The sequence below is a fragment of the Trichocoleus sp. FACHB-591 genome (assembly GCF_014695845.1).
Lineage (GTDB): Bacteria > Cyanobacteriota > Cyanobacteriia > FACHB-46 > FACHB-46 > Trichocoleus.
Map to the genome: position 1 here is coordinate 1 of NZ_JACJPA010000072.1, position 57,671 is coordinate 57,671.

Sequence of the window (57,671 nt, forward strand, 5' to 3'; positions counted from 1 at the left end):
GAGGCGAAGGAGTTGAGCTGGTCCACCATCGTGTTGACGGTGTTCTTCAGCTCCAGAATTTCGCCTTTAACGTCTACCGTAATCTTCTTCGAGAGGTCGCCGTTTGCTACCGCCGTCGTCACAGCCGCAATGTTCCGCACCTGGGCTGTCAACGAACCCGCCATGAAGTTTACCGAGTCGGTAAGGTCTTTCCAGGTGCCTGCTACACCCCGGACATCGGCTTGCACACCGAGTTTCCCTTCCGAGCCTACTTCCCGCGCGACTCTAGTTACCTCAGAGGCAAAGGAGCTGAGCTGGTCCACCATGATGTTGATGGTATTTTTTAGCTCTAAGATTTCACCCTTCACCTGCACCGTGATTTTCTTGGAGAGGTCGCCATTCGCGATCGCCGTTGCCACCTCCGCAATGTTCCGTACCTGTGCTGTCAGGTTACCTGCCATCGAGTTCACGTTGTCGGTCAGGTCTTTCCAAACTCCCGCCACACCTCGGACTTCTGCTTGCACACCCAGTTTTCCTTCGGTACCTACTTCGCGAGCCACGCGAGTTACCTCAGAAGCAAAGGAGCTGAGCTGGTCCACCATCGTATTGATCGTGTTCTTCAGCTCCAGAATCTCGCCTTTGACATCTACGGTAATTTTCTTGGACAAGTCGCCGTTCGCTACCGCCGTCGTCACTTCCGCAATGTTCCGCACTTGGGCGGTCAGGTTACCTGCCATCGAGTTCACCGAGTCGGTGAGGTCTTTCCAGGTACCTGCTACGCCTCGAACTTCGGCTTGCACGCCGAGCTTACCCTCGGTACCCACCTCACGGGCAACTCTGGTTACTTCAGAGGCGAAGGAGTTGAGCTGATCCACCATGATGTTGATGGTGTTTTTCAGCTCCAGAATCTCGCCTTTCACATCCACCGTAATCTTCTTGGAGAGGTCGCCGTTGGCCACCGCTGTCGTCACTTCGGCAATGTTCCTTACCTGCGCGGTCAACGAACCCGCCATGAAGTTTACGGAGTCGGTGAGGTCTTTCCAGGTGCCTGCCACCCCTCGGACGTCGGCTTGTCCACCGAGCTTTCCTTCCGAGCCTACTTCCCGCGCCACCCGCGTTACCTCAGAGGCGAAGGAGTTGAGCTGGTCCACCATCGTGTTGATCGTGTTCTTCAGGTCCAGAATCTCGCCCTTCACATCCACGGTAATCTTCTTGGACAAGTCGCCATTCGCCACCGCTGTCGTCACTTCCGCAATGTTCCGCACCTGGGCTGTCAGGTTGCCTGCCATTGAGTTCACGGAGTCGGTGAGGTCTTTCCAGGTGCCCGCCACCCCGCGCACTTCCGCTTGCACACCGAGTTTCCCTTCGGTACCTACCTCACGCGCAACTCTGGTTACCTCAGAGGCGAAGGAGTTGAGCTGGTCCACCATCGTGTTGATCGTGTTCTTCAGCTCTAAAATCTCGCCTTTAACATCTACCGTAATCTTCTTGGACAAGTCGCCATTCGCTACTGCGGTCGTCACTTCCGCGATGTTCCGCACTTGGGCTGTTAGAGAGCCTGCCATGAAGTTTACCGAGTCGGTCAGGTCTTTCCAGGTGCCCGCTACCCCTCGCACCTCGGCTTGACCACCTAGTTTTCCTTCCGCACCTACCTCACGCGCCACCCGCGTCACCTCAGAGGCAAAGGAGTTGAGCTGGTCTACCATGATGTTAACGGTGTTCTTCAGCTCTAGAATCTCGCCTTTAACGTCTACCGTGATTTTCTTGGAAAGGTCACCATTCGCTACTGCGGTCGTCACTTCGGCAATGTTCCGCACTTGGGCGGTCAGGTTGCCTGCCATCAAGTTCACGGAGTCGGTGAGGTCTTTCCAGGTACCCGCCACGCCTTTCACTTCGGCTTGTACACCCAGTTTCCCTTCAGTTCCCACCTCACGGGCGACTCTAGTTACCTCAGAAGCGAAGGAGTTCAGCTGGTCCACCATCGTGTTGACGGTGTTTTTCAGCTCTAGAATTTCGCCTTTCACGTCTACAGTAATTTTCTTGGAGAGGTCGCCGTTCGCGATCGCCGTGGCAACTTCGGCAATGTTTCTCACTTGTCCGGTGAGGTTGCCTGCCATCAAGTTGACGTTGTCGGTCAAGTCCTTCCAGGTACCCGCCACGCCTTTGACTTCGGCTTGCACACCCAACTTGCCCTCGGTGCCCACCTCACGAGCTACACGGGTGACCTCAGAGGCAAAGGAGCTGAGCTGCTCCACCATCGTGTTGACGACTTGAGCCGTTTGTAAAAACTCACCTTTGAGCTGGCGACCTTCAATTTCGGTCGGGATGGTTTGCGACAAGTCACCATGCGCTACGGCTCGGATGACCCGCGACGTTTCTACAGTAGGTTGCACCAAGTCACTGATTAAGCTGTTGATCGACTCTAAGCAAGAGCCCCAGGAACCACCTGCACTGCCAAGCGACGCTCGCTGAGTAATTTTGCCTTCTTTGCCGACAACTTTGCCAATTCGTTCTAGCTCCTTGGTCATCCGCTCATTCAGCTCGATGACATCGTTAATCGCATCAGCAACCTTGCCTGCCATCCCGGTGTACTCATCAGCCATGCGAACTGAAAAGTTACCTTTCTTAACGGTACTGAGTATCTTTAGTAACTGTCTGAGGTCCAAGTTCTCGGTATCTTTGGTCACTTGTTCAGCGGGCATAGCCTGATCCTTTTAGAGCAATGAGGATACGAATAATTAGGGAGTTGCCGCCACCAGCCAAGATCTGTGCCGAACCAGACCTCCTGTAGTAGCAGTCAAGAACGAGAGAGCAGAGTTAACGAGTGCAACGACCAACAGAGATAGTTGTGATCAATTATCCGGTGCAAAGGCTGGCCGCTGGCTTCTACCGAAAGATAGATGCTAAATCCAAAAATCAGCCCTCAGGTTAGCTGAGACGGGGAAGGTAAAACAACTTAACGGGTTTAACTCAATGACTGTTTCGGTGCAGCTAAATCATTGAACTCTCTGCTTGCTACAGACAGAGTTGGCAATCAAATATACTAAAACGTTATTTTCAGGCGCTGTACGCTACTGCACTTGAGGACGATATTCTGAGGCTTTATGGCAGGCACCCCTGTTCATTTCTGAGGACAACAAGCAGCTCTAGAAACTTCTGGTTGATTGCCCCTGCTGGCCTAAGAGCCAGCCAGCGGCAGAGGATAGCGACGTTAGTAAGACTCCTCAGTAACGTCTATCCTATAGATTCCTGAATTAAATTCGCTCCCGACCCCATCAAACTTTAGATCAAAATTAGCCGATATGGAGACAGTAGCACCGGAAGCGATCGCTCAACCGAGTTGTCTCCCCCTATCGCAATCAAGCAATCAGCGGATAGTTTGGATTACTGTGGTGATAAGGAGCACGGAAGCGATCGCTCTAAAAGCCCTCAAAGGTTTAGTGCTCACTGCTTTAACAGCCCTAAGGTTTAAGATTTCACTTTATTTATGAAGCCGCAATTTCAAGATCAAGTTGCTTGGACCCAAGCTGAGTTGCTGATGCAACCTGCTTTTATTCGTTTACTAGACAATATCCGCAAGCAGTTGGATCAATCGGACTGGAAAGGGACTTATCAAGATGTACAAACTTGGCCAGAAGGTACACCAGAGGCAATTCAAGCTCAAGTCAAGCAACTGCAAGCAGAGCTAGCTACTGCTTCACCAGAACAAGCGGCTGAAATTGAACAAGCCTTGGCGCATCTACCCACGCCTTTTCCTGGGTACCTTTTGTGCTTAGAAAAACAAGGTCAGCAAGTCCAAATTGATCTCTGGGAACTGTGCTACCAAGTTTGTTTTCGTAACTATCAAGTATTGCAAGCTATCTCTGACCCGCAAGCGGTTGAGATTGATACCAGCTTGATTGATGATGAGATGGGAGAGGTCGATTGGAACCGCTTGGACGACAAAGCTCGACAGCTGATCGAGCAAGTTTTTTCAAACCTTCCTTCACGCTAATTTCTAGAGGCACCGTTGAAATTCCATGACTCAAGACCTGCATCAACTTCAAGCGTCTGCTGGCGCTACGTTTGAAGAGATTGGTTCAGCCACTATCCCCGTGAGTTTTGGCAATGATAGTGCCGCTCTTGAGGCTGCTCGGACAGGAGTGGTGCTGTGCGATCGCTCCCATTGGGGCCGCATGCAAATCTCAGATGCCGATCGACAAAACTTCCTGCACAACCAGAGCACCAACGACATCAAGCGCTTGCAACCAGGGCAGGGCTGCGACACTGTGTTTGTCACCTCAACAGCTCGCACCCTCGATCTGGCCAGTGTTTACGTCACCGAAGACACGATTCTTTTACTGGTTTCTCCTAACCGCTGCCAAACTTTGATGGAATTTTGCGATCGCTACATCTTTTTTGCCGATCGCGTCAAGCTCACCAATCTGACAAACACCACTGCAACCTTTAGTCTGCTTGGCCCTCAGAGCGATGCCTTACTCGATAAACTGGGAGCAAGCTCTCTGATCGGCCAACCTGATGGCAATCATGCTTTGTTTCCTATAGGAGACAGTGAAGTTCGAGTTGCAGTTGGGAGTGGCTTAGCAATCCCTGGTTATACCTTGTTTGTAGCGGCTGAGGCGGCTGCGAGCTTGTGGCAGCAGTTGGTGGAAGGCGGGGCGGTGCCTTTGGGCGATCGCGTCTGGGAACAACTGCGAATTCAGCAAGGCCGTCCAGCGCCAGAACACGAGCTCACAGAAGACTACAACCCATTAGAAGCAGGTTTGTGGCAAACCATCTCCTTCAATAAAGGTTGTTACATCGGCCAAGAAACAATCGCGCGTCTGGATACCTACAAAGGAGTCAAACAACAACTTTGGGGTATTCGTCTCAGTGAACCTGTCGCGGCGGGAAGCACCATTACTTTGGGAGACGACAAAGTCGGTGTTCTCACCAGTTCTACGACCATTGCTCAGGAAGTATTTGGGCTTGGCTACATTAGAACTAAAGCGGGAGGCGCGGGTTTACAGGTTCAAGTGGGTACGGCTCAAGGGGAGGTAGTCCCTGTTCCCTTTTTGACTTATAACCGACAATAGAAACACTCATTGTGGCCTTCACCTCAAGCTCGGCCATTATTCATCATATCCCTGGAGGAAAGCACACAGCAAAAGTATGAAGCGGCAGTTCCGGGAGTTAGGATGGCGACTGCTTCCAGGGGGAATCACGGCATTAGTGGTTGCCAGTTTGACTGCTTTAGAAGTTTGGCAGCCCTTAGAGCAAATTGCTTACAACACGCTGTTTCAACTGCGGGGCGCGATCGCTTGGGACCGAAGCGTGGTGATTGTCGGGATTGATGACCGAAGTTTGCGAGAACTAGGACCCTTTCCCTGGTCTCGCCAGCAATATATTCAACTGCTCAGTGTTCTCACCAAAGCTGAGCCAAGTGTGATTGCCTTAAATGTAGTCTTGACGGATCAAGGCCCCCAAGATACCCGACTTGCGGCAGCGGTGCAGCAACAAGGGCGCGTAGTTCTGGCCCAAGCTTGGGACGGCATCGGGGGGCCTCTACTCCCCAGTCCTCCCCTCGGCAAAGTTGCTTTCGCCGTTGGTCAGGTTTATAAGAAACAAGATTCTGACGGTCTCACCCGAAAAATTGATTTGCAGTTGCAGGGGGTGCCTGCTTTAGGCTTAGCCGCCGTTCAGGGGTATAGCTTAGTGCAAGCTCCCGTAGAGCTGCCCAACCTACAAACCCCTTTTTGGGTCAACTGGCCAGGGCCTGTGCGTCAGCTCCAGCACTATTCGTTTGTAGATGTAATCCACCAACAAGTTTCCCCTCAAGCGTTCAAGGACAAAATTGTAGTCGTTGGAGTAACTGCGGCTGGGCTCGACTCGCTGCCTACTCCCTTCGATCGCAATCCTCCTGCCAGTGGCACGCATCTCCATGCGGCGGTGATCAGTACTCTGCTCCAGCACAACTCTCTGCGGCGACCCCCTCAGCCCTGGTTATTGGGGCTGTTTCTGTTGGGTGGACCAGGCTTAAGCTATGTGCTAGGTCGATGGTCTACTGAACGCCAAATCACCCTAGGACTAGGTTTATGCGGCATTTGGGGCATTGCCAGCCTACTGTTGCTGCACGCTGGCTACTTAATGCCTGTGGTTCTGCCCATTATTCTATTTAGCGCCACGACTGGCACCGTCTTGCTTGAGGAACGATTGCGCGAAAATGCCCTGCTTCAGCATGAAGTGAAGCAGCTTTGGCAAGCGCACCACCAAGACCTCGTTGCTCGTAGCCACAGCATCCTGCGCTCTGAGCAAACCCACTGGCAAACAGGCCAACAGCCCGCCTCAATGCAGCCCGTAGCTCAGTTAGCTTTACTAGCTGAGCAATTCGGTCGCTCTCAATCGGCGCAAGCTGCGATCGCCCGGAGTCTTTCCATTGGCTTGTTAGCTGCTGACTTAGATGGCTTGGTGTGGTTTTGCAATCCGATGGCTGCTAAATGGTTGGAGATTAAGGTGGGCGATCGCCTCCATGCCCAACTGATTCCTCGCTGGTTGAGCCAAGGACAATGGCAGTCAGATTTACAGATGTTAAGGCAACAGCAGCCAGTCACTCCCCATGAATTGCATCAAGATGGCACCTGGTTTGAACTAAAGCTAGAACCTTTGCTTTATGGGAGTGTTGAGCCAGAAATTGCGAAACAATCTCCCCACCTGGATGGATTATTGCTGGTCTTGGAAGACATTACTGCCAGGAAGCAAATCGAAGAAAATTTGAGCCATCAAATGCAAGAGCTACAGCGCATGAATTTACTTAAGGATGATTTCTTAAGTACCGTTTCTCATGAACTGCGTAGCCCAATGGCTAATATGAAAATGGCTATTTATATGCTCAAGATTGCTAAAACTCAAGAACAAGAAGATCATTACTTCAGAATTCTGCAAGCCGAGTGCGATCGCGAAATCAACTTAATTAATGATTTGTTAGACCTGCAACGATTAGAAGCCGCCGCCAAACCTTTTAATCCAGAGACGATTGATTTGAACGATTGGCTACCCCGACTTGTTGAGCCCTTTAAAGAGCGAGCTAGCAATCGCCAGCAAAGTGTTCAAGTTCAAATTCTTTCGGAATTACCTTTGTTAGTTTCAGACCAACCCAGTTTGGAACGAGTTTTAGCAGAACTCCTCAACAATGCTTGCAAATACACCCCACCCGGTGGTGAAATTAAGGCGATCGCTGGTTTTAACTCTCCTTGTATAGAATTAAGTGTGAGTAATTCTGGAGCTGAAATTCCGGAAGTTGAGCTAACTAGAATTTTTGAAAAGTTCTATCGAATTCCTCGTAACGATCGCTGGAAACAAGGTGGCACTGGTTTAGGCCTAGCTCTGGTTAAGAAGCTGGTAGAGCATTTAGGAGGAGTGATTCAAGTTACTAGCGACTCCGGGATTACCACATTTACAGTTCTGCTACCTACACAATTTTTACAGCCCTAAACCATCTACTGATTTTCATTCTTGATGCTACTGCGACAGAAAGTTTCTTTCTACTTAGAAGATATTGAAACCCCCGTTGGTATCGCAATTAATTTAGCGATCGCCAGCTTAGTTTTATTGTCTTCAGGTATCTTTGTTGCAGAAACCTATCCAATTTCCGATCTGGTTCGGACAAAGCTAAATACAATTGACTCGGTTATTTTAGTTGTTTTTGCGGTCGAGTATGTTCTTAGGTTTTGGTGCTCTGAGCAAAAAGTTAAATACTTTTTCAGCCTCTACTCAGCCATAGATTTAGTCGCTATTCTGCCATTTTTTCTCGGCGTTACTGATATTAGCTTTATTCGATTACTGCGCTGGTTCCGAATTTTACGGTTGATTCGTTTTGTGGAAGGCACCGCTTTGTTTGGTCGGGTAAGTAGTGAAGATGGAGCTATTTTCACCCGCATTCTATTCACTTTATTTGCCATTATCTTTATCTATTCAGGCTTGATTTATCAAGTTGAGCACCCAATTAATGCAGCGGGATTTAAAACATTTCTAGATGCTTTTTACTTCTCTGTTGTCACCATGACCACTGTTGGGTTTGGCGATGTTACCCCTGTCTCAGAAACAGGTCGATTGCTTACAGTACTGATGATTTTGACAGGCATTGCTCTAATTCCCTGGCAAATTGGGGACTTAATCCGACGATTGGTCAAAACTTCCACACAAGTAGAAACGCAATGCTCTGGTTGTGGTTTAGCTTTGCACGACCCTGATGCCCAGTTCTGTAAAATTTGTGGAACTAGTTTGAAAAAACCATCAACAAAGACATAAAAATGACCCCCTATTTCTAGGGAGTCAGTAAGTTCAATTTAAGTTAGCCAAAGGGATGCCAACTTAACCCAACAGTGCTTTTGCTCTAGTTACTACGTTGTCCACAGTGTAGCCAAACTTCTCTAGCGCTACGTTACCAGGAGCCGACACACCAAAGCGCTCAACGCTGATCATGTCGCCTTCGCTGCCGATGTAGCGGCACCAGCCAAAGCTGGAGGCTGCTTCTACAGCTAGACGCTTGGTGACTGCCTTGGGTAGCACTGACTCGCGATATGCTGCATCTTGCTCATCAAACAATTCCCAGCAAGGCATAGAAACGACGCGGACGTTCTTGCCTTCTGCCCGGAGTTGCTCGGCGGCCTTGACACAAAGTTGCACTTCACTACCCGTAGCCAGCAAGATCAGGTCAGGGGTACCTTCGCCGCCAGACAGGATGTATGCACCCTTCGCCACACCTTCAATGGAGGAGCCATCTAACTGAGGCAGGGCTTGGCGCGACAGAGCCATCAGGGTAGGACGCTTACGCTCTTCTACCGCCACCTTGTAAGCCCCAGAGGTTTCGTTACCATCTGCGGGACGCATAACCAACAGGTTAGGAATCGCCCGTAGAGATGCGATCGTTTCAATCGGCTGGTGAGTAGGACCGTCTTCACCCAAGGCGATCGAGTCGTGAGTCATAACGTAAATTACGCCCGCTTGAGACAGTGCGGAGAGACGAATCGCTGCCCGCATGTAGTCTGCGAAGACCAAGAAAGTGGCGCAGTAAGGAATCAAGCCAGAGTTGTGCAGGGCAATCCCATTACAGATTGCGCCCATACCATGCTCACGCACGCCAAAGCGCAGGTTGCGATTTTCGTAAGCGCCTTTCTGGAAGTCACCCGACACTTTGATGTAGGTGAGGTTGGAGTGGGTCAGGTCAGCGGAACCGCCGATCAACTCAGGCAGAGCAGGAGCGATCGCATTCAGAGTTTTCTCAGAAGTTTGGCGAGTCGCGATCGCTTTGTCTTCGGGAGTGTAAACAGGTAGAGACTTCTCCCAACCTTCGGGCAACTTGTTGCTAATAAAGCGCTCAAATTCTGCAGCTTCGCTAGCGTACTTGCTTCTGTATTGCGCCAGAACTTGATTCCACTCGTCTTCGAGTTGAGCACCCCGCTCTACAGCTTTACGCCAGTGGTTCAGGGCATCTTGAGGTACTTCAAAGGGTTCGTAGTTCCAACCCAAGTTCTCGCGGGTCAACTTGATTTCATCGCCACCTAGTGCCGCACCGTGAACGCCAGCGGTGTTAGCTTTGTTGGGGGAGCCGTAGCCAATGGTGGTGGTGACTTTGATGAAGGAAGGCTTATCGGTTACTTTCTTCGCTTCTTCAATCGCCTTGGCGATGCCATCAAGGTCGGTGTTGCCATCAGCTACATGCAGCACATGCCAACCGTAAGCCTCAAAGCGCTTCGAGACATCTTCAGTAAAGGAAACGTCCGTAGAACCGTCGATCGAGATATGGTTGTCGTCGTAGAGGGCAATCAACTTACCGAGGCCGAGGTGTCCTGCCAAGGAGCAAGCTTCGCCGGAAATCCCTTCCATGTTGCAACCATCACCCAAGATGACATAGGTGTAGTGGTCAACCAGGGTGGCATCAGGCTTGTTGAACTTACCTGCTAGATGAGCTTCGGCCATCGCCAAGCCCACACCATTACAAATCCCCTGACCCAAAGGACCCGTGGTCACTTCGACACCAGGAGTCATGAAGTTTTCGGGGTGACCTGGAGTCTTGGAGTCCAACTGACGGAATTGCTTAATGTCATCCAGCGTCACGCTGTCGTACCCAGCCAAATGGAGTAGGGCGTATTGCAGCATGGAACCGTGACCTGCCGACAATACGAAGCGATCGCGGTTGAACCAGTAAGGATTTTTGGGATTGAACCGCATAAAGCGATCCCAGAGCACGTATGCCATCGGAGCAGCGCCCATCGGCAACCCTGGGTGACCAGATTTTGCCTTTTCTACAGCGTCAATCGCCAGAAAGCGGATGGAATTAATACAAAGCTCGTCGAGTGATTGTTGGGTTGCGACAGCCATAATCTCTATCTAGTTGAACTACGAGTTAGCACTGGACTGGGTGAGCGATCGTGACGTTGCTCCGGGTCACCCTAAGCTTATATACCTACTGAATCACCAATTATGGTAGCTGATAATGGCATTGGATAGGTAATAACTACTAACGCAGAAACCCAGGTGTTTATAGACCTGAGTTACCCCGCGATCCCAAAGACTGGGTTAAATTTTACAAGCTCAGCCAACGTACTTTCTAAATGCTACCGTAACGTTGTGACCACCAAACCCAAATGAGTTGGATAAAGCTACATCAACTTTATGGGATCGGCTGTGATTTGGTACATAGTCCAGGTCACATGCAGGGTCAGGATTTTCCAAATTAATGGTTGGCGGCAGTTGGTCGTGAGCCACAGCCAGAGCGGTTGCCACGCCTTCAATGCCGCCCGAGCCACCCAGTAAGTGTCCCGTCATCGACTTAGTGGAGCTGACCGCCACTTTGTAGGCATGTTCGCCCAAAGCAGTCTTAATCGCTGCCGTTTCATTGGGGTCGTTCATGGGAGTGCTAGTGCCATGAGCATTGATATAGCTCACTTGATCCGGCGTAATCCCAGCATCCTTCATCGCCAGTTGAATCGCTCTAGCTGCCCCTTCGCCACCTGGAACCGGAGAAGTCATGTGGTAGGCATCGCAGGTCATGCCATAACCAATCATTTCGGCGTAGATACGAGCGCCACGGCTGAGGGCATGCTCTAGTTCTTCGAGCAACAGAACTCCTGCCCCTTCACCCATGACAAAGCCGTTGCGATCGCGATCAAACGGACGACTGGCATGAGCAGGGTCGTCATTGCGAGTAGACAGCGTCCGAGCAGAAGCAAAACCAGCAACTGACAGGGGAGTGATTGCTGCCTCCGCACCACCGCAGATCATCGCTTGGGCATAGCCACCTTGAATCAACCGGAAAGCATCCCCGATCCCATTAGAACCAGAAGCACAAGCAGTCACCGGGCAAGAGTTAGGGCCTTTGGCACCAATGTGAATCGCGGTTAAGCCCGCCGCCATATTGGCGATCATCATCGGCACCATGAAGGGGCTACAACGGTCTGGGCCTTTGGTCAGGTAAACTTCCTGCTGGTCTTCCAGAACCTTGATGCCACCGACCCCGGAACCGATGATCACACCCACCTGTTCTGCGTTCAGGTCGTTGATGACAAATTGAGCATCGGCGATCGCTTGTTTACTCGCTGCCACGGCAAACTGAGCAAACCGATCCATCCGCTTCGCATCCTTACGCTCTAAGTACTGGAAGGGATCAAATGCTTTAACTTCTCCCGCAATTCGGCAGTCGTGCCGAGATGCATCAAACAGAGTGATTGGGCCAATGCCATTGCGTCCACTCACCAACCCTTCCCAATACTCTGACAAGGTGTTGCCAATGGGTGTAACCGCGCCGAGACCCGTTACAACAACGCGCTTACGGTCAGAATTTGTCATGATGTAAAATTCAAGGGCTTTCTAGCCCGGAACGCAGAATACAGGTTTCTGAGTTGGCATCTCCCCACCCCCAAGCTTGGTACGGTGCCGAGCTGCCAATGATTTAGAGTCTAAGCTGCTGCTTTGTTGCTGATGTAATCGACTGCGTTTTGCACAGTAGCGATTTCTTCGGCTGCTTCGTCGGGAATCTCAATATCAAATTCTTCTTCTAAAGCCATGACTAACTCTACCGTGTCGAGAGAGTCAGCACCGAGGTCGTTGGCAAAGCTAGCAGCTGGCTTAACTTCACTAGCTTCAACACCTAGCTGCTCGGAAACGATTTTTTGAACTTTAGCAAAGATTTCTTCTTGATTCATGACAACCCCTAGCTTCTTATTTTAGGACTTACTCAGTGGTTTCAGCTTTTGTCAGTGCGCTCTAGAAAAACTTACTCTAGAAAGGCTGTCAAAACATCTTACCGATGAATTTGCTGGAATTTGATCCCAGGCAGACATCAGCTCTGAGCATTTCCTATCTTATCTGAAAGCGTGACGGCGATCGCGTTAGATGGGCGCTTTCCCGAACTGACACATTCCGAGCCAAAACTCAACGAAAAGTTAACCTCTGTCCCCACAGCCCTCAGCCGAAAAAGCGATGATAGAAGGGTCAGTCGCGAGTTAGCTCCTCAATCCTAGGCAGATCTAGGCAGTTTAGTTAGTCCTAGGTTGAAGTTTTCTGGAGCTGAACACCCACTCAGTCACGCTTAGCTATGCCATCTCCATCTTTGAAATACGCTTATTTCCCTGGCTGTGTGGCTCAAGGAGCCTGCCGAGAACTTTATCTCTCGACCGCAGCCCTAACCACAGCCTTAGGAATTGAGTTAGTCGAATTAAAAAAAGCTTCCTGCTGTGGTTCCGGTACGTTTAAGGAAGAATCTGCTCTCTTAGAAGACAGTGTTAATGCTCGCAATATTGCTCTAGCGGAAGAATTAAGTCTACCGTTACTCACTCATTGCAGCACTTGCCAAGGCGTAATCGGTCATGTAGATGAACGGTTAAAAAAATCCCAACAAAACAATCCTGACTACATCGACCAAATCAACGGTTTACTGAAGCAAGAAGGCTGCTCACCTTACAAAGGCAGCACTGAGGTGAAGCATTTATTGTGGGCTTTGGTAGGAGACTACGGCCTAGAAGCACTGCAAGCCAAAGTGACTCGTAAGCTAGCAGGTCTGAAGTGCGCCGCCTTCTATGGCTGCTACCTCCTGCGTGCCCAAACTTCGATTCCCTTCGATGACCCCTTCCAGCCGGAGTCAATGGAAAACGTGTTCCGGGCAATCGGCGCGACACCGATTTATTACCGAGGCCGCACTCAATGCTGCGGTTGGCCGCTCTCTAGTTACGCCACCGATCAGGCGTTTCAGATGGCAGGCAACCATATTCAGGACGCGATCGCCTCTGGAGCCGATTGTTTGGTCACGCCCTGCCCTCTGTGCCACCTCAACCTCGACTCTCGCCAACCAGAGGTCGAACAAGTAATTGGGCAGAAATTGGGCTTGCCTGTTTTACACCTTCCTCAACTGGTTGCCTTGGCTTTAGGAGTGGCCCCAGAAAAGTTGGGCTTAAACCATCACATTGTTTCCACTCGCTCAGTTTTGGAAAAGCTCGGTTTCTAGAGCAATAATTTCTAGCTAATTTCCTACGTTTTGTAACGAGCGTTTTACAAAAAGAGGAGATATTAACCCCTAAAAAGGTCTTTGAGAGGCTCCCAAAACCTTGCCCCATCAAGCTTTATCGCAAAATATTGCCACTATTAGGGTGTGTATTAAATTCTTTGAATTTTTGCCGCCTTTCTCAGAAGCGATCTCTGGCACTGCGGTAAACTTGGCGTTGATTCTAGAGTCTTAGTTCTAAGACTTGCTGGTCTGCTTTACCGCAGATGTTGCAAGGCATTGAACACCTAGTTTGGAGTCTTTATTCAATGTCTCATTCTGTCAAAATTTATGACACCTGCATTGGGTGTACTCAATGCGTCCGGGCTTGCCCTACTGACGTTCTAGAGATGGTTCCCTGGGACGGCTGCAAGGCTGGTCAAATTGCTTCGTCTCCTCGTACCGAGGACTGTGTGGGTTGCAAGCGGTGCGAAACTGCTTGTCCTACTGACTTCCTCAGCATTCGAGTTTATCTCTCTAATGCTGAAACAACCCGGAGTATGGGTTTGGCCTACTAGAAACTGACATTAAACGCATCATTTTTTTATCCTGCGTTTATCGATATACTTGGGTTCAAAAAACAGGGGAGGTGTTCAGCCTCCCTATTTTTTTGGTAACTTTACGTGCCTAGACGAGCTATCTATCCCGTTTTCAGCCCAACCAAGGCGTAGATCACTTTTTGGTTTCAGTACTTGATGAAGCACTGTTGATCGTTAAAGACTGTTATATTCGCGTTTTATCTGTCTCAAGAGGCGATCGCGCGATCGCACTACAGCCAGAGCGCTGAAAGGCAGATGGCACCTAAACCGTAATCGCTTGGCAGGAGTTGTGGGTTAAATGTGCGGAATTGTTGGCTATATCGGTACCCAAGCAGCAAGTGACATTTTGTTGGCAGGGTTACAGAAACTGGAGTATCGCGGCTACGATTCTGCGGGGATCGCAACCGTTTTGGAAGGCGAGATCCACTGCGTCCGCGCCAAGGGCAAGCTACACAACCTTCAAGAAAAACTCGAAGGCATTGAGAACCCAGCCCAGCTTGGCATCGGTCATACCCGTTGGGCAACTCATGGCAAGCCAGAAGAGTACAACGCTCACCCCCACATGGATACAGCCCACCGCCTAGCGGTGGTGCAAAACGGCATTATTGAGAATTATCGGGAATTGCGAGAAGGCTTAATTGCCAGAGGCCACACCTTCCGCTCTGAAACTGATACAGAAGTAATCCCGCATCTGATCGCTGAACTGCTTGAGAAGCTCAAAGCTGAGCCTAGTTCGATGCCTGCGTTGGCCCAGCACTCGCCTTTACTAGAGGCTGTGCGCCAAGCGGTCAACCACTTAGAAGGAGCCTTTGCGATCGCGGTGATCAGTGCCGATTTCCCCGATGAACTGATTGTGGCGCGGCAACAAGCCCCCCTCTCCATCGGGTTCGGTCAAGGGGAATTCTTCTGCGCTTCCGACACCCCTGCTTTAGTTCCCCACACCCGCACCGTCTTAACCCTGGAAAATGGCGAACTGGCACGTTTAACGCCCTTGGGAGTTGAGGTGTATAGCTTTGGGGGCGATCGCTTGCGGAAAACCCCTCGCACTCTCAACTGGAACCCTGTCATGGTAGAAAAGCAGGGCTTCAAGCACTTCATGCTCAAGGAAATCTACGAGCAACCAGGAGTGGTGCGGGCTTGCCTGGAAGCCTACTTAGACACCAGTTGGAGTCCTGAATCTGCCACTTCACCCATTAAGCTCAATCTGTCCCCAGAACTCTATAGCGATTTGAAACAGGTGCAAATTGTCGCTTGTGGCACCAGTTGGCACGCCAGCTTAGTGGGTAAATATCTGATTGAGCAGTTGGCGGGCATCCCGACGATGGTGCAGTATGCCTCGGAGTTTCGCTATGCCCCTTCGCCTCTGACTCCCAATACCCTCACCATTGGCGTGACTCAGTCGGGCGAAACAGCGGATACATTAGCCGCCTTGGAGATGGAAAAGCAGCGACGGGCTGGGCAATCCCCTCGGTTTGAGGCACGCTTGCTCGGTATCACCAACCGTCCCGAAAGCTCTTTGGGCCACATGGTACCTCAAGTAATTGATACTCATGCGGGGATCGAAATTGGGGTGGCAGCCACAAAAACCTTTGTGGCGCAGTTGATGGCGTTCTACGCTCTGGCTTTAGATTTGGCATATCACCAACAAACGCTATCGCCCACTCGTCTAGAGCAAATCTTGTTAGGGCTACGGCAACTTCCGGCGCAAATCGAGCTAATTCTAGAGAGTCAAGAGCGCTATATCGAAGAACTGGCCCACGACTTTGCGGAAACCCAAGACTTTATTTTCTTAGGACGGGGGATCAACTTCCCGATCGCCCTAGAAGGAGCTTTAAAGCTCAAGGAAATCAGCTACATCCACGCTGAGGGTTATCCCGCTGGGGAAATGAAGCACGGGCCGATCGCACTACTAGATGCCAAAGTGCCTGTCGTCGCGATCGCCACACCAGGTTTGGTTTACGAAAAAGTGCTCTCCAATGCTCAAGAAGCGAAAGCCAGAGATGCCCGCCTCATCGGTGTGACTCCCTTAGAGGCCAGCGAATCTGCCGAAATTTTCGATGACTTGCTGCCTGTGCCAGTTGTGGAAGAGTTACTCTCGCCGATTTTGGCTGTAATTCCGCTACAGTTGCTGGCCTATCACATTGCGGCCCGTCGCGGCTTAGACGTAGACCAACCTAGAAACCTCGCCAAATCTGTGACGGTCGAGTAAGTGGTTGCTTGAGCAGAAGTTTGCCCTGCCATCTTTTAGGCTGATAATAAGGCACTCAACTGTTACTTCCTTCATGGCTTCCATCGCCCGCAAAAACTTGTTTGAGGATATTCCTCGATTCCTGGTGGCTCAGGCTGGCATCATGTTCGCAGTCAGCCTTGTCACCATTCAGACTGGGATTCTCAGAGGGTTTACTCGTTCTACCACCCTCTTAATTGACCAATCTCAGGCTGATGTTTGGGTTGCTTCCAAGGACATGGTGCAGATTGAGCTGACACTACCCCTGGCAGTGGATCAGCTTAGGGTCGCGCAACAAGTACCAGGCGTAGGGCGAGCGGAAGCCTTGATCTTTAGGCCAGGCATTTGGCGTAACTCTCAAGACGAGATTGCGCCAGTCCGAGTCGTCGGCTTTGATCCTCAAGGACAGTTATTTTCTCCCCAAAACATCACCCAAGGCAGCCTCAGTGCCCTCAAGCAGCCTTTTTCGGTGATGGTGGATGAAACCAATGCAGATTCTCTAAATCTCAAAACCCTTAATGCTCAAGGCGCGATCGGCTCGCTTCCGGCTCGACTTGTTGGCCTCACCCGCGGCACTCAGTCAATGGTGTCTAGTAGCTTCCTATTTACCTCTTTAGAAAATGCCAATGCCTATATAAACTCCCCCATCCGTTCTAACCTGCAATGCCGATCGCAGACTGGCTCCGAGGAGGTGCAATGTACCAACACCTATGAAACAGCGCCTGCTGGCTCCGGCTCGCTCAATCCTGCGCCTGCGGCCCCCCGTCGCCTGAACTTGGGTGACCCCATCACTTATATTTTGATTCGGGCTCAACCCAACCAAGATCTAGCAATTCTCAAAAAACGGTTAGAAGGGACTCTGCCCAATACCCATGCCTATACCCGAGCCGAAATGATTGCCAAAACCCGTAATTATTGGCAAAAACGTACGGGCATTGGCTTTGTTCTCGGTCTAGGAGCTGCCGTTGGCATCATTGTCGGAATCGTGATTGTGGGCCAAATTCTGTACTCCTCTGTCTCGGATCACCTACGAGAGTTCGGAACTCTCAAAGCGATGGGCGCGTCAGATTGGGTAATCTACAGCGTGATTGTCGAGCAAGCCTTATGGATGGCCGTTTTGGGTTACCTGCCTAGCCTAGCCCTGTGTCTTGGAGTCGGCACATGGACATCGGCAACTCAGGGGATTCTGATTTTAATTACACCCGCAACAGCCTTCGGAGTTTTCGGCATCACGGTGGTGATGTGTGTCAGCTCTGCCTTGTTCGCGATTCAGAAGGTGACTCGAGTTGACCCCGCCATCGTGTTTAAGGCATAACCTTAAACTTCCCGAGGGGAATACGGAGAACTTAGAGAACCTGGATACACTAGATAGTATGGCTCTACAGCGATGAAATCTGGATTCGGCGTTTAAGCACCTGAATCTACCAGTGCATCGTTGTCCAAAGTTCGCACTCCACTCCTTTCCATTTAACCAATGTTGATTAGAAACCTAAGCGGATGACTGCTTCTCAAATTCGTTTCGCTGAATATGCCCAGCTTCAGAGTCAGGTTGCTTCTACCGCAATAGGCTCTACCCAAATTAAAACCAATGCCATTGCTGCCCGTGGGGTGGAAATGGTATTCCAATCCGGTGCTGAACGCTTCTACGCCCTGAAAGATATTGATCTCGATATCCAGAGAGGGGACATTTATTTGCTGATGGGTCCTTCTGGATCTGGAAAAACTACGCTGCTCTCTATCCTAGCGGGGATCTTAACACCTAGCCGCGGCAGTGTTCATTTGTTAGGGCAAGAAATTACAAGAATGTCTCGCACCCAACTATCCCAGTTCCGATTGGAAAATATTGGTTTTATTTTTCAAGGATTTAATCTGTTTCCTGCCCTGACTGCTCTTGAAAATGTGGAATTAGCACTTAAGGTCAAAGGTCTTCGAGGACGCAATAACCGTCGCCAGCAGGCTCAAAACTTGCTAGAACAGGTGGGGCTGCAAGATAAAGTAAAGCTATTGCCCCGTGAGCTATCGGGTGGCCAACAACAACGAGTGGCGATCGCACGCGCTTTATCAGGCGACCCACCCCTGATTATGGCGGATGAACCCACTGCGGCTCTAGACTCTCGTAGTGGTCATGCAGTGATTGAGTTGCTACGAAACCTTGCCAAAGAGGGGGGTCGTACCGTGCTGATGGTGACTCATGACCCACGCATTATGGATGTGGCCGACCGAGTGGTGAACTTGGAAGATGGCATGCTCGATCAGCGATATGCTGCCTAGCCCTTCGTTGTAGTTCAATCTATTTAAAACTAGATAGGGGCACAGAATGCTGCGCCCCTACCCGTGATTTATTCCATAAACTTTGTCGAGAACCTGGTACCTGTTGCCGCTCCAGTTAAGGAGATAGCAGGTTGGCCTCGTCATATTTTCTGTCAGCCTCTTTATTAAGTGAGGCTTGGTGTATTAAATGCCAATTGGCTGCTTTGCTATGTCTGTATTCTCCCTGGTAGGCAGGGCGATCGCATAGCGGCAATCTACCCAGTTACCCCTGGGGATCATCCCCAATAGGGTTTTACAGAAACTAGCGGTAGTTTCAAGGTGGAAGTCGTGCTAAAGCGTCTTCTGGACTGCTTGAGCGATTTCGGTCAAGGTGTCAGCAACGGAGCGGGGTTGCCAATTCAATTCGCGTCGGGCTTTAGCGGCATCAACCCGCACACAGCGATCGTAGACGTAGTGAACTCGCTCTCGACTTAGGGGTGGTTGCCAGGAGAACAAGCGCCCAATCGGGTCTAATATATTCCCTACCAGTCTTACGAGGGCTTTAGGAGCCTCGGCGGGAGCAGCAATGCCAGCTTGCTGACCCACAATTTGGAACATCTCTCGTGTGGTCAAATCCCCAGCGGAAATAATGTAGTGCTCTCCGGTTGGCGCTTTCTCGGCGGCTAAGAGCATCGCCATCGCCAGATCATCAACGTGGACTACACCCGTAACGCGATCGCCCCCTGCCCAGAGCTTCAGCCCACCTTTGAGAAACTGCCGCAACACTGGGATAAAGTGCGGATCATCCGCGCCAAAAATCCCAGAGGGCATCACACTCACGACGGGTAGCCCTTGCTGCGCCATCTGGTCCACGAATACTTGCGCGTCATATTTAGTGCGATCGTAAGCAGAGGAAAAGTTTTTCTGAGTGCGCTGAAAGGTTTCATCTACTACATGCCCTTGCGTATCGCCAAATACGCCGATGGTGCTGCAATAGACGATTTTGCCCACGCCCATTTCTTTCGCCACTTCCATGACGGCACGAGTCCCCGTCACATTCACGCGCTCCATTTCAGCCGCATTGACTAAACCTAACTCTACATAGGCAGCGGTGTGGAATACTGTGTCTACCCCTTGCATGGCGGTACGTAAGGCTTCGCGATCGCTGAGGTCACCATAAACCAGTTGCACTTGAGTGTCAGCTAGGCGCGACAAATTGCTCGACTTACGGACCAGCCCGACTACCTGGTCACTCCGCTGTTCCAATAGACGAACCAGGTGAGATCCGGTAAAGCCGTTTGCTCCGGTGACTAACGCCTTCATAATGCTTTTTCGTAGATGCGGTACGTCTTATAGATCTTGCCACCCGACGCTTCAATCAACTTGCGCGACGGGAAGTTATCTTCGTAAACCCAAGAGAGTTCAGCTCGCTGATAGGGTTTTCCTTTTTGGATGCCACCGCTCATGCCCAAATAAATTAAGGCGAGAGGCACCATTTTGCGACGGTATTCAGGCAAAGAACAGATAGCAATGACTCGGCCTTGGTTGATTTGCCGTCGATACCAAAGAAACTTAAGAATCCCTAGCCAATTGAGCTTGCCGCCCACCTGTTTGAGGGGAATATTGTAGTCGGGCAAGCCCATAAAGAACCCAATCATTTCGCCGTTATATTCCGCGATCGGGAATACGTCTGGATCAACTAAGCTTTGCAGCTCTTTGGCTTCTTCCAGAAATTCTTCTTGGGTGCGGGGTGTAGAACTCCAGTTGCCTGCAAAGGCGGTGGTAAATAAACGGTAGAGGCTGAGGCAATCTTGCTCAAAACCTTCCCCTTTCGTTCGCAACGGTCGGAAGGTTACGCCGGATTTACAAGCAATACGATACGCTTTCTCGAACTCGGTCGGTAAAGGCTTGTCCAAAGGAAAGTTGTAAGCGTAGGCATCTTTAGCCTTCTGCCAACCCAACCGCTCGGCAAATTCAGGATAGTGAGCAGGGTTGTAAGGCATCATCACCATTGGTGGTGAGTCAAAGCCATCGACTAACCACAAACAACTGTTGTGAGTCGAGAGGTCGATGGGGCCACGCACAGCCGTCATGCCTTGCTGACGCAGCCATTCGCAGACGGCATCTAGCAGCGCTTGGGCGATCGCAAAATCAGCAATGCACTCAAAAAAACCAAACAGGCCAATCTGCTGCCCTTCCCGCTCGATCAGGCGCTGATTTACCGCTGCTACCACGCGACCCACCGCCTCTGGTCCTTTGGCTCCCTGAGTGACTGCGATAAACGGTTGCAGTTTACCGTATTGCAGGAAGGGATTGCTGGGTGAGAATTGCTTGGCAGTACTGCTGCGTAAAGGCGGTACCCAGTTCGGATCATTGGCATAAACTCGCGTTGGCACATCCAGAAACAGGTCTTGCTCTGCTGGAGTTGTGACCGCCCGAATCTGATACGTCGAAGCCTGAGTAGCCACCATTTTTTAACTTTTGAAACTAAAGATTTTATGGCAAGGGCAGAGTATTTTTCTACCCTCGCAGCATTTTATCGAACTAAGCACTAATGGTGGGTTTATACAGCACATTTCGAGTTGCCACTAAACCTGCCACCAATCGATCCATTTCCTCTTTGGTATGGAGGGCGTTGACAGTCACCCGCAAACGGGGCTTGGCAATAAACCAGATCGGCGAAACCCAAATGCCGTAGTTTTCGAGCAGCAACCGACCAAACAGCTTAGGATTGATTTCGGACGGCAAAATAATGGGAACGACGTTGGTTTCGCCGATCGGCAGGAAGTCGTGCTCGGCCAAGCGCGATCGCAAGTAAGCTGTATTCTCCTGTAATTGACGTACCCGTTCTGGCTCCCGTCGCACTATTTTGATGCTCTCTAGCGCAGCAGCGGTGAGGGGTGCAGGTAGAGAAATAGTGCCGATTGAGGTGGGGGAGACATTCAGCAACGGCTTCAGCTCAGCTACATGGCTGCTAATCGCCGCACCAGCCGACGCTGCAAACTTCGAGAAGGTGGTCATGATCAGCGGCACAACACCACGCTCGATCGCTTGCTGAGGAGTCAGGTTGAAGTGCTCGTAAATTCCTCTTCCAGTTGCTCCGATCGCACCACTGGCATGGGCTTCATCCATCATCAAGACGCTGCCTTCGTAATTCTGCATCACGTCGAGCATGTCGGGTAGGGGAGCAATGTCGCCATCCATTGAGAACACTGCATCCGAAACCACCATGATGCGGTCATCGGGTCTGGCATAGCGGCGCAGTTTGGTGGCCAAGTCGTTGACATCGCAGTGGCGGTAAGCACGAACCCGCACCCGGGGGCTATGACCAAAGAGCTTACCGGAGCGAGTTCCCGCATTGGCGATCGCAGAAACGATGCAACCGTGGTTCAGTACATCGGTGAGAATAAGCGTTTCCCGCGTATGCTGAAAACCAGGTACCGGAATTGCTAAATGGCAAAACGCATCCATTAAGGCTTGCATCGCCATCCAAGCATTCAGAAAGAGTTGGGTATGAGGAAGATGTTTGAAGGCCGAAATTTCATCTTCGAGCTGACGATGCAAATCAATCCGACCACTCAAGACGGAGCAGGAACTATTGGAAGTGCCGTACTGCACAATGCTATCGATCGCCGCTTGTCTAACTGACTCAGATTGAACCAGTCCCAAGACGTCATTGGTACAGAAGGTTAAAGCTGTGCAGCGAACGCCTGTTTTAGCATCTTCCAGTTCAACTAAATTTCCTTGTTTGGCGTGGCAGATGTATTCATCTGGCTCAAGTTCGCTGTCATACCAGCGCTGGACGTATTCTTTAATAACTTGCACAGTAAACTCCCCTCACCTTATTCCCAGATAGTCTATCGTCTCTGGCATAACAGTGTATTTTCCTAGCAAAATGCCCATCATCCAGGTCTAATACAACACCAAACACCAGCAATCCAGAGGGTCTGGATTACTTTATACAACCAAATTGTTTGTGAACCAAAGTACTGGGTAGAGGCTGAAGTACGGTTCCGGATTACATCTGTTTGAGGAACGGCTGGTATAGTTGCCTTCATCCGACTGGGCTTTCTGTGGTTAGCTCGGCTGGGCTAGAAGCCATAGCCTTAGAGAAAGAAACAAAGTTATCTGAGTTCCCGCTTTGGGGATCTTCTGATTGACTAGATTTTTGCACAAATTGTTCGTACTGCCGGACAATTAATCGCTGCACTGCAATGATGGCTGGGTTTACTTCCACATACCGACGCTGCGGGTTGTCCAGGTAGCGACGCTGCTCACTTTCCATCATCTCAATATCTTGATTGAGAAATTTCATGAACACGTGCTGCTCCAGCAAGGGTTGTAGCACAGGCTCTAGCGATCGCAAAAACCACTTGGGCAACTTCACCCGCAGAAAGAACAAGGCAAAGGAAGCGCTCTCGGTAGGGCCCATCGGCAATCGCATGAGGTAGAGGCTAGAAACGCCCTCCAGCGAGCTTTGATAGTGCGGATAACGATATTCTACTGAAACGGTTTTGGTCGTCACCTGCTCAGCTTCCTCGGCTAAGCCCAAAAATTTCGCCAGCTTGCCTTTGTAAGACACCCGATAGTCCGCACAGACGCTATTCTCAGTTTCTCGCAAGCTGGTCAAGATGGGATCGAACCAACCCTGCAAATTTTCATGTAAAAACCCATGAAATACATCCATTGAGTTTTCGTTGCAGATAGAGAAATGAGACTTAAAATGTCCTGTCACGGGCACCATAAAAAAGTCGGGGTGATCAAACTCTCGAATCTCCGGCGGAGAACAAATAGCTGCCAGAGCTGGATCACCGGGAAAAATCCAAATGATATTGTACTTCTCTTGAATGGGGTAGCTGCGGGCTTGAGCACAGGGTAATTTTTGTTCAGGGGGGAAATAAGGAATTTTGACGCAGTCCCCTTGGCCATCAAACTCCCAGCCGTGATAGCGACAAGCCAAATTACTGCCATGCACTTTACCTTTGTGCAGCGCTACACCTTTATGGGGGCAGGCATCTTCTAGGGCATGGAGCTGGCCTGTGGCATCTCGATAAACCGCGATCGCCTGCTGCCAAATCTTGACGGGCATCGCCTCATTCGGCTTCAGCTTATTAGCCCAGCCGACCGCATACCAATAGTCAGGGTTGATGCCAACTTCTCGCACTGCATTCCGCACTGTCTGCCCTTTTAAGGCTGTCGTCAATTCCATTCACTGTGCCCCTCTGCCTGTACTGCCTACCCTCGGAACTTGTTGAGCTTTTGCACCCTTAGTTCATCAATCTTTCGTCCATCCCTAGGTGAGTGACTGAATCTAAAGTGGCTTGCTAACGTTCCCCGATGGATTACGCCTATTTAGAGTTATAGCCGCAAAGATCGAATTATTTGTATCTTAGATTCTGCGGCTCAATAGCGCGATCCCAAGCTTCTGTGGCTTGTATGAGTAGGCTTGCTGGCATCCGTCTTTAAGGCAGGTTCTGCTCTCGTCGCCGCAACTCGCTGAGAAACTCGATCGCCACTCTCTCTAACCAACGTTGAGCGATCGGTTCGATAAATTTGTCTAAGGGATTCAAATCAACCACATACGGCCCTACTTGCACCCCTACCGGCTCTAAATGTTTGCCAGGTAACTCCTTGCACAGTAACGGCAGCGGGCGCTTCTGGAGCTGTCGAAAGAACCACAAGACATCGCTGTTTTTCTGGATTTCTTCGCTTCTGTCTTTATCTCCTAAATTTCCTGCAACCGTATCGTTTTGGAAAGAAATCAGAGCCGTCAGGTTAAACAGGCTGCTAGACGCAACGCAGCATTGAGTTTGTTCGCGAGTAGGCAGTACCCCCAACTTGAGCTTGTCTAGCCAACGAGCCACAGCCCGGATGGGAATGGCGCTTTCGGTATCGCTGATGTCAGGGGCTAGTAGCAAGGAAGGCTGACCTTTAATCGAAATCTTCTCTGGTGGCACAATCTCGGCGATCGCGCGCTCAATTCGGGCTGCTTCTTTGGCGTTGACACACTGCTGCACCACTTCTTGCCAGCGATCGCCGCTCAGAAACTCCAACAGTGCCACATACTTGCAACCCAAGCTATGTCCTACCCAGGAATATTTAGAATTTTCCTGATAAATCTTGTGTTGATAGCCGTAGCGCTGAGCTAATGTTGTCAATTCGGTGCGTAAGGTGTTTTGTTCAGCAAATAAACTAGCGGCGATCGACCAATGCCGAAAACTAAACCGAAAAGGCAAAGCCACAATCGTATAGCCTTCCTCAAATAATTTTCTTAAGAAGTAGCGATAGAAAATAGTTGGAAAGGTACCAAAGAAAGCGCCTCCAATAAACTGAACCACACCTTTTGGCTTTGGATGGAGAGCTACCCAGCTAAAGGAAACAGGTTGAAACTTAAACTCAGCTTGCATCCAAACAACCTCTCATTTCAGAAGAAATCAAAACTCAAGCATGAAAATTTAGCCCCTTAATTAAGAGGCTTTTTAAGTAGAAGGCTACTGACTAGAAAGATGATAAAATCGGTTAGTCAGTAGCCAAATTCAAGCGTTACTCTGCTATTGACGAAATTCAGGAACTCTCAGCCGCGATCGCTCTATTTCTAGGATTCTTTGGGCTTGTCTTTAGCATCTGCATACTCAATTGAGTTGAGAGCTTTGCCACTCGCGAGAGGCAGCGCATAAGCAATTTGATCAAAGTCCAAAGGCTTGCCAGGTTCAAGCGCATTGGGCAGGAAGGTGCCGCGAATTTCTGGGCTGAGTAACACTTTTACAGGTGCTTTGTTTTTAGAAGGTGTGACATTGACCAGAGCGGCATAACCCCGGATTTCGAGTTGCGGATCAGGATCGCCTAGGATGCCGTTAGCCAAGTCTGGCAGGAGCTGTACAGAAGCGGTTTGTCCCGCAGGTAACTTAAACTCACCAATATACTTGGCTACTTTCTTGTTGCCTGTATCAACTCGCTTAATATCCAGTTTTTCGTTTCGATCAAAAGCAATGTCATAAACCAACATGGTATTCGCTTCTAGCAGTCTAGGCTTAGGATTAGGATTCTCTTTGTCAGGTAGACTAACGTAGAATTCAATCTGAAGCTTGAGGTCTTGGGGTTCCAAGTTGGTTACTGTTAGGAAATAGCCCTGAACTACCCGGCGAGCAACTTCATCGGTGATGGGATTAGAAGGCTTGCGGGGGGCGATCGCTTTGACTAATAGTTCAAAAGTCGATACTTCCATGATTATTTCTCCTGATGTAGGCTTGATTTTTGTTTGGTCGCTTACATCAGTAACCTACAAACAGGAATTAAGTTTTTCCGCCCAAGTATTTAGAAATGTGCAAAGAATTTCTATCAGCTTCACCTATGGAATATTCAGGCATTAATTATTTGTTCAACCTAGTCGAGTAATTAGACTGAATAACACCCAAATGAGTGATTTCTATTTTTCAGGAATCTCTAATGGCAGGCGATCGCAAAGCCAAAGTTTGTAACCAAGACAACATTCCTGAGTATTGGGTGGTTGATGGTAAGCAGCAATTAATTGTTTTCCGTGAGGCTCAAGAAGGCACTTATCAAGTTGAGCAGGTTTAGGAGTTAGCGATGTACTCAGCCCTGTTGCTTTCCCAGATGTGGTGATTGAGTTGTTAAATTTATTGGGTTGATGCGCGATCGCCCTCTCAAACTGCAATCATTACGCTGCCAAAACCTGAGCAACCGTTAGCTTCAAAGCGGGAAACGTTGGAGACTGAATGATAGATTCATCGGTAAAGCCTGCCTCATCATAACGACCTTCATTCAACTGGCAGATCGTTACCTTTGCCTCTAACGGATCAACAATCCAATATTCAGGAATTTCTAAAACACTATACTCGCTGTACTTAGCCCGATAATCTGCCAACTTGTTAGAGCTTAACTCCCCTTCGACGAGGCCATAACGGGTTCCTGTACCATCGTCATAAACGAGATAGTCTGCAAAGCTAAACTTTTGGGTAGTCGTGGTCATGGCAGTTAACCTACGGTTCCCTTACCTTTTCTGAATGACTGACTACACAGTGAGTTCAGAGAGACTGATGGGCGATACTGGATTCGAACCAGTGACCCCTTCCGTGTGAAGGAAGTGCGCTACCACTGTGCTAATCGCCCGCGGACTCCTAATTTAGCACAGGCAGGGGGTAGGAACAATAAGAGCCGTAAGAATTAAATGCCTTGTGGGTATTCGTCCCAAAGGGCTGTGGTCTGTCGAAGGCTGCGGTGGTCGCCATTGCCAATGATTAAGTGATCTAGCAAAGGAATCGCTAAGAACTGTGCTCCCATCAGCAGTTGGCGAGTCAAAGTAATATCTTCTGAGCTGGGTTCGGTGCTGCCTGAAGGATGGTTATGAGCCACAATTACGCGAGTTGCACCTTGGCGAATCACTTCGCGAAAAATATCCCTAGGGTGGGCTAAAGTTTCGGTGGCAGTGCCTATGGTGATTACCTGTGTCCCCAGTAAGCGATGCTTCACATCAAGGAGCAACACTGCAAAGCGTTCTTGGTGCTGCCACATCAATTCGTGGCTGAGGGCAGCGGCAGCAGATTCAGGGCTGTCGATCACGGTGCGTTCCACAGGGCGAGATTGAAAGGCTCGCTTGCCTAACTCGATCGCGGCCAAAATTGTGGTTGCCTTGGCTGGACCAATGCCAGAAATTTTAGTCAGATCCAGCGCATTCACATCGCGCAGCACTTCCAGAGGGTCACGCTGATGCTGGCTGAGTTCTTGCAAAATGTATTGTCCTAAGCCGATCGCTGATAATTTTCCTGGCCCCTGCCCTGTCCCTAGCAAAATAGCTAACAATTCCGCTGTAGACAAACCCTTAGCCCCTTGGAGCAGGAGTCGCTCGCGCGGGCGTTCATTCGTGGGTAAATCGGCAACCCTAAGGCAGTAGGTCATAGAAACGTTTGCACCCTCAACCATTATCTTCCCAGTTATCCCGATTCAGGCAGCTCAACTTACATAGGCGGGTGACCGAGGAGAGGTCAAAAATACGCTAAGTGTTAGCTAGTGGCTACTCAGCCCTTGGTGCCTAATTAGCCTGTCTATCAATCTTGAGACTGAAACCACTCTGGTTAGGAACTTCCGCCTAGAGACCGAAGTGCTTTCATTGCAACTAGGTTTGAGTAAAAGAAGCGCGATCGCTACTTCATCACTATTTAGCTATCTAGCGCCGTTTTTATTTCTACTTGATTAAACCGACTCAGGAGCCTGTCAGTGACCACTCAATATTCGATGCCGCCAGAGGAGTTAAAGTCAGCCAATCTGCACGCTCCCACAGATCTAGATGAGCAGATGATCGATAAGGTCTTGGAAGAAGCCAACCGAGCGATCGATCAAGGCAAGGCAGGGGTAGGAGCCTTGATTTTATGGCGGGGTGAGATTCTGGCCTTAGGACACAACACATTTGAAGAGACCGGCGACATGACCGCTCATGGTGAGATGACGGTGCTACGCCAAGCTGCTAGACGCTTAAGCCAAATGAGCGCAGAAGAAAAAGCAGACCTGAGCATCTACGTCACCTTAGAGCCTTGTTTGATGTGCTTGTCAGCTATTTCGTTTGTGGGTATTAAGCGCGTGGTTTATTCTGCCTTAGCGGAGGATGCCAATGAGGAACAGTGGGTAGCACATGGCATCAGCATTGATAAGCTCAACTCTTCGCTGGTCAGGGGTCCCTTAGAGTTGGTGGCTGGAGTCAAGCGGGAAGCTGGCAAAGCTATATTGGCTCGAATGCACAAACGTTCTTAGACTATGTGGCTTCTACCTAAGACATAGCAACATAGACATAAAAAGAGTTTTATAACTTCCGCAATCTGACTCAGGCAACATCTGGTAAATTTGGGCATGCTAGGACAAGAAGCGATCGGGAGCTTTTAGCATGTCTATCGTGCCCAATAGTATTAGCCGCAAGGACCTACTACAGCTGTGGGTTGAGACGCTTTCTGGTTTAACTCCAGAGCAGAAAACGATTGTATTGGATGCTTTTAACCAACTCCATCGAGTTGCAGCCTTTGATAGCCAGCTCAATTGATGGAAGTATGTGATGGCTTAATACCCCTGAGCTGCAACCAGCGTGTGATAGGCAATTAACAGTTGAGTTAGCGCTAAGGGGTTACTTTGTAACATTTCTCTTGTTGTCCCTGCAATCTTGCCCAACTCAGGGTTAACGCCTCGATTGCAGACATGCCAAAAATGAGGCATTTCGTGACACAGAATTTTTTCTAAATCATAGACCTGTGCTTGCGTGGCCTGCGACTTGAAGCACATCGACAGGTTTTCCCATATCGCGATCGAGTTCTAGACTGAGCGAAGGGGTGGGCTCAGGACTGGCATCAGGATTCCGTTGATTCAAAATCTGGTTTGGTCTTCTGTATAGCCGCGCTTGTAGGTGTCGCGGTTAATCTTCCACTGCGATCGCAATGCCTCTGGTGGTGCTAGATAAACTTTGGCATTGAAGTAATCGCGTAGTGGCGCAGTACCGTACTGCCGGAAGAGGCGCGTTTCTCCCACTTGATAGAGACTGAAGGGGACGAAAATTTGACACCTTAAAAACAACTCTCAAGTAATTTTTTCAAAACGATTGGTAGAAAACTATGGTTGGGGCGAATCAAATTAAGACAGCAGCTCTACTGGGGTTGCTGAGCGGACTGATTGTTTTAGGCGCTTATTATCTGGTCGGTGATGAGCAAGGACTTTATTTAGGCTTGGGCATTGCCGCCTTTACCAGTTTTAGCTCTTGGTACTACTCCGATAAAGCTGCTCTGGCTGCCTATCAAGCACAGCCCTTAGCCCGTGAGGAAGCTCCAGAACTGTTCGACATGGTGGCTTCGTTAAGCGATCGCGCCGAGATCCCCATGCCGAAGTTGTTTCTGGTGCCAACTCAATCACCCAACGCTTTTGCGACAGGCCGTGATCCAGAGCATTCGGCGATCGCGGTGACCCAGGGCATTATTGACTTGCTCTCACGCGAAGAACTCGAAGGCGTCATTGCCCACGAACTGACTCACGTGCGTAACCGGGACACCCTGACTCAGGCCGTAGCAGGGACTCTGGCTGGAGCTATTACCTTTCTGGGTCGCATTCTCACGTTTGGTGCTTTGTACGGCCCTGTGACTCGTGACACTCGCCGGGGTGGTAACCCATTTGCCATTTTGTTCTTGATTATTTTGGCTCCATTGGCCGCAGGTCTAATTCAGTTCGCTATTTCTCGAACCAGAGAATTTGCTGCCGACCAAGGTTCAGCGGAAATTACTGGGAACCCGACCGCTTTAGCTAGCGCCTTAGAAAAGCTAGAAAAGATCGGTCTACAAATTCCTATGAACGGCAATCCTGCCCTGTCTCCGCTACTTATTATCAATCCCCTTTCAGCTCAAGGGTTACAGTCGCTTTTCCGCACTCACCCTCCAACCGAGGAGCGCATCAAGCGCCTGCTAGAACTGGCCCAACAAAAACAGCAAGCTGCTCCAGCCCTGGTTTAGTTCTTTATGCTGCGATAGCTTGACCTGCAATCTGGCAATCTCCTAAAAAAGTTCCCAAGCCATAATTAAAGCCACCGTCTTCAGGCAAGCGGTGGCATTGTTTTTTGGTCTTTTGGCACTTTTCCAACTTGATTGAGTGGTTGATTCTATCTCTAGATAGATAGCTGCCTGATGCTGACAAAGATAAATTTTTTATTAAATTCAAAGAAAGACAATTAGAAAAGTGCCTGCTAACTAGAGCGATCGCCTAGTTAAACTCTGGATGAGTCAGTGGAGTGGGAGGAGTCGCTAGGATTGACCTCTGGGGGAAAGATGAATAGCTCTTTGCCCGATGATGAGGCTCTATGATGCAGTGCGATCGCCTCTGCCAAACGACAAAACATGATTGGAATCCATCTGCCGCTATAAAAGTAGACAACAACTTGACTGGCTGTGTACTCTTCCAACGGGAGCGGACTTCGCCAAGGGGAAATCACACTAAAAACCACCTCCAAAGCGATAACGTTTTCATCTTGGACTAAAGAAATAATTTTTGTCGCCTATCCCAGGGACTACGTTGCTGGCTCCTAGAATTCAATTAGCAGTGGTTTATTGGGCATAACTACGGCAGACCACAGCCGCAGTAGGCAGCGTTCATAGAGTCATGACAATCGGGTTGATGGTTTAGGCACGAGGGAGCAACCATGACACAAACAACGACTTGGGACATTGTGGTTGTGGGGAGCGCCAACAGTGACTACTTGATTCGAGGCCCTAAACTCCCCTTACCTGGCGAAACAATTCAAGGCGAAACTTTTCTAGCTGCACCCGGCGGCAAGGGAGCCAATCAAGCTGTAGCGGTGGCACGTTTAGGCGCTCGTGTTGCTTTCGTGGCCCGCATTGGCAAAGATGAGCAGGGCCAGGCGTTGATGGCTAATCTACAAGCTCAGGGCGTTGACACAAGCTATGTGGTGCAAGATGAGCAAGCTGCTACTGGAGTAGCGCTGATTATGGTGGGGCAGGGCGGCGAAAAGCAGATTTTGACCGCGCCTGGAGCGAATCATCAGTTAGCAGTTGCGGATGTCGAGGCAGCCCAAGCCGCGATCGCCTCGACTAAGGTTGTCCTGGCCCAGCTAGAAGCTCCTTTAGAGGTGGTGCAGGCAGCGTTTCGCTTAGGTCGGGAAGCAGGGGCACGGACAGTGCTTGATCCCGCTCCTGCGGTACCACTAGCCAACGAGCTGCTGCAAGCAGTTGATTTGATTCGCCCCAATTCCTCAGAGGCAGAAGTGATTACTGGCGTTAAAGTCACCGATCCAGACTCGGCACGTCAAGCGGCTGGTATCTTACTGCAACGAGGTGTGGGAGCCGTGGCAGTGCAAGCGGGCGATGCGGGGAATTTGCTGATTTGGCCCGAGGGAGAATGTTGGTTGCCCAAAGTGCCTGTGCAGAGCATTGATGCCACGGGAGCAGGCGATGCTTTTGCAGCAGCGATCGCGGTTGCCCTAGCCGAGAATCAACCTTGGTCCGAGGCAGGGCTCTTTGCCAATGCCGCCGCAGCGATCGCCACGACAGGGTTTGGGGCGCAAACGGCTTTGCCGACTAGAAGCGCCATCATGAGCCTGCTGGCAACCACCTAGACCGAATCTCCTTCTGGGGATAGGTGAGCCGAAACGAAAACCTCAACAAATTTGAAGTTAGCCGCATTCCGCTCCCAGGCTGGGAGCCGCCTTACAGCAGGGGCAGGGATTGGCGCGTAATCTTTGCACTGTTTCTCCAAGAACTGATGATTAAGCTGCTGGGACATACTGAATTGCATAGGCCAATGGTCATTAACAAATTACCTATCTGGCTCATGGGTGGAGCGATCGCCTTGAACTTGATGGGGTGCGAATCGCTGAATCAAGTACTTCCCAACTTGCCATTGCCCTCTAGTTTTCCAACTCAGTTACCTACAGCTTCCTCTGCGTCTCCGTCCCCTGGGAACTCATCTGCCACGGTTCAGTCGCCTGCGATCGCGGAGATGGAGACAACAGTACGACAACGCATTAATGAAATTCGGCAGGAGCAAGGATTAAAACCGCTCCAAAACAATGACCGTTTGGCTCAGGTCGCTCGCGATTACAGTCGCCTCATGGCCGAGAAAAACTTTTTTAGCCACACTGGACCCGACGGCCGCAATGTTGGGCAACGAGTTCAAGCCGCAGGCATTATCTATTGGATCGTGGGTGAGAACTTATTTAAGAGCGTCAATATTCCCAACCCTGGACCTGTGGCTGTTAAAGGGTGGATGGAAAGCCCGGGCCATCGAGAAAACATCCTCACCGCCCCATATAGCGAGACAGGGGTGGGAGTTTGGCAGCAGGGAGACAGCTACTACTTCACGCAATTGTTTTTGCGTCCACCCAGTCTGCCTGCGCTGTTCGAGTAGGCGTCGAGTAGGCGATCGCCTAGCTATAAGTCAACTGTTCTTCTTCCACAATCGTCAGTTCTTTAGGCTGGCACCATTTCACCTGGACTGCAACGACCTTACTGCCTTCTCCCTCTAGATCTTCCACATACCCAGATTGAGCGTGATTGGCTTCTTCAACATTGCTGAAAGGACCAAAGTAATAGGTGCCTTTAGGCTGGGAGGTGACAATCTCGACCCACCAAGCAGAATCTTTCTGAACTTGCTTGCGACTAAGCAGCAAGAAGAGCACCACGCAAAAAACGAAAAACACAAAGAATCCAAACATAATTTAAATAGCTCAATAAAAACTTTTCAACTTTTCAACAATCAAACAACTGATTTGTTACCACCCCATTGATTCTGAGACAGCTCAAAATTTGGGTCTGCAATTGATTGGAATAGAAAATCTTGCTTCAGTTAATGAATTCCATGATTCATTTACAACTGTTCTAGACTGGTCTGGGTTAAAGGCATGACTGCAAGCTGAATAGCATTGATGAGCATGGAATTCAGTTTCGGTTCAGGTCCTCAGGCCAGGAGTTGTTTTAGGATAGGCTGGGCTCTTGCTGACATTAATCATTCTTGAGGATGGATTTAACTCCAAACAGTCAACAACGTTACGTATTTCTCAGGACCGAATCTTAGCAGGCTACGATCGCTATTTAGTTCAAGTTCTAAGAGCTGCCTTTGTTGAATTAAGCATGTTTTTGGGTTTAGTCTTCAAAATTTTAGATTGATTTTGATCCCATCTCAGTAGCAAGCAAAACAGTGACCTGTAAAATTTGATAGCCCATAGCGCCAGCGATCGCGGCCTCTCGCTCATTGGTTATGCCTCTGAGGTGGGAGCGGTAGAAAAAGGCCGAGGGTGGGCGATGCCGTAACCTTGAGCGTAGTCCACTCCCAGCGCTTTAATCACCTCAAAAATGCGATCGTTTTCAACAAACTCAGCAATAGTTTGTAAGCCCATGACGTGTCCCACTTGGTTGATGGCTTCTGTCATGGCCATGTCCGTCGGGTCTTCTAGAATATCTTTAATAAAGTTGCCATCAATCTTAAGGTAGTCTACGGGTAAGCTCTTCAGGTAGGCAAATGAAGACATACCAGAACCAAAATCATCAAGCGCAAAGCGGCACCCTAACTGCTTCAGTTCGCGCATCAGTTGGATTGCCTTGTTCAAGTTGGCGATCGCCACTGTTTCTGTAATTTCAAAACAGATGACTTGAGGTGGAACCTGATGCAGCGCAAATTGCTCATGAAGAAAATCGATGAATTGATCGTCATTGATACTCGCGCCTGAGAGGTTAATTGCATAAAGGCAGCGATCGGGAGCAGATTGGCAACGCTGCCAAGCGGCACGGTAATGTTGCCCTTGAGCCGCAAACAACGTGCGAATCACCCAGCGATCGATTAAGTGCATCAAGTTATAGCGTTCCGCAGCTGGCAGAAATGCCATTGGCGGCACTACTTTACCTGTCTCATCCCGGAGCCGCAGCAAAACCTCGTAGTGCTCTTCCTGAAGCTGGGCCTGCTGAGTCGCCACAATCGGCTGGTAATAAAGGCAGAAACGGTCTTCCTCTAAAGCCTGAGTAATGCGGACCGCCCACTGCATTTCCCCCTGTTGTTTTGCCAACTCCATATCGTCGGCTTGGTAAAGGTGAACGCGGTTACGACCTCGGCTTTTGGCAGCGTAGCAAGCAGCATCAGCCGCGCTAAGAACGCTATTGAGGTCCGCTTCTTTCTGGTCGATCATGGTCAAACCGATGCTCACCCCCAAGCTAAAGGTTTGCCCTTGCCAGAGAAACCGGAACTCTTGCAAACTCCAACGCAAGGCATTGGCAATCTTGAGCGCTTGGTCGAGTTGACAGTTATACAGGAGCAGACCAAACTCATCTCCGCCTAACCGCGCTAAAATATCGGTCGATCGCACTTGAGCTTGTAGAGTCGCTGCAATCTGGCGCAGTAACTCATCTCCCGCTCGGTGACCACAAGTATCATTAATGATTTTGAACTGATCCAAATCGAGATAACACAGGTAATGTGGTTGGCTTTGCGTCGAGACACTGGTAATGGCTTGCTCTAGACACCGCTCAAATTCTCGGCGGTTGGCGAGTCCAGTGAGGGCATCATGGCTGGCCTGCCAAGCTAGACGTTGTTCACTCTCGCGCAAGGCATCCTCAGCCTGCTTACGCTCAGTGATATCTCGCACCACCATACAAAAAGCTTCTCTACCCGCATAGGCAATCAAGTTGGCATTTACCTCTACATGCACCAGACCGCCCCAGCGATCGCAGTACTGTTGCTGGCTAGCGAGATGGGTTTCTCCTTGCAGCAAAGGCTGCATGGCTTGGTCTAGCGCCGCGCGCTCTAGAACAGCAACATCATAAAGGGTGAGTTCTAGGAGTTGCGAAACGCTGTAGCCTAACAGTTGCAAAAAGGACGCATTAGCTTCCAAAAACTGTTTTGTCTGAGCATCAATCAGAAAAATCCCTTCTGAGGCTTGAGTCACCACTGCTCGATAGCGAGCCTCCCGTTCTTGGCACTCATGCTGAAACAGAATTAGCTTTTCTAGCAACAGTTGAGTAATAGCTCCAAAAACCAGACCAATCACCACCAAGAAGATGACTAAGTAAAACAGAGGCCGATGCCCCTGTTCATAAATGCTGCGAGTTAACTCAACTCGCACGAGTAAGGCAGGCTGGTCATAAATATCGTTTACCAACGCATAGCCCGCCACCTTTTCCTGGTTCAGAGGGCGCACTAGCGAGGGGTTCTTAAGAGACAAAGCGGCTCGTGCCGAAGCAAAATCAGATGGGAGTTGGGCTGCGTCAATCCGATGAATCGTGATCGGATAGCCAGTGATCTGGGTGAATTGATTCACCTTTGCTAGATCTAAATAGCGCCCAAAGATGACCGTACCCCGTATAGGCCCTTTTCCATTACTAGGCAAAATTGGTTGAGCCGTCACTAGCATTGGTCCATTGGGCAATAAGACCAGCCCTTGACGATACTCACCTGGTGGCAAAGCTTGTAGGAGTGCACTCCCAGGAAATAGCTGTTGCTGTAGTGCGAGGGGGAGCAAGGTTTTTTGCTGCTTGCCTATATCAAAGCCTGTCGCGTAAACAATGTGATTGGCTGTGTTGACGAAAGCAACTGCATTGACTTTCAAAGCTGAGAGCTGCTCTGCAATTAGATTGGCTTTGATGTATTGCGGATTAGCATCTTCTACAAACCTATAGGTGTCATCCCAAGCAGACCAATCTGTAAACCGACCGCTAAAGTCATTTTCAGTCCCAGCAATGGTATCGAGGACACCATGCAAAGCTAAGCGAGTATCTTGTTCTTCTGCTTTACGCAAGCTACTCATCAAGACAGTGGATGAGGCGGCATACAAGACAGTTAGCAAACTAGTGAGCGTCAAGCTAACCGCCAACAGAGTTTTTCGCCGCAAAGCCGCTGTTTGTTGCTTGGAAGCAGAAAGCTGGTGGCTCTCCTTCCACCATTTAGGCTGCATGTTTGACCAAAGGCTGGGCTTACCAGGGGAAGTTGGCAGGGCCATTTTAATACTTGAGGTTTTCGAAGATTGATTATCAAGAGCTTGACTTACCAAGGTTGCCCACCTTCTGCCACTGCTAAGTTTTGTCGCTCAGCCAGTCTGGATTACAGATCTCGCTTGCTTTAGCTCTAGTCTCATCTGAAAGATCGATGGCTGAGACGGTGAAATTAGCTGAATTTCGATCGGCTGTTTGACGGTTTTTCGATTAGATATTCCGGTAAATACGGAGAAGAGGGGCATCTAACCTATAGATACCCCTCTTCGATTCAAGAGAAACAATAGACTGCTGGCAGCATCAAAAAATCTAAAAAATCTGATTTGCCAGAAGTTTAACTAGATTTAGACTACGCTGCCACTAAACCACTATGACGGAGGAGTGGCTCGGTGTTGGGTTCTCGACCCCGGAAGGCTTTGAACACCTCCATCGGGTGTTGGCTGCCACCCAGGGCTAGAACAGTTTCTCGGAAGCGCTTGCCTGTATCTGCGATCGCCTCTGAGTTCTCTAATCCTGCTTCCTCAAAAGCTGCAAAAGCATCAGCGCTAAGAACTTCTGCCCACTTGTAGCTGTAGTATCCAGCCGCATATCCCCCGGCAAAGATGTGACCAAACGCGCAGAGAAAGTCATCTTCGGGGAGCGGTGGCATCACGGTTGTAGTCTCAGCGAGACGTTGACGCACATCTTGCACCGTTTCGCTGCCACCCGGTTGATAGTGGGCGTGGAGGACGAGATCGAGCAAGCTGAAGTGGAGTTGCCGCAACATGCCGCTACCGCTCATGTAGTTACGCGCTGACACAAGCTTGTCGTAGTAGTGCTCTGGCAGGGTTTCGCCCGTTTCGTAGTGCTTCGCCATGCTGAATAAAGTGGCGCGATCGTAGCACCAGTTCTCCATAAACTGGCTGGGCAACTCCACAGCATCCCATTCGATGTTGCGAATGCCAGCGGCTCCAGAGTGATCGACTTTGGTCAGCATGTGCTGAAGACCGTGACCGAACTCATGGAACAGCGTTTCCACTTCGCGGAAATTCATCAAGCTGGGCTTGCCATCAATGGGAGGCGTTTGGTTGCAGACCAAGTAAGCTACAGGCAGACGAGTACTAGCTTTCCCTTCCACCGTCAGCTTGGCCCGATTGACGCAATCATCCATCCAGGCACCTCCACGCTTCTCAGCAGGACGGCTGTAGGCATCGAGGTAGAAGTACGCGATCGCCTCTCCCGACTCATCGGAGATTTGGAAGTAACGCACGTCTTCGTGCCACACCGGAGCTTGACCATCGGCAGCGGTAATGGTGACACCGAACAGCCGCTTGGCGAGACCAAACAAACCGTCTAAAACTTGGGGCAAGGGGAAGTAAGGGCGCAGTTCTTCGTCGTTGAAGGCAAACTTTTCTTCCCGCTGACGCTCAGCCCAGTAGCTCACATCCCAATGCTTCAGCTCACCGGATTCTCCTTTGGAGGCGGCATAAGCTTTCAGGTCAGCCAAATCTTTAACCGCGGCATCGTAGCTCACTTGACGCAGTTCTTCCATCAGCTGCTCCACCGCCGCCACGTTGGGAGCCATCTTGCTGGCTAAGCTGAGTTCGGCATAGTTATCAAAGCCGAGCAGTTGGGCTTGCTCTTTCCGTAAGGTCAGGATGCGATCGATCAGCGGTTTATTGTCGAGGTCACCCTCTGAAGCGCGGCTGACGAAGGCTTTATAGAGTTTTTCACGCAAATCGGAGCGAGTGCTGTGTTGCATGAATGGGCCGTAGCTGGGGAAGTCAAGGGTGATCCGCCAAGGGCCACTTTCTGCGGTGGCATTTTCTTCTCCAGCGGCACGGGCAGCTTGGGCAGCCAGACTCAGCGAGCTAGGAGGTAGCCCGTCCACTTCTTCCGGGGTGGTCAGCGTCATGCTGAAGGCTTTGGTGGCGTCCAACACGTGGTTAGAGAACTGAGTAGATAGCTCTGCCATTTCCATTTGAATGGCATTGAAGCGCTCTTTGGCTTCGCCTTCTAACCCGACACCAGACAGCTCCGCCTCCCGAATTGCAGCTTCGACGATCCGTTTTTGAGCAGGTTCTAAGTTAGTCCAAGCATCACTATCGCGCAGCGCTTTGAAGCCTTCATAGACAGGTTTGCTTTGACCAAGTTTGGTCCAGAACTGCACCACATGGGGCTGCATGGTTTCATGGGCTTCCCGCATTTCCGGGCTGTTTCTCACCCCCATCAAGTGCCCAACGATCCCCCAACTCCAACCCATGCGATCGCTCAGACGATCAAGGGGTTCGACCAAGCTGCTCCAAGTCGGCTGCACATTCGCTTCTAGAGTCACCAGTTCTTGCTCTAGCTCTTGCAGCAATTGGGTAATGGCTGGAACCACATGCTCTGGCTTGATGGCATCGAAGGGGGGCAGTCCTTTACCAATCAGCAAGGGATTTTGGGTGAGGGTGGCACTTGCACTCATAAGTTATTTTTCTTCGGCATATCTATTACTCCCCACTGTAACGAATGCCTGACATAGACAACCAGTTCGGAAATCCCACAAGCGATCGCCCCTCCTCTAGTTGGAAAAGCGATCGCACCTACCGTATAAATCTTGCCAAGGATTAAAGCTAATACAAATTCTGGGAAATCGTTGCCTGTGATGTATTCACAGGAATGACGTGGTGAAATTTGTGATGAACTCTAGTATGAATCCCAGAAGCTTGGACCCTCAGCTTTTTAATTTAGTAGAACTATATCCTTATGAGGATGAGGGTAAGCAGTGGCATAAGCTGATGGAATTTGCCATGAATCATGCAGATGAGGTTGAATTCGCTGCAAGCATCACCAAAACAATGGTTAATCGTGATGGCAGCTCGATTGGGTTAGAGGAAGTTCTATCTAAGTTGCAGAAAACGGTGTTTGCTTCGGATGTAGATAGTGCCGAAAAGATGGAAAAACGGTGGCACGATTTTATTCAGGATTCACCAGATAAACCCTGGAAGTGGCGGGAGTATCAGTGGTGTCCAGCTGAAATCCGCTCATCGCTAAAGGAAAGCTATACGAGTTGTGAGCGATGGGGGTGTGAACAGCCCTTTGAGACAACTTTCTTTCGTTTTCATTTGACCCCAGAAGTCAAAACATTTCTACGCTCTGTGGGGCAGCTGACTAATTGGTGTTCTACCGATAATTTACCTGAAGATCCCTCATTTTACTGCGGTGATAAGTTAATCCTCTGGACAATTAGCCATGAGAATATGGCCTATTGTTCGCCAACGGAAGATTTTCCGATCTCGCAGTAGGTAAATAGCAACTCTCAGATGAAAAGCGATCGCCCCTCCTCCAGTTAGAAAAGCGATCGCCTTCCAATCAGCAATCAAACTTTATGATTGAAATATGCCTAGAAACTTTTATACTTGTCCGAAATCACAGAAGTAAGTATAGAAGTTGTTTAGGGTTGAGATCGCCTTGCTCAGCCCTTGCTAAGGGGGAAGTTTAGGTACTCACCTCTCCACCCATTCCAGAAATTCAGTTATGCAATCTACTGTCACAAAAAACACCTTAACGGCATTGTTGTGTCGCCCCATTATTCCGAGTATCAAAACCCTAGTAGGTGCATTGATACTAGTTGGAGCAACTGCCTTGCCCGTTTTAGCTTGTGGAGGTGGTTCTGAAGGTGCCGTGATTTTACTTGCATTTCCTCTAGGTGTTGCAGCGATTTTTTACGGGTTGCCTCTGCTGCTGAGCCTTCTGATTGAATCAGCAATCTTGCACTATCAGGAGTCAGTGGGGTGGCTCAAATCTTTTGGGTTATCTTTACTAGTCAATATTGGCGGGTTGATTGCCGTTGTGTTTGGGACAGTAATATCCTTTGGTTTACCACCCTTCGGTTTTATAACTTTGGCATTTCAAGGTGTCATATTAGGGCTAATGCTGACCACGTTTTGCCGCCGAACAGGATACTTTCTAGGGCTAACCAAAGGTTTAGGACAAATATGTGTTTATCCCTTTTTCATTGGGATGAGCTACGGTAGTTTGGCTCTAGACCGCATTGTTGAGACTTCTCAAGAACCAGATGTGCTCTTACCACCCATTGCAGGTTTATTGCTGATTGGATTTTTGTTTAATCTGATTGTTGAAGGCTGGATTCTTTCGCTATTAATGCCAAAACTTCGTCCTCAACTCGCCTCTACGGTTGTTTCAATGAATGTCTGGTCCTACGGGATATTGCCTGCGTCAATGCTGCTCTCAAAATACCTTCAAGGAATGCCTCTGTTTAGCTAATTCCTTGATCCGAATCCCCACACATTTGATCATTGGGTGAGCCGAGCGCAGTTGATGATACTTCGATCGCCCGATCGCCCTATTTATTCGCCCGTGACCAATTGTTCGATCGCATCTGCTTTAGTAGGGAGCGCTGCTGTTAAGACCTCAGAAGCTGATTCCGTCACCAACACATCATCTTCAATCCGAATCCCGCGCACATCGGCAAACTGGGCCAAGCGATCCCAATTCACTACATCCTTGTAGCGCGACCGCCGTTCAGGGTCATTGAGAATTGCAGGCACTTGATAGAACCCAGGTTCAATCGTTACTAGCATCCCTGGACGTAACGGGCGATCGAGCCTTAAGTAACAGAGGCCAAAGCGATCGCTGCGTCTTCTGCCTGCTTCGTACCCCGCCAAGTCGCCCAAATCTTCCATATCATGCACATCCATCCCCAAGATGTGACCCACACCGTGGGGGAAGAACAGTGCATGAGCATCCATCGCGACGAGATCTTCAGGTTTGCCGCGCAAAATGCCCAAATCTAACAAACCTGCGGCAATGATTAGGGCTGCGCTGAGATGGATGTCGCGATACTCTACTCCGGGTTCTAGCTTGGCAATGCAAATATCGTGAGCTGCCAGAACCACCTCATAGAGGACTCGTTGCGTGGGTGAAAACTTACCGGAAACAGGCCAAGTGCGGGTGACATCTGCGGCCCAGCCGCTCGTCGTTTCTGCCCCCACATCTGCCAAGAGCAAATCTCCTGGCTTCAGAGCATGGTGATATTGCTCATTGTGCAGCACCTCACCCTGCACCGTGACAATGCTGTTGTAAGCACAGGTCATATTCTGCGCCACAAACACGCTTTCCATGGAGGCTCGGACTGCCGCTTCGGTTTTAGCACCGGGAGTCACTGCCATCCCAACTCGATGAGCATTCACTGTGGCGACTGCTGCTTTCTTCAATTCCGCGATCGCCTCAGGATCATGAGTGAGGCGCAGAATTGCGATCGCCTGAGCTAGCGCCAAATCATTTCCGGTGAGATGATTGGCAAGAGGAAGCGATCGCTCCAGAATTTGCGCCTGTTGCTGGCGAGTGGCTGCATCTTGCACCGGAATTGTCGCCACGCCAGTTGCTCGCATCGCTAAATCGGCTAAGGGAAACGCAGCATCCGCACCAATGGCTGTAGCAATCTCGTCACGACTGGGAGTCGGGCCGTGCCAGAGAGCGCTCGCAGGCGTACCTTCATCGATGAATAGTTCCAGCTTCCCTGCTTCTAGCCGAATTGCTGCGTTTTCCAGCGGTAAGCCTGCAAAGTAGAGAAAGTGGCTACTGGCCCGAAATGGATACACGTTGGCGGGAAAGTTACGAGAACTGCGGCCACCAGACCACAGCACCACAGGGCCATCCAACAAAGCGGCTAAGCGCTGATGGCGATCGCGCAAGGCATTGGCAAGCGCTTCAGAATTGCTAGGAATTTGCATAACTAGACCGTAGCAGCTCTACTCTTTAACCAAAACCCCATTCAAGAAAATATCAGCTAAACCTTCGGCCATTTCCTGCATGGCTTTCGGGGATGCCTTCTCACCCATGACGGTGTCTTGACTAAAGCCCGCGATTGTAAACATGCCCAGGAAGATGCGAGCCACTATTCTCGGATTCATGGGGCGATAAACACCGCGATCCATTGCGGTCTGGAAGAAGGCTTCGGCCACATCCGTCATCTTATCGACCACTTCTAGTTGGATGCGATCGCGCAAATCAGGGTGGAACTGCGCTTCCATAAAGCAAACCCGCAACATGTCCATATTCTGGTGCAGGTTCAGCATCCGTCGTCGCATCACCTGGGCCACGGCCTTATAGCTGCCCATTTCGCTCAGCTCAGTCAGCAAATCCGTCAGGATCTCTATCCATCCCTGCGTGGCAACTTCAATCAAGATTGCCTTCTTGTTAGAAAAATGCCGAAACAGCGTCCCCTCTGCTACCCCCGCCGCTTGAGCTAGATCTCGCGTGGTCGTACCGTCGTAACCTTGGCGCGAGAATAATCGCTGAGCAGCTTGCAGAATCCGAGTTCGCGTCTCTGCTTCCGATTGGGGCGGTCGATTGCCAATTCGCATAAAGCTTAAAAAATGGGGATCATGCTGTTAAAGCAAGTATCGTTATTTTCTATCAAGTGAGCAATCAATCCGCAAAAGTTTCACATAACCTTACATAAGTTGCAACTTCGTGATTTACTGCTTGAACATTAACTCATGATCACTACTAAATGTCAGTAAGAAAGTCCTAAAAACTAGCGATCGCGAGCCACCCAAACACCCGCTTTTTCACGCATTTTCATTCGCCACAAGACCCTTCGATTGACTATCAACAAAGTCGAAAGAATCTGCCTTTTGCAGTGCGGTAATTGCGATCGCTTCTTGGGAAAGAACCGAACAACCTAAACTTTTTAACTCGCTATTTTGATACTTAGAGAGAGTTGGATGAACTGGCTAGAACCTCTACAGAGCAGAGCTTAACAAGGTTGAATCAATGAGCTAGTTGCAGTCTCACTCTCCTACATCAAGTATTGGAGGTAAAACATATGGCACTCGTACGTTGGGAACCCTTCCGCGAAGTTAATAGCCTACAGCGAGAAATGAATCGACTCTTCGATCGCCTAGCTAATGGAGATGAAGGAGATTTAACTAATACTAGAACTCCTTTTATCCCAGCCGCAGAAATCTATGAAACAGGTGACGCAATTCAACTCAAAGTTGAAGTACCTGGGCTAGAAGCCCAAGACCTAGACGTACAAGTTTCTGCTGAGGCTGTTTCTATCCGAGGTGAGCGGAAATCTGAAACTAAAACGGAAGAAAAAGGCATGATTCACTCGGAATTTCGTTATGGTCAATTCCAGCGTGTCATCCCCCTCCCCAACCAAGTTAAGAACGAGCAAGTAGAAGCAGAATTCAAGAATGGTGTTCTGACTTTAACCTTGCCCAAAGTTGATGGAGAGAAAAACAAAGTCGTTAAAGTCAACCTAGGCTAAACCTAGTATGTCAGGGCGAGAGGTCATCAAGTTCTCCATAGGCTACGGCATGACTTCACTCAGGCTCAATGCGATCGCCCTGACAACTCGATAAATTCGCCTCAATCTCTAGGCTCAAAAACTTAGTTTGTCAAGCCCGTAACAGCGGGCTTTCTTGTTGTGGAGATAGAGTAACCAAGCCTATTGCTCCATCAAGCAGTCTATCAAGAGCAGGTTTTGCGATCGCTCTCTCACTGGATGTAGAGCTTGTAATCCAGGTAAACTCTGGCTGACGGCGGATGACAAGAACCGAAGTGTCTTTCACCGTAGGAACATCAGTTACAAACTTGTTCACCTAGAATGGCTACGATAAGTAATATTAAGAATAGTAAATAAATTCTACCGTACTTCGTAAGGGGACTGATTCCGGTGGCACCACTTCTACAGTTTGCAAAAACGACAGAGGAATCTTTGATCGCTGAGTTTTTCCGCAAATCGGAAGGTCAGTGGCGATCGGAACGGCGCTACTACACGCTTCCCGAAGGAGAGACGCAAGAAATGGTGAGCTTCATCACCATTCGCTTCCTGGAAGCAGGTTGTGACGAACTGGCACGCTTGGCAGCCTTGCACGAATTGAGCGATGCCGTCACTCTCACCTGTGGTGCCCATGTCACTTGGGAGAGCCGAGAGTCCATTTCGGGCCGTAAGAAGTCTAAAGGCTCAACGCTGTTCGGAGCGGCGGGCAATATCTTGTATCGCGATCGCGGTTTCGCCACAGTCAAACCTGTGAAAGCGGAATACCACTTTTCAACCCCTCAAACTCTTTGCCTCAAGACTGAATACGACGGTTCGATGTTTGAGGAAGAACTGAAGCTGGTGGGTGACAACTATCGCACTCGCCAAACGATCATCTCTCGTGCGGGCGAGCAGCAGATGATTGGTCAATATCTAGAAAAACGGATATAAAGCTATAGTAAGGCCGAAGTAGGGTGCGTAAGTTACACACCCTGCAATTCAGCATTTAACTACCTTAATAATGGGTGCCAGTTTTGCGGTGGTGGACGGCGGTGAGGGCATTGGACTGTTGCAGGACTTTGCCGTTATCCGCGATCGCGTACAGCAACCAATGATCGCCACATTCCATCCGGTTTTCGATGCGGCATTCTATATAAGCCAGTGCATCTTTAAGGATAGGGGCACCATCGCTAGCGGTTTCTGTTTCTACCCCCTGAAAGCGATCTTCCGCAGGACCGAACGGCTTCAGAAATTGCTTCATTAAACCGATGTGGTTGCCTTCCGCCAGAACGTTGAGTACAAAGCGGCTACCAGGATACATCAAGGATTCGATCGCCCGCTCTTTTGCCACAGCTACAGTCAAGCCAGGCGGGCTAAAGGTGGCTTGAGATACCCAGGAGGCCAACATCGCACTCGCCACCTCTTCTTGCTTCGAGGTAACGATGCAAAGCGAACCGACAATTCGGCCTACCGCTTGCTCCAATGAGGTCGCAGGTTGTCTCGGCTCTCGTACCTTCTTGGCTTTCTTCAGCGCTTGGGCAAAGTCAGTGCCCGCCTCTTCGCACATTTTGATCGTGACTTCTGTGGGTTTGAACTTGACCCGAATTGTCTCGAAGCCCAAGTTATACCCAGCATCCTTAAACTTGCCTTCGATCAAGTCGATCGCCTCCCCGCTCCAACCAAAAGAACCAAACACTCCAGCGAGTTTGTTCTTAGCTGCCGTAGAGAGCACAATTCCTAGTGCGGTTTGAATCGGGGTAGGAGCATGACCACCCAAGGTGGGCGAACCCATGATGAATCCGGCGCACTTCTCCACCGCTGCTTGGATTTCACCCGGTTCAGCAATTTCGCAGTTGATGGATTCTACGCCAACACCTGCTTTGGTAATGCCTCGCGCGATCGCCTGAGCCAGAGTTGCAGTGTTGCCATAGGCCGAGGCGTACAGCAGTGCCACTGAAAGTTCTTGCGATTTCTGCTGTTGGCTCCACTGCTGGTAGTTATGGGTTAGTTCTGTGAGGCCATAGCGTACCAAAGGCCCATGTCCCGGCGCGTAGAACTTGACGCTCAAGTCGGCCAGCTTATCCAGTGCTGTTTCCACTTGACGGGCGTGGGGAGCCATCAAACAGTCGTAGTAGTAGCGGCGATCGTCGCTGAAAACAGTCCAGCCTTCATCAAACACTTGGTCGCCACAAATGTGAGCGCCAAAAAATTTATCAGTGTAGAGAATTTGGGTTTTGGGGTCGTAGGTGCAGAGGCTATCGGGCCAACGGGGGCTAGGTGTGGGAATAAATTGTAAATGGTGCCCTTGACCCAGATCCAAGGTTTCTTCTCCCCGTACCACCAGAATATTGAGTTCTTGTTCGCCCAGTGCCTTGCGGAGAGCGATCGCCCCTGGATTGGAACAAACAAAGGTGATCTGGGGCGCAATGTCGAGCAAGGCTTGCAACGTGATCGCTCGGTTAGGGTTGACGTGCCCCAGAATTACATAATCCAGTTGCTTCAGATTCAGCCGCTTCTTTAACTCGGTGAGATAGGTTTCTGCGAATGACTCACCCGGTGGATCAATCAGAGCAGTTTGGTCCCCACGAACCAGGAAAGAGTTGGCTGTGGTGCCTCGCTGTCGGGCGTACTCAATCTCAAAGCGGAGACGAGTCCAACTGCGCGATCGCAATACGGTTGTATCAAGGGCGATCGGTAAGATTTGTACGTCTCTGGGTTTAGTTTCCACCATAGATTCTCGCTTTGGGAAAATGTTGCTTGAGAAAATTGGGACTACAGCCAAAGCGCAGCAGCATGTTTGGCAAATCTGCGCGTCTAACATCCATCAGCGCCAGAATAGCTTCGGCTTGCGCCGCGCGGGAATTTTTCTTCAAAACTGCATCTAACTTTTCTTGGCGATTTGTCTTTTGCTCTGCGGTCAGTGACACATCATTTCTAAAGTAATTTTCTAAGAAATCAACTCCATCAGTGAGGTCAGGGCAAAGATTTAAGATCCGTTCTACATCTGTCCAAAAGGCGGCGGTGCGACCTGTTTCCTTGGAAGCAATCAAGGCGTAGGCGACGCGAATCAACCGGGCGTAAATAATCTTGATGTCTAACGTAAAAAAGCCCGTGTCAGTCCTAGCGTTCATCAACGTGACAAACCCCACCCCAAAACCTAGCGCTTGGCTCACCAAGGCCCAGTCGATTGTGGGTCGAGTTGACATCGAAGTGGTCATCCAAAATAGGAAGCAAGGAACCAAAAACTGGGCGGCTGCCCACACCCAAACTCCTCCAGTTTTGAAAGGCTCAAAAAAAGGGAGGAATTTGCAGTCGTCTGCTAGCTGTTTAAATGCCACTGCAATATTGATCACCCCTGGAATTGCTAAGACTGAGAGCCAGGGCAACCAATCCATCAATTCATTCACGCTTCCTGATTCAGAGACAAGATAGGGTGTAGATGTAGGTGTCCTTTCGAGGTCAGGATGAAGTAGGTTTTAGAGTTGGAGTGAATTGCCACTGGAGCTTGCGGGTGCCCCCAAGGCAGCAACTGACTCATGAGCCACTGACCATGACCGTGATGGTTTTCAGCGGTCGCTCGGCTGGTGTCAATGTAGCCTTTCTGCCAGAGCTGCTGCACAACTTCGTGCATTTCGCTGATCGGGCAACCCAAGGCATGAGCTAAGTTTTCTACGGTGAGCGGTCTCCGTTCTAGCGCGCTCAAAACCCGCGTTTCATCGACGTTCATAGTCCACCTGTCCGAGTGCTCTTATCGTAGCATCACTCTCTTTGCCTCACTTTAATGTCTTTGTCAACCTGGCGAAACCTCCTTTCGGGTCATTCAAGTTGACCTCTCCCCAACCCTCTCCTACAGGCAAGGGGCTTTAAGTCGTTCTATCTTTCTCCCCTTCCCTGGCAGGGAAGGGGCTGGGGGTTAGGTCTTTAGTAGTGATTGCCCACTTTGCGGTGGTGCACCGCAGTCAGCGCATCAGGGTTAGAAACTCGTCCCTCTTGCACCGTGCTGTAGACGATCCAGTGATCGTTACATTCCATGCGGCTGCTGACCTCACACTCTAGATAAGCCAGCGCTTCAGTGAGAATGGGTGAACCGTTCTGAGCGGGTTGTGTTTTCACCCCAGCAAAGCGATCGGCTCCTGGTGGGAACCGCTTCAGGAAGTGTTTCATTAATCCCAGGTGATTGCCTTCTTCCAGCACATTCAGGACAAAGCGATCGCCCACTTGCATTAGAGATTCGATCGCCCGATCTTTCGCCACTGCGATCGTGAAACCCAGCGGAGTAAAGCTGGCCTGGGCTACCCAGGAGGCTAACATCGCCCCGCCGACATTACCTTTTTTCGCGGTGATGATGTACAGACCGCCGCTGATCCGTCCCAAAGCTTTGTCAAGGTCGCTGTTGAGCGACTTCATCTGTTGGATAGCGCGATCGCGAGTCAACCACTGGCCTAAGTCAGTCCCTGCTTCTTCACAAAGCTGATAGACGGATTCGTTAGGCGTATCCTTAATTCGTATGGCTGGGAAGGCTACAGTCAAGCCCGACTCTCTAAACCGTGTCACCAGTGGGTCAACAGGTTCATCTTCGCCCCCATAGGATTCAAAAATTCCTACGGCTTGCTTATCTTTCGCGGCTGCTAGGACAGTACCCAGAGCTGCTTGAGTAGTAGCTGCTACTGGCCCAGATACAGGAGGTGTGGCGATCGCTAAACCTGCCGACCGACCCACGAGTTCTTGTACTTCTTGGGGGTCTGCGGATTTCAGGTCCATCATCTCGACCGCGACACCCGTTTTGGTAATCCCGCGTGCCAACGCTTGCGAGAGGCGATCGCTGTAACCGTAGTCAGATACGTAGAACACCGCCACGGTTTTTTCTGACTTGGCTTTGGCTTGGCTCCAGTTGCGGTAGCGATCGACCCACTCCGCCACGTTGTAGTACAGCAGCGGCCCGTGTCCAGTGGCAATCTGCTTCACTTCTGGTAGTTCACCCATACGCTTCAGGGCAGACAGCACCGAGCGAGCATTGGGAGCCATCAGACATTCGTAATAGAAACGAAAATCTGCTTCAATTTCACTCAAGTCTTCATCAAAGGTGCGATCGTCGCAGAAGTGCATGCCGAACGCATCGCAGGTGAAGAGAATCTGCGTTTTGGTGTCGTAGCTAAAGATGGTGTCAGGCCAGTGCAGATTGGGCGCGATCACAAACTCCAATTCGTGACCATTGCCCAAGTCAAGGCGATCGCCATTTTTGACAATCTGCCGCTTAAAGGGTTGGTGTACTAAATCTTCGAGAAACTGAATCGCTACCTTGGAACCCACCACCGTCGCTTGGGGAGCTAAGGCTAAGACATCCCGAACTAAGCCGCTATGGTCTGGTTCCGTATGGCTAATCACCAAATAATCGATTTTGGCTGGGTCTACGACTTGAGTTAGCGTCTCCAAGTACAGTTGACGAAACTTCTCGTGAGACGTATCGACCAGCGCAATCTTTTCGCCTTTAATGACAAAGGAGTTGTAGGTCGTGCCATTCTTCAGACCAAACTCGATGTCAAAGCGATCGCGGTCCCAATCTAATGAGCGAATCGTGGTGGTTTCCGCAGCAATTTCGCTCGTTTGTATTGTCAGTCTACGTTGAGCCCGGTCAGTCAGCACTACCATGTAAAATCTCCTCGTCAAACCTGGCTGAGGCGATCGCCTTTTCCTATTGTCACATGTGGATTTAAAAAGCTGGGTTGAAAGACCTGATAGGTAAGTTAAGCAATTCTATATGTATTTATACCTAATCGCTTGTGGATAAGAGCTGGCTCGCTTTGATGATTGGCAATTCTCGGTTGCATTGGGCTTGGTTCGATAGAGACCAATTGCAATCAACCTGGGATAGTGAGCATTTGGTAAACTCTGACCCCCCTAGCCCCCCAAATTTGGAGGGGATTTTAGAAAGAGCTTCACTTAGTAGTAGGGAGAGGGCAGTTAGGCGATCGCGAGAAGAGAACCTTGACGAATTACCGATTGTCTTAGCCTCTGTCGTTCCAGACCAAATCGCCATTTGGCAAGGTTATCCTCATCTACAAATCCTCACGCTTGAACAGATTCTCCTAGAGCACAGCTACCCCACTCTAGGAATCGATCGCGCCTTGGCTTTATGGGGAGCGGGAGAAGTCTACGGTTGGCCTGTCCTGGTGATTGATGCGGGCACAGCGCTCACCTTTACAGGCGGCAATACTGAGCGACAACTCGTTGGGGGGGCGATTCTGCCTGGATTGAGTCTGCAAGTGCGATCGCTGGCTCAGAAAACCGCTGCTCTACCTGCGATCGCCTTACCCGAAACGTTACCAACGCGTTGGGCTAATGATACGCAGGAAGCGATCGCTAGCGGAATTACCCACACGGTTTTAGCGGGAGTAGTAAACTTTATTGAGGCTTGGTGGGAAGAGTTTCCGGGTAGTGCTGTGGTGATAACGGGGGGCGATCGCGCACTGCTACACCATTATTTGCAAAGCCAACATTCTCAACTAGCCGCTCAGATCACCGGTGACCCCAACCTCATTTTTTGGGGCATGAGAGCTTGTCGCGCTGAGTCAGCTTCAGCTTGAAGAGGATGAGATGAAATCTCGGATTTCCTGAGCGACGGCTGCTGGGGCTGTGAGTGGTAGTTCTGCACCACCTTGCGGCACAATTCGCCAGTTCGCAGTGGGTGTTAGCTCAGTATAAGTTTGGCTGAGTAGTTTGGCTGCAAACGTATCTTGTTCACTTTGCAATACTATGACCGGAACCTTGAGCCAATCGAGCCTTCCCTGTAACTGCTCTGCTTGGATCTCACGTCGTCGGCGTTGAAATAGTAAGCGACAAGCAACAGGAGATTTCAGCAGTTGTTTTCGCCATTGGAGAGCACGTTCAACCCGTTTTTGCAGACCTAATAGAGGTGCGATGGGATGCAGCGATCGCAGCAACCAAAACGGCAGGGGGGGTTGAGAGATTAACCACCTAGCCCACCACCAACGCCGCCCCAGCTTCTGCACCTGAATTCCTTCCGGAGCCAACAACACCAAGCCACGTACCTGCTCTAGATACTTCAGGGCATAACTCGCCGCCACCCAAGCCCCTAGAGAATGGCCGACTAGATACACTTGCCGCAAGCGCAAACTTTCTAGATACTCTGCCAGCATCTCGACTTGCAACTCAATCGAATAATGGACTTTTGGTCGCTCCGAATCACCAAATCCCAATAAGTCAGGCACAAAACAGTGGTACTCCCTTCCCAACTGCTCAATTACTGGCACCCATTGACTGCTATCACTCCAAGAGCCGTGCAGAAATACCAGCACTGCTCCCTGACCAATTTCACGCCAGAAAATTTGCCCTTGAGACAGCTTCAATCGAGAATTACGCAGCGGTAGAGACATCTTAATCAAGGAGGAAGGATGAGGGAAGAAGGATGAAACAGGAAGGATGAGGGATGAATGGGCCTAACGTTCATCCTTAGATTACGGCAGTGTCGTAAGTCAATTCAATTTCATTCTTCATAGCAATTGAGAGGAATAACAAAGGCGTTGCAAACAATTTCATCCTTCCTCCTTCATCCCTCATCCTTTCCACTTTTTCCCTCCTCCCTCATCCTTCCACTACGCCAGTGTGGTTAGCCCATTTAAATAATCTTGAAGTTGGCGATCGTGATCGTGGGATAGGTTACCCAAGGGCAGAGCGTCGGGGGCAAAAGCCTGTACTTCCATCACTTCTAAAGTGTCTTGTGCCTGCATTGTTCCTTGCACTTCAGCTTCCACAACTACGCAGACTGAGTGGATTCTAGGATCGCGATCGGGTGCAGAATAAACTCCCACTAACCGTCGAATTTTGACTAGTTCCAGACCTGTTTCTTCCGCCAACTCCCGCCCAACTGTAGTAGGGATATCTTCTCCCCAGTCCACCATGCCACCAGGTAATCCCCATTTCCCATTGTCCTGCCGTCGAATCAGGACAATTCGACCGTCAGGCAGGAGCGGGATGATACTCGTACCAATAATGGGGTGTCGGAAGATCAATCCCAGTACGGTTTGAATCAGATGCCAGAACCGACGCATAAAGCAGGGCTGTCATACGAGCAGAACAATGGAAGCCGAAAGCCGATGCAATTAAACCACGCACCCATTCTTGCAGTCTTCACCCAAGCAAGTGAGCCAGAATTTCTGTGGCATGAGATTCTGGTTTCACCTTGCGGTAAATTTTCTCAATCGTACCATCTGAGCCGATCACAAACGTGTGACGATGTACGCCCATGAATTCTTTGCCCATAAACTTTTTCAACCCATAGCTGCCGTACGCTTGGGCTACTGTGGCATCTTCATCGCACAGTAAGGGAAAGGGCAACTGATATTTCGTCGTAAATTTGGCGTGGGCCTTAGCATGATCGGTACTAATGCCCAAAATCACTACACCTTGGGATTCGTAATCCAAGTAGGCATCCCGAAAGCCGCAAGCTTCCTTAGTGCAGCCAGGAGTGTTGTCTCGTGGGTAAAAGTACAACACAACTCGCTGACCTCTCAAGCCTGACAAGCGGACTAAATTGCCGTGCGTATCCAGCAAACTGAAGTCTGGTGCAAGATCACCAACCTGGAGAGACATAGACACTATTTACGAGGTGAAACTGGATGAGGGGAGGGCATTAATCTTGACGCAGCCGTTGTCGGGCATTTTCGATCGCTTGTCTCACTTGCTCAAACCCAGTGCCGCCATAGCTGTTGCGGGCTGCGACGACTTGACGAGGTGCGATCGCTTGATATATGTCTGCTTCAAAGGCAGGATGCAGAGTTTGCCACTCGTCTAAACTCAAGTCCTTGAGCAGCTTGTTGGCGGCTAAGCAAGTCCGCACCACTTTGCCTACCAAGTTGTAAGCTTCGCGGAAAGGCACGCCTTTGGTTGCCAGATAATCGGCAACATCCGTGGCATTAGAGAAATCTTCTGCCACTGCTTCGGCTAAGCGAGAGGTCCGGAATTCTATCCCTTCTTGCAGCAAAATGGTCATAGCTTCTAGACAGCCTCGGACAGTTTTGACCGCATCAAATAAAGCTTCCTTGTCTTCCTGCAAGTCTTTGTTGTAAGCCAAGGGTAAGCCTTTCATCAGCACCAACATGGCTTGTAGATGCCCAAAGACTCGCCCAGTTTTGCCCCGTACCAGTTCTGGTACGTCGGGGTTCTTTTTCTGGGGCATGATGCTGGAGCCTGTGGCACAGCTATCTTTGAGGGTGACGAAGCTAAACTCTTGCGAAGCCCAGAGAATCACTTCTTCCGACAGACGGCTGAGGTGCATCATGATCAAGCTGGCAGTCGAGAGAAATTCGATCGCAAAGTCGCGATCGCTGACGCCATCCAAACTATTAACGTAAACGCCATCGAAGTTGAGTAATTCAGCGGTGTAGTGGCGATCGATTGGGAAGGTGGTCCCTGCCAATGCCCCACATCCTAAGGGCGACACATTCACCCGACGATACACTTCTCCAAGCCGCTCCCAATCGCGCTGTGCCATCTCGAAGTATGCCAACAGATGATGGGCCAAACTAATTGGTTGAGCCCGCTGCAAATGGGTGTAACCAGGAATCAAAGTTTCTACATGCTGCTCGGCCAGGTGAAACAAAGCCGTTTGAAACTCCCGCACTTGAGCGCGAATCTCCTGCATTTGGTCCCGTAAGTAAAGCCGAGTGTCAGTGCCAACCTGGTCGTTTCGCGATCGCGCAGTGTGCAGCTTTTTGCCCAAATCCCCCAAAATTTGCGTCAGGCGACGTTCGACCGCAAAATGTACATCTTCGGCATCAATACCGGGGCTAAAGAAACCTTGGCGATACTCTTGCCGAATTTGATCTAGCCCTTTTACAAGTTGATCCCCTTCGTCTGGGGTAATGATGCCTGTGTGAGCCAGCATCTGAGCGTGAGCCTGCGACCCAGTCAGGTCATATTCCACTAACTCGATATCAAAGCCGATGCTGGCATTGAATTGAGCGATCGCTGGGTGTAGCGCAGTTTCAAATCGCTGACTCCAAGTTTGGGAGCTAGCAGCAGGTTGGGGCGGCAGTTCCGTATCCAAGGTTGTTTTCCTGAATTCAATCAACAGCGTCGAAAACTCATCTTGACATGAGCGATGTCTCCTAAAATGCAGTCCGAGCTACCAGCATCGAAGGCCAATCTAGGAGGCGAAAATTTATCTAAATCACGACTTAGAGGTGAGTTTAATAGGAAGTCATACTGCGAATCATGTAGCCCAAAATGACTCCGATTAATAAGGCCCACACTTGGCCTGTTTTTACAAAGTTGTTAAATCCTTTCTGGATGTCTGCCAAAATGTCTTGATTATATTGCTTGGCCAATATTGTCCAGTCATGAGGGACATGCCAAGCTAAGCCTTGCTGGAGCCAGTCGCCCCAATGTGTGGCGTGATTCAACCAAGTTGTCATGTCCTGCATTACGTGGATGACCATTGCTACCATCTCCTCATCAAATGTTGGGACTACTAAAAGGTTTAAGACTAAAAGGCTAATCCGTAGCAAGCGATCGCAGTCTTTTGGTGCATCCCAGCAGCTTTACTACTGCAATTAGCACGTAACAATAGAGTCGCAGATTTTTGGCACTTGTAAAGTAAAAATCGAGATTAATCTGGCGAGTTGATTTGCATAACAATCAAAGTCATGTCATCACCGTTGCGATTGCCTGCTCCAATAAACTGCTGCACTTGGGCAAACAAATGCTCCAGAATCTCTTGGGGGCTTTCGCAATGACCACAAGCCCAGTGGAAGGCACGAGTTAGATTGTCTTCATCAAAGCGATCGCCACTACGGTTAGCTGCGTCGGTAAAACCATCTGTGTAGTAAATCAGCGTATCCCCCGGCTGTAGCTGGATTTGACCATCTTGGTAATGGGTATCCGCATCTAAGCCGATCAGCATGCCCAGAGTGTCTAAGCGCTTAATCGAGTCGGTTGAGGCTTGCCAAAGCAACGGCGGGTTGTGCGCGGCATTGCTGTAGGACAGCATCTGCGTCTGCGGATCGTACTCCGAGTAAAACAGAGTTACAAACCGATTGGAATTTTCCAAATCTGCATACATCACCTGGTTCAGGTGTTGCAGAATCCGAGCGGGGGAGTGCCTGTTCAATACTTCGGCCCGCAGCATACCCCGTAACATGGTCATAATCAGACCAGCGGGCACACCCTTCCCCATGACATCGCCGATGGAGACGCTCCAACGCCCCGCTTCATTGCTGCTTGTTTTGGACGAGCGTAAACGAGCGTGAGGAATGGGAATGAAATCGTAATAATCACCCCCAACTCGATTCGCCGTTTGACAACGAGCGGCCAGTTCTGCACCTCGAATTTTGGGACATTGGCGCGGCAAGAGCTGTAATTGAATTTCTGCCCCAATTTCTAGTTCGCGATCGAGCCTTTCTTTTTTGCGTAGCTCTACCGTGAGTTCGTCATTTTCGATCGCCACAGCGGTTTGGTCAGCCACCAAGCGTACCAATTTTTGCCGCGTTTCTGTCCAGGCATAATCCACAGCTCGGCTAAACACGTAAAGTCTACCCCGCTCAGCATTTTTGACCAGAATCGCGGTGCCAAACAAATGCACATCTGGCCCTAAGTAATGACTGACCTGATGATCGAGAGCGGCAGTCATTTTAGCAGGGGCGATCGCACCTCCGGGGGTGGCAGCAGCAGCGGCTAACTGACGGGTCGCAGTTTCTAGCGCTTTACGAATATCGTGGCATTGGCGGCTGTCCTGACAATGCAGCCGCTCTAGCCGCATCTGTCCATTGGGTTTGAACAGTACTAAGGCTCCACCATCCGCATCGGTCACCCGACTTGCCATCAGCGGAATCAGCTCTAGAAACTGGTTTAAGTTATTGAAGCTCCGCAGGGCAAAGCTGAGCGAGCTTAACAAGTCCTGGATTTTGTGCTGTTCCCGATGCAACCGCGCCACCAGTTCCTTCAGAGCGAAAACTGGCGTCATATCGGGGGAGGTGCCGCCACTGGTGCGGTCAGAGGGTTGGGAGGGCTGTCGAGGAACAGGCACAGCAGTCATTAGCGCAATGTTAAGTTGTCATTGAGAACCGAAAAGTTGAACGTCAACAGGTGAAAGAAGATAAATTCTCTACCTGCAATTTGAACAAATTACTGGAGAGACAGCTTATCACTATTTACAGAATTTGCGCTCTAGTTTTACTGGTTTAAAGTCAGCAAACTGATGAGAATTTGTAAAGCATCTAATTCACTACAAATCTGGTTCGCTACAAAATAGTGTGATGTTTAACTAAGGCCAAGCGCTGGGTACAAGAATCAACTCAATACCAGTAAGTTCCGCCAACGGAATTAAGGTTGGTACAGAGTTGGCATAAATTCTAACGAATCTGTTGATACTAGCAGAATTGTTCTTGAGCAGCGCCAATCCTTTTGAGGTGAATTACGAGTGAATTAACCCGCTAGAAGCGCTTCCACAAACTCATAGCTAGAGAACGGTCTGAGATCTTCAATCCCTTCCCCGGCTCCAATAAAGCGAATGGGTAGGCCTAACTGCTGCACCACCGCCAGAGCAATTCCACCTTTAGCGGTGCCATCCAGCTTGGTCAGAACAACCCCACTCAGTTGTGCAGCTTCTAGAAATACTTCGGCTTGCCGTAGCCCATTTTGGCCTAACGTAGAATCCAAGACTAACAAGGATTCAATTTTGGCATCGCCTGCTTTCTTGTCGATAATGCGCCGAACCTTGCTCAATTCGTCCATCAAGTTTTTCTTGTTTTGCAAGCGTCCAGCCGTATCCACTAATAACAGCTCTGTCCCTCTAGATTGAGCCGAACCGATGGCATCGAAAACGACCGCTGCTGGGTCTGTATTTTGTCCAGGGTTGGAAATGACCTCGACTCCGCTGCGCTGTCCCCAAACCTTAACTTGTTCGACAGCGGCGGCTCGGAAAGTGTCGGCAGCGGCAATTAAGCAGTTGTACTCCGACTTCTGAGCTAAGTGGGCTAGCTTGCCAATGGTGGTCGTTTTACCAGCGCCATTCACGCCTGTAATTAACCAAATGTTTAAGGTATCTTTTTCGGGCGCAAAGGTAGGGTTATAGGACTTACCCAAAGGTCGATCCAGCATGTCGCGGAGGATCGACTTCAGGTAAGCGATCGCCTGATCTGGAGGGAGGGCTTCTTCCCGCAGTTTCTTCTGGAGGGAGTCAATAATGCGGTCTGTGGCTGCCACGCCCACATCGGCTTGGAGCAACAGCGCCTCAATTTCTTCGACCGCGTCTTGGTTAAGCGGCCCTTGTCCGACGATCGCCTTGAGTTGGTTGACCAAGCTGCGGCGAGTCTTGTCTAGCCCTTGGCGTAATCGCTTCAGCCAAGTGATTTCTTCAATCGAAATTTGGTCTGGGCGGCGACCTTGAGCGGCCAACACTTCTGATGACCACAAGAAGCCTTCATCAAAGGCAATTTCAGGCACAGCCTCTTGAACCGTGGCAGTTGGCTGAGCAACTTCTGGTTCGGGTTCTTCGATGGCAGTGGCTTTGAGACGCTCCAATCTCGCTTGCCGATCTGCTTCCGCCGCCTGTGCCCAGAAGGGTAACGAAGCTGCTTCGGTAGATTCTGATGTTTCTGTAGTTATTTCTGAGGTTTCTACTGCTAGACGTTCTACAGGGATGGTTTCTGGGGCGATCGCAGGGGCTTCTGTTTCTTCCGATACTACTGCTGCGACTGGCTCCGCGATCGCTTCCTCAGGAGCGTCAGGCTGCTCAGGAGTTTCAGGTTGTTCAGTTGGTGTAGATTCGCTGACTTCAGCGGTCACTTCGGCAGTAGTTAGAGCGATCGCGGGTTCAACTATAGGATCTTCAGCAGTGGCTTCCTCTACAGCCTCTGCGACCTCTGGCACCTCTGGCTCTTCAGCTACAGGTTCTGTAACCGTGGCTTCCTCTATCGCCTCTACTACCTCTGGCACTTCAGCCACAGGCTCTGCAATCGTCGCAGGTTCCTCAGTGACGGCTTCCTCTGGTGTTGACTCTGGCTCAACCTGCTGCCGCTTTTGAATATTTTGGTAAGCTGCTTTGGCCCAGTTTAGATAATCTTCCGCCACTTCTTCGGTGGCAGTTGCGGCTGCTTCTGGCTCACTCGGCTCTGACTCAGCCTGATCCGCTTCAGGTGGCTCTGATATTGTTTCTGTCTGGTCAACCTGAGAATTTTCCGAGCGATCGTCAAACTGCCGACGGAACCAATTGAAAACCATTGCAATTTACCTAAAACTGCTACCTAAGGAAATATCGAGATCTCGATAGATCTACTCAATACATCTAACTGTAAAGAAAAATGTTTGTGCTTAAAACTAATCTGAACGCTCAGTTGAGTTCGCAGCAACTCAATCTGACCAAGTTTTTGCTTTAGAGTTTAGACAGATTTGGTTTTGATTTGCTCTGTCACGCGCC

General features: G+C 50.0%; 54 protein-coding genes and 1 tRNA gene (1 of these 55 running past the window's edge). 21 read left to right on the top strand and 34 right to left on the bottom strand.

Annotated features, from left to right (window positions below; genetic code table 11):
• A partial coding sequence (locus H6F90_RS12755; protein ID WP_190552847.1) for a HAMP domain-containing protein occupies window positions 1-2,681 on the bottom strand: 2,681 nt, incomplete at its 3' end.
• A gap of 600 nt (window positions 2,682-3,281) precedes the next feature.
• Here H6F90_RS12755 and H6F90_RS12760 point away from each other — a divergent pair.
• The 5 genes from H6F90_RS12760 (at window position 3,282) to H6F90_RS12780 (ending at window position 8,265) form a co-directional block, all read left to right on the top strand.
• Window positions 3,282-3,470 carry a hypothetical protein gene (locus tag H6F90_RS12760; protein WP_190552848.1) on the top strand — a complete coding sequence of 63 codons (189 nt, stop codon included), beginning with the start codon at window positions 3,282-3,284 and terminating at the stop codon, window positions 3,468-3,470.
• Window positions 3,467-3,973, top strand: coding sequence for a hypothetical protein (locus tag H6F90_RS12765; protein ID WP_190552849.1), 507 nt, complete (start codon window positions 3,467-3,469; stop codon window positions 3,971-3,973). The genes H6F90_RS12760 and H6F90_RS12765 overlap by 4 nt, the downstream gene beginning before the upstream one ends.
• Window positions 3,974-3,998: 25 nt before the next feature.
• The gene (locus tag H6F90_RS12770) at window positions 3,999-5,054 is read left to right on the top strand and encodes a folate-binding protein YgfZ (RefSeq protein WP_190552850.1); all 1,056 of its coding nucleotides are present in this window, start codon (window positions 3,999-4,001) and stop codon (window positions 5,052-5,054) included.
• A 76-nt stretch (window positions 5,055-5,130) separates the two neighbouring features.
• Window positions 5,131-7,449 (top strand): CHASE2 domain-containing protein, encoded by a 2,319-nt coding sequence (locus H6F90_RS12775; protein WP_190552851.1) that lies wholly within the window; start codon window positions 5,131-5,133, stop codon window positions 7,447-7,449.
• Between the two features lie 24 nt (window positions 7,450-7,473).
• On the top strand, window positions 7,474-8,265 hold the full coding sequence (locus tag H6F90_RS12780; protein ID WP_199295891.1) for an ion transporter: 792 nt from the start codon (window positions 7,474-7,476) through the stop codon (window positions 8,263-8,265).
• Between the two features lie 63 nt (window positions 8,266-8,328).
• On the opposite strand, the gene tkt is transcribed toward H6F90_RS12780, so the two are convergent.
• From tkt to acpP, 3 genes are all read right to left on the bottom strand, one after another.
• Complete coding sequence (gene tkt / locus H6F90_RS12785) at window positions 8,329-10,338, bottom strand: transketolase (protein ID WP_190552853.1); 2,010 nt, start codon at window positions 10,336-10,338, stop codon at window positions 8,329-8,331.
• Between the two features lie 213 nt (window positions 10,339-10,551).
• Window positions 10,552-11,805 carry a beta-ketoacyl-ACP synthase II gene (fabF, locus tag H6F90_RS12790; RefSeq protein WP_190552854.1) on the bottom strand — a complete coding sequence of 418 codons (1,254 nt, stop codon included), beginning with the start codon at window positions 11,803-11,805 and terminating at the stop codon, window positions 10,552-10,554.
• Window positions 11,806-11,915: 110 nt separating this feature from the next.
• A complete protein-coding gene (gene acpP / locus H6F90_RS12795; RefSeq protein WP_190432479.1) occupies window positions 11,916-12,161 on the bottom strand; it encodes an acyl carrier protein in 246 nt (81 codons plus the stop codon).
• A gap of 392 nt (window positions 12,162-12,553) precedes the next feature.
• On the opposite strand from acpP, the gene H6F90_RS12800 reads away from it, so the two are divergent.
• From H6F90_RS12800 to H6F90_RS12820, 5 genes are all read left to right on the top strand, one after another.
• Window positions 12,554-13,459 (top strand): CoB--CoM heterodisulfide reductase iron-sulfur subunit B family protein, encoded by a 906-nt coding sequence (locus H6F90_RS12800; RefSeq protein ID WP_190552855.1) that lies wholly within the window; start codon window positions 12,554-12,556, stop codon window positions 13,457-13,459.
• Window positions 13,460-13,764: 305 nt separating this feature from the next.
• Complete coding sequence (gene psaC / locus H6F90_RS12805; protein ID WP_190432475.1) at window positions 13,765-14,013, top strand: photosystem I iron-sulfur center protein PsaC; 249 nt, start codon at window positions 13,765-13,767, stop codon at window positions 14,011-14,013.
• Window positions 14,014-14,332: 319 nt separating this feature from the next.
• Window positions 14,333-16,243, top strand: a complete 1,911-nt coding sequence (gene glmS, locus H6F90_RS12810; protein ID WP_190552856.1) for a glutamine--fructose-6-phosphate transaminase (isomerizing) — start codon at window positions 14,333-14,335, stop codon at window positions 16,241-16,243.
• A 73-nt stretch (window positions 16,244-16,316) separates the two neighbouring features.
• Window positions 16,317-17,576 (top strand): FtsX-like permease family protein, encoded by a 1,260-nt coding sequence (locus tag H6F90_RS12815; RefSeq protein WP_190552857.1) that lies wholly within the window; start codon window positions 16,317-16,319, stop codon window positions 17,574-17,576.
• A gap of 182 nt (window positions 17,577-17,758) precedes the next feature.
• Window positions 17,759-18,532 (top strand): ABC transporter ATP-binding protein, encoded by a 774-nt coding sequence (locus tag H6F90_RS12820; RefSeq protein WP_190552858.1) that lies wholly within the window; start codon window positions 17,759-17,761, stop codon window positions 18,530-18,532.
• Window positions 18,533-18,862: 330 nt separating this feature from the next.
• Here the strand turns inward: H6F90_RS12820 and H6F90_RS12825 are convergent, their stop codons facing one another.
• The 6 genes from H6F90_RS12825 to H6F90_RS12850 all read right to left on the bottom strand — a co-directional run bounded on the left by H6F90_RS12825 (window position 18,863) and on the right by H6F90_RS12850 (window position 25,736).
• A complete protein-coding gene (locus H6F90_RS12825) occupies window positions 18,863-19,834 on the bottom strand; it encodes an NAD-dependent epimerase/dehydratase family protein (RefSeq protein WP_190552859.1) in 972 nt (323 codons plus the stop codon).
• Window positions 19,831-20,982 carry a hypothetical protein gene (locus H6F90_RS12830; RefSeq protein WP_190552860.1) on the bottom strand — a complete coding sequence of 384 codons (1,152 nt, stop codon included), beginning with the start codon at window positions 20,980-20,982 and terminating at the stop codon, window positions 19,831-19,833. The genes H6F90_RS12825 and H6F90_RS12830 overlap by 4 nt, the downstream gene beginning before the upstream one ends.
• Window positions 20,983-21,055: 73 nt before the next feature.
• On the bottom strand, window positions 21,056-22,336 hold the full coding sequence (locus tag H6F90_RS12835) for an aminotransferase class I/II-fold pyridoxal phosphate-dependent enzyme (protein WP_190552861.1): 1,281 nt from the start codon (window positions 22,334-22,336) through the stop codon (window positions 21,056-21,058).
• 229 nt (window positions 22,337-22,565) lie between these two features.
• Window positions 22,566-23,720: an aromatic ring-hydroxylating dioxygenase subunit alpha gene (locus tag H6F90_RS12840; protein WP_190552862.1), complete on the bottom strand. Its 1,155-nt coding sequence runs from the start codon at window positions 23,718-23,720 to the stop codon at window positions 22,566-22,568.
• Window positions 23,721-23,973: 253 nt separating this feature from the next.
• Entirely contained in the window at window positions 23,974-24,918 is a 945-nt protein-coding gene (locus tag H6F90_RS12845) for a DUF1350 family protein (RefSeq protein WP_190552863.1), read from the bottom strand.
• Window positions 24,919-25,106: 188 nt separating this feature from the next.
• A complete protein-coding gene (locus tag H6F90_RS12850) occupies window positions 25,107-25,736 on the bottom strand; it encodes a hypothetical protein (protein WP_190552864.1) in 630 nt (209 codons plus the stop codon).
• Window positions 25,737-25,930: 194 nt separating this feature from the next.
• On the opposite strand from H6F90_RS12850, the gene H6F90_RS12855 reads away from it, so the two are divergent.
• On the top strand, window positions 25,931-26,089 hold the full coding sequence (locus tag H6F90_RS12855) for a Uma2 family endonuclease (RefSeq protein ID WP_190552865.1): 159 nt from the start codon (window positions 25,931-25,933) through the stop codon (window positions 26,087-26,089).
• Between the two features lie 100 nt (window positions 26,090-26,189).
• Here the strand turns inward: H6F90_RS12855 and H6F90_RS12860 are convergent, their stop codons facing one another.
• The 3 genes from H6F90_RS12860 to radC form a co-directional block, all read right to left on the bottom strand.
• Window positions 26,190-26,501 carry a Uma2 family endonuclease gene (locus tag H6F90_RS12860; protein ID WP_190552866.1) on the bottom strand — a complete coding sequence of 104 codons (312 nt, stop codon included), beginning with the start codon at window positions 26,499-26,501 and terminating at the stop codon, window positions 26,190-26,192.
• A 68-nt stretch (window positions 26,502-26,569) separates the two neighbouring features.
• Window positions 26,570-26,641 (bottom strand) — tRNA-Val (locus H6F90_RS12865).
• A 54-nt stretch (window positions 26,642-26,695) separates the two neighbouring features.
• Window positions 26,696-27,427, bottom strand: coding sequence for a DNA repair protein RadC (gene radC / locus H6F90_RS12870; protein ID WP_190552867.1), 732 nt, complete (start codon window positions 27,425-27,427; stop codon window positions 26,696-26,698).
• A 318-nt stretch (window positions 27,428-27,745) separates the two neighbouring features.
• On the opposite strand from radC, the gene H6F90_RS12875 reads away from it, so the two are divergent.
• Both H6F90_RS12875 and H6F90_RS12880 read left to right on the top strand, forming a co-directional pair.
• Window positions 27,746-28,276 carry a nucleoside deaminase gene (locus tag H6F90_RS12875; RefSeq protein ID WP_199295892.1) on the top strand — a complete coding sequence of 177 codons (531 nt, stop codon included), beginning with the start codon at window positions 27,746-27,748 and terminating at the stop codon, window positions 28,274-28,276.
• A gap of 130 nt (window positions 28,277-28,406) precedes the next feature.
• Window positions 28,407-28,559, top strand: a complete 153-nt coding sequence (locus H6F90_RS12880; RefSeq protein ID WP_190552868.1) for a hypothetical protein — start codon at window positions 28,407-28,409, stop codon at window positions 28,557-28,559.
• A gap of 17 nt (window positions 28,560-28,576) precedes the next feature.
• On the opposite strand, the gene H6F90_RS30655 is transcribed toward H6F90_RS12880, so the two are convergent.
• The gene (locus tag H6F90_RS30655) at window positions 28,577-28,795 is read right to left on the bottom strand and encodes a hypothetical protein (RefSeq protein WP_242024450.1); all 219 of its coding nucleotides are present in this window, start codon (window positions 28,793-28,795) and stop codon (window positions 28,577-28,579) included.
• A gap of 81 nt (window positions 28,796-28,876) precedes the next feature.
• Window positions 28,877-29,038, bottom strand: a complete 162-nt coding sequence (locus H6F90_RS30660) for a hypothetical protein (RefSeq protein ID WP_370588008.1) — start codon at window positions 29,036-29,038, stop codon at window positions 28,877-28,879.
• An 83-nt stretch (window positions 29,039-29,121) separates the two neighbouring features.
• Here H6F90_RS30660 and H6F90_RS12890 point away from each other — a divergent pair, with 83 nt between their 5' ends.
• Window positions 29,122-30,006, top strand: a complete 885-nt coding sequence (locus tag H6F90_RS12890) for a M48 family metalloprotease (protein WP_190432449.1) — start codon at window positions 29,122-29,124, stop codon at window positions 30,004-30,006.
• A gap of 251 nt (window positions 30,007-30,257) precedes the next feature.
• Here H6F90_RS12890 and H6F90_RS12895 read toward each other — a convergent pair whose 3' ends face one another.
• The gene (locus H6F90_RS12895) at window positions 30,258-30,482 is read right to left on the bottom strand and encodes a hypothetical protein (RefSeq protein WP_190552869.1); all 225 of its coding nucleotides are present in this window, start codon (window positions 30,480-30,482) and stop codon (window positions 30,258-30,260) included.
• A 207-nt stretch (window positions 30,483-30,689) separates the two neighbouring features.
• On the opposite strand from H6F90_RS12895, the gene rbsK reads away from it, so the two are divergent.
• Window positions 30,690-31,622, top strand: a complete 933-nt coding sequence (gene rbsK, locus H6F90_RS12900; protein ID WP_190552870.1) for a ribokinase — start codon at window positions 30,690-30,692, stop codon at window positions 31,620-31,622.
• Between the two features lie 185 nt (window positions 31,623-31,807).
• A complete protein-coding gene (locus H6F90_RS12905) occupies window positions 31,808-32,413 on the top strand; it encodes a CAP domain-containing protein (protein ID WP_190552871.1) in 606 nt (201 codons plus the stop codon).
• A gap of 19 nt (window positions 32,414-32,432) precedes the next feature.
• Here the strand turns inward: H6F90_RS12905 and H6F90_RS12910 are convergent, their stop codons facing one another.
• The 3 genes from H6F90_RS12910 to H6F90_RS12920 all read right to left on the bottom strand — a co-directional run bounded on the left by H6F90_RS12910 (window position 32,433) and on the right by H6F90_RS12920 (window position 38,428).
• The gene (locus H6F90_RS12910) at window positions 32,433-32,720 is read right to left on the bottom strand and encodes a DUF1816 domain-containing protein (protein WP_190552872.1); all 288 of its coding nucleotides are present in this window, start codon (window positions 32,718-32,720) and stop codon (window positions 32,433-32,435) included.
• A 540-nt stretch (window positions 32,721-33,260) separates the two neighbouring features.
• A complete protein-coding gene (locus tag H6F90_RS12915) occupies window positions 33,261-35,990 on the bottom strand; it encodes an EAL domain-containing protein (protein ID WP_190552873.1) in 2,730 nt (909 codons plus the stop codon).
• A gap of 341 nt (window positions 35,991-36,331) precedes the next feature.
• A complete protein-coding gene (locus H6F90_RS12920; RefSeq protein ID WP_190552874.1) occupies window positions 36,332-38,428 on the bottom strand; it encodes a M3 family metallopeptidase in 2,097 nt (698 codons plus the stop codon).
• Between the two features lie 202 nt (window positions 38,429-38,630).
• Here H6F90_RS12920 and H6F90_RS12925 point away from each other — a divergent pair, with 202 nt between their 5' ends.
• Together H6F90_RS12925 and H6F90_RS12930 are read left to right on the top strand one after the other, a co-directional pair.
• The gene (locus tag H6F90_RS12925; protein WP_190552875.1) at window positions 38,631-39,248 is read left to right on the top strand and encodes a hypothetical protein; all 618 of its coding nucleotides are present in this window, start codon (window positions 38,631-38,633) and stop codon (window positions 39,246-39,248) included.
• Between the two features lie 232 nt (window positions 39,249-39,480).
• Window positions 39,481-40,230 carry a hypothetical protein gene (locus H6F90_RS12930; RefSeq protein ID WP_190552876.1) on the top strand — a complete coding sequence of 250 codons (750 nt, stop codon included), beginning with the start codon at window positions 39,481-39,483 and terminating at the stop codon, window positions 40,228-40,230.
• An 83-nt stretch (window positions 40,231-40,313) separates the two neighbouring features.
• Here the strand turns inward: H6F90_RS12930 and H6F90_RS12935 are convergent, their stop codons facing one another.
• Both H6F90_RS12935 and H6F90_RS12940 read right to left on the bottom strand, forming a co-directional pair.
• Window positions 40,314-41,699: an aminopeptidase P family protein gene (locus H6F90_RS12935; protein ID WP_190552877.1), complete on the bottom strand. Its 1,386-nt coding sequence runs from the start codon at window positions 41,697-41,699 to the stop codon at window positions 40,314-40,316.
• A gap of 18 nt (window positions 41,700-41,717) precedes the next feature.
• Window positions 41,718-42,332 (bottom strand): TetR/AcrR family transcriptional regulator, encoded by a 615-nt coding sequence (locus H6F90_RS12940; RefSeq protein WP_190432438.1) that lies wholly within the window; start codon window positions 42,330-42,332, stop codon window positions 41,718-41,720.
• 464 nt (window positions 42,333-42,796) lie between these two features.
• Here H6F90_RS12940 and H6F90_RS12945 point away from each other — a divergent pair, with 464 nt between their 5' ends.
• Window positions 42,797-43,243: an Hsp20/alpha crystallin family protein gene (locus H6F90_RS12945; RefSeq protein WP_190552878.1), complete on the top strand. Its 447-nt coding sequence runs from the start codon at window positions 42,797-42,799 to the stop codon at window positions 43,241-43,243.
• Window positions 43,244-43,373: 130 nt separating this feature from the next.
• Here the strand turns inward: H6F90_RS12945 and H6F90_RS12950 are convergent, their stop codons facing one another.
• Window positions 43,374-43,577 (bottom strand): hypothetical protein, encoded by a 204-nt coding sequence (locus tag H6F90_RS12950; protein WP_190552879.1) that lies wholly within the window; start codon window positions 43,575-43,577, stop codon window positions 43,374-43,376.
• A 74-nt stretch (window positions 43,578-43,651) separates the two neighbouring features.
• Here H6F90_RS12950 and H6F90_RS12955 point away from each other — a divergent pair, with 74 nt between their 5' ends.
• Window positions 43,652-44,188 carry a phycobiliprotein lyase gene (locus H6F90_RS12955; protein ID WP_190552880.1) on the top strand — a complete coding sequence of 179 codons (537 nt, stop codon included), beginning with the start codon at window positions 43,652-43,654 and terminating at the stop codon, window positions 44,186-44,188.
• A gap of 64 nt (window positions 44,189-44,252) precedes the next feature.
• On the opposite strand, the gene H6F90_RS12960 is transcribed toward H6F90_RS12955, so the two are convergent.
• The 4 genes from H6F90_RS12960 to H6F90_RS12975 form a co-directional block, all read right to left on the bottom strand.
• A complete protein-coding gene (locus tag H6F90_RS12960) occupies window positions 44,253-45,968 on the bottom strand; it encodes a diflavin flavoprotein (protein ID WP_190552881.1) in 1,716 nt (571 codons plus the stop codon).
• Window positions 45,955-46,644 carry a hypothetical protein gene (locus H6F90_RS12965; protein ID WP_190552882.1) on the bottom strand — a complete coding sequence of 230 codons (690 nt, stop codon included), beginning with the start codon at window positions 46,642-46,644 and terminating at the stop codon, window positions 45,955-45,957. The genes H6F90_RS12960 and H6F90_RS12965 overlap by 14 nt, the downstream gene beginning before the upstream one ends.
• A complete protein-coding gene (locus H6F90_RS12970) occupies window positions 46,641-46,964 on the bottom strand; it encodes a hypothetical protein (protein ID WP_190432428.1) in 324 nt (107 codons plus the stop codon). The genes H6F90_RS12965 and H6F90_RS12970 overlap by 4 nt, the downstream gene beginning before the upstream one ends.
• 194 nt (window positions 46,965-47,158) lie before the next feature.
• Entirely contained in the window at window positions 47,159-48,886 is a 1,728-nt protein-coding gene (locus H6F90_RS12975; RefSeq protein ID WP_190552883.1) for a diflavin flavoprotein, read from the bottom strand.
• A 131-nt stretch (window positions 48,887-49,017) separates the two neighbouring features.
• On the opposite strand from H6F90_RS12975, the gene H6F90_RS12980 reads away from it, so the two are divergent.
• Entirely contained in the window at window positions 49,018-49,821 is an 804-nt protein-coding gene (locus H6F90_RS12980) for a pantothenate kinase (protein WP_190552884.1), read from the top strand.
• On the opposite strand, the gene H6F90_RS12985 is transcribed toward H6F90_RS12980, so the two are convergent.
• From H6F90_RS12985 to nusB, 8 genes are all read right to left on the bottom strand, one after another.
• Window positions 49,813-50,631: an alpha/beta fold hydrolase gene (locus tag H6F90_RS12985; RefSeq protein ID WP_190552885.1), complete on the bottom strand. Its 819-nt coding sequence runs from the start codon at window positions 50,629-50,631 to the stop codon at window positions 49,813-49,815. The two genes, H6F90_RS12980 and H6F90_RS12985, sit on opposite strands and share 9 nt — an antisense overlap.
• Window positions 50,632-50,850: 219 nt before the next feature.
• Window positions 50,851-51,306, bottom strand: coding sequence for an NUDIX domain-containing protein (locus H6F90_RS12990; RefSeq protein WP_190552886.1), 456 nt, complete (start codon window positions 51,304-51,306; stop codon window positions 50,851-50,853).
• 79 nt (window positions 51,307-51,385) lie between these two features.
• Window positions 51,386-51,847: a thioredoxin-dependent thiol peroxidase gene (bcp, locus tag H6F90_RS12995; RefSeq protein WP_190552887.1), complete on the bottom strand. Its 462-nt coding sequence runs from the start codon at window positions 51,845-51,847 to the stop codon at window positions 51,386-51,388.
• 40 nt (window positions 51,848-51,887) lie between these two features.
• Window positions 51,888-53,303, bottom strand: a complete 1,416-nt coding sequence (gene argH / locus H6F90_RS13000; protein ID WP_370588009.1) for an argininosuccinate lyase — start codon at window positions 53,301-53,303, stop codon at window positions 51,888-51,890.
• 142 nt (window positions 53,304-53,445) lie between these two features.
• Window positions 53,446-53,694, bottom strand: a complete 249-nt coding sequence (locus H6F90_RS13005) for a hypothetical protein (RefSeq protein WP_199295893.1) — start codon at window positions 53,692-53,694, stop codon at window positions 53,446-53,448.
• Between the two features lie 170 nt (window positions 53,695-53,864).
• Window positions 53,865-55,289: a GAF domain-containing SpoIIE family protein phosphatase gene (locus H6F90_RS13010; RefSeq protein ID WP_190552888.1), complete on the bottom strand. Its 1,425-nt coding sequence runs from the start codon at window positions 55,287-55,289 to the stop codon at window positions 53,865-53,867.
• Window positions 55,290-55,678: 389 nt separating this feature from the next.
• Window positions 55,679-57,475, bottom strand: a complete 1,797-nt coding sequence (gene ftsY / locus H6F90_RS31525; protein ID WP_190552889.1) for a signal recognition particle-docking protein FtsY — start codon at window positions 57,473-57,475, stop codon at window positions 55,679-55,681.
• A gap of 158 nt (window positions 57,476-57,633) precedes the next feature.
• Window positions 57,634-57,671, bottom strand: the end of a protein-coding gene (gene nusB / locus H6F90_RS13020; RefSeq protein WP_190432414.1) for a transcription antitermination factor NusB. It continues 586 nt past the right edge of the window; only the last 38 of its 624 coding nucleotides appear in the window; the start codon falls outside the window, past its right edge — the gene reads right to left on this strand; it ends in the stop codon at window positions 57,634-57,636.

Bases quoted from the DNA above. Each gene is read 5' to 3' on its own strand.
- H6F90_RS12940 (WP_190432438.1), bottom strand. From the start codon at position 42,332: ATGCGAATTGGCAATCGACCGCCCCAATCGGAAGCAGAGACGCGAACT.
- H6F90_RS12760 (WP_190552848.1), top strand. From the start codon at position 3,282: ATGGAGACAGTAGCACCGGAAGCGATCGCTCAACCGAGTTGTCTCCCC.
- H6F90_RS12800 (WP_190552855.1), top strand. From the start codon at position 12,554: ATGCCATCTCCATCTTTGAAATACGCTTATTTCCCTGGCTGTGTGGCT.
- H6F90_RS12845 (WP_190552863.1), bottom strand. From the start codon at position 24,918: ATGCAAGCTGAGTTTAAGTTTCAACCTGTTTCCTTTAGCTGGGTAGCT.
- H6F90_RS12820 (WP_190552858.1), top strand. From the start codon at position 17,759: ATGACTGCTTCTCAAATTCGTTTCGCTGAATATGCCCAGCTTCAGAGT.
- H6F90_RS13010 (WP_190552888.1), bottom strand. From the start codon at position 55,289: ATGACTGCTGTGCCTGTTCCTCGACAGCCCTCCCAACCCTCTGACCGC.
- glmS (WP_190552856.1), top strand. From the start codon at position 14,333: ATGTGCGGAATTGTTGGCTATATCGGTACCCAAGCAGCAAGTGACATT.
- H6F90_RS12985 (WP_190552885.1), bottom strand. From the start codon at position 50,631: ATGTCTCTACCGCTGCGTAATTCTCGATTGAAGCTGTCTCAAGGGCAA.
- H6F90_RS12930 (WP_190552876.1), top strand. From the start codon at position 39,481: ATGCAATCTACTGTCACAAAAAACACCTTAACGGCATTGTTGTGTCGC.
- H6F90_RS12765 (WP_190552849.1), top strand. From the start codon at position 3,467: ATGAAGCCGCAATTTCAAGATCAAGTTGCTTGGACCCAAGCTGAGTTG.
- H6F90_RS12935 (WP_190552877.1), bottom strand. From the start codon at position 41,699: ATGCAAATTCCTAGCAATTCTGAAGCGCTTGCCAATGCCTTGCGCGAT.
- H6F90_RS12815 (WP_190552857.1), top strand. From the start codon at position 16,317: ATGGCTTCCATCGCCCGCAAAAACTTGTTTGAGGATATTCCTCGATTC.
- ftsY (WP_190552889.1), bottom strand. From the start codon at position 57,475: ATGGTTTTCAATTGGTTCCGTCGGCAGTTTGACGATCGCTCGGAAAAT.
- H6F90_RS12850 (WP_190552864.1), bottom strand. From the start codon at position 25,736: ATGGAAGTATCGACTTTTGAACTATTAGTCAAAGCGATCGCCCCCCGC.
- H6F90_RS12970 (WP_190432428.1), bottom strand. From the start codon at position 46,964: ATGAACGTCGATGAAACGCGGGTTTTGAGCGCGCTAGAACGGAGACCG.
- acpP (WP_190432479.1), bottom strand. From the start codon at position 12,161: ATGAATCAAGAAGAAATCTTTGCTAAAGTTCAAAAAATCGTTTCCGAG.
- H6F90_RS12920 (WP_190552874.1), bottom strand. From the start codon at position 38,428: ATGAGTGCAAGTGCCACCCTCACCCAAAATCCCTTGCTGATTGGTAAA.
- H6F90_RS12915 (WP_190552873.1), bottom strand. From the start codon at position 35,990: ATGGCCCTGCCAACTTCCCCTGGTAAGCCCAGCCTTTGGTCAAACATG.
- H6F90_RS12945 (WP_190552878.1), top strand. From the start codon at position 42,797: ATGGCACTCGTACGTTGGGAACCCTTCCGCGAAGTTAATAGCCTACAG.
- H6F90_RS12775 (WP_190552851.1), top strand. From the start codon at position 5,131: ATGAAGCGGCAGTTCCGGGAGTTAGGATGGCGACTGCTTCCAGGGGGA.
- H6F90_RS12770 (WP_190552850.1), top strand. From the start codon at position 3,999: ATGACTCAAGACCTGCATCAACTTCAAGCGTCTGCTGGCGCTACGTTT.
- H6F90_RS12960 (WP_190552881.1), bottom strand. From the start codon at position 45,968: ATGGTGGAAACTAAACCCAGAGACGTACAAATCTTACCGATCGCCCTT.
- psaC (WP_190432475.1), top strand. From the start codon at position 13,765: ATGTCTCATTCTGTCAAAATTTATGACACCTGCATTGGGTGTACTCAA.
- H6F90_RS12890 (WP_190432449.1), top strand. From the start codon at position 29,122: ATGGTTGGGGCGAATCAAATTAAGACAGCAGCTCTACTGGGGTTGCTG.
- H6F90_RS12780 (WP_199295891.1), top strand. From the start codon at position 7,474: ATGCTACTGCGACAGAAAGTTTCTTTCTACTTAGAAGATATTGAAACC.
- H6F90_RS30655 (WP_242024450.1), bottom strand. From the start codon at position 28,795: ATGTGCTTCAAGTCGCAGGCCACGCAAGCACAGGTCTATGATTTAGAA.
- H6F90_RS12860 (WP_190552866.1), bottom strand. From the start codon at position 26,501: ATGACCACGACTACCCAAAAGTTTAGCTTTGCAGACTATCTCGTTTAT.
- bcp (WP_190552887.1), bottom strand. From the start codon at position 51,847: ATGTCTCTCCAGGTTGGTGATCTTGCACCAGACTTCAGTTTGCTGGAT.
- H6F90_RS12825 (WP_190552859.1), bottom strand. From the start codon at position 19,834: ATGAAGGCGTTAGTCACCGGAGCAAACGGCTTTACCGGATCTCACCTG.
- H6F90_RS12975 (WP_190552883.1), bottom strand. From the start codon at position 48,886: ATGGTAGTGCTGACTGACCGGGCTCAACGTAGACTGACAATACAAACG.
- H6F90_RS12905 (WP_190552871.1), top strand. From the start codon at position 31,808: ATGGTCATTAACAAATTACCTATCTGGCTCATGGGTGGAGCGATCGCC.
- H6F90_RS12880 (WP_190552868.1), top strand. From the start codon at position 28,407: ATGTCTATCGTGCCCAATAGTATTAGCCGCAAGGACCTACTACAGCTG.
- rbsK (WP_190552870.1), top strand. From the start codon at position 30,690: ATGACACAAACAACGACTTGGGACATTGTGGTTGTGGGGAGCGCCAAC.
- H6F90_RS12910 (WP_190552872.1), bottom strand. From the start codon at position 32,720: ATGTTTGGATTCTTTGTGTTTTTCGTTTTTTGCGTGGTGCTCTTCTTG.
- radC (WP_190552867.1), bottom strand. From the start codon at position 27,427: ATGACCTACTGCCTTAGGGTTGCCGATTTACCCACGAATGAACGCCCG.
- H6F90_RS12840 (WP_190552862.1), bottom strand. From the start codon at position 23,720: ATGGAATTGACGACAGCCTTAAAAGGGCAGACAGTGCGGAATGCAGTG.
- fabF (WP_190552854.1), bottom strand. From the start codon at position 11,805: ATGACAAATTCTGACCGTAAGCGCGTTGTTGTAACGGGTCTCGGCGCG.
- H6F90_RS12990 (WP_190552886.1), bottom strand. From the start codon at position 51,306: ATGCGTCGGTTCTGGCATCTGATTCAAACCGTACTGGGATTGATCTTC.
- H6F90_RS13005 (WP_199295893.1), bottom strand. From the start codon at position 53,694: ATGGTCATCCACGTAATGCAGGACATGACAACTTGGTTGAATCACGCC.
- H6F90_RS12830 (WP_190552860.1), bottom strand. From the start codon at position 20,982: ATGGTGGCTACTCAGGCTTCGACGTATCAGATTCGGGCGGTCACAACT.
- tkt (WP_190552853.1), bottom strand. From the start codon at position 10,338: ATGGCTGTCGCAACCCAACAATCACTCGACGAGCTTTGTATTAATTCC.